Below are 57,226 nucleotides of genomic sequence, written 5' to 3'. Positions count from 1 at the left end.
TATTCGTACGGAACTGAGTATAGCATTCCGTCCACAGATATGTGATAATTGAACTGGACGGTGGCTGTTTTCCAGTCACTCAGTTCAAAGCGGGTAGCAGGTAATGGTGCAAGTAACGGCTTTTCATCTTCAAGGAATAAGTCCAACCGGCTGCCCTCTTTCTTTTGAAAGAGCTTTCGATTGAATTGTTCCAGTTTTTCTCTGATTGCACGGTTCAATTCGGCAAGAGAAAAGAACTGCTCATTCCGGAGTGCTGCCGTTATCCAAGTGGAAATATTTCCTACTGTTCCTTCAGCATTCGGCTTATCCTTGGGTGTCCTGACACGTGCAGGGATGATAGCTGTGCCATAGTGTTCAGCCATTTCCTGATAGGTTTCATTGATCTGCTGGTCTTTCCATCCACCATTGTGAACAACTGCTGTCTTGCAGTTATCCGGTACGAGAATTCTGGCGACACCGCCAAAGAATTCGTACATATGGACATGAGCAGTGATCCATGATTTCTGCTTCATATCCAGAAAGGCTTCTACATACGCATACTGGCTGTAAGTCATTACACCTACGAATATGTAAGCCTTTAAAATTTCACCGGTATCCGGGTCGATGATTGTTGCAGGATCCCCTGCCCAGTCAACTTCAACCTGCTCACCGGGTTTGCGGTTGATGTGCATGGTAGCACGTCGTTTCTGCTCGTCCTGTTGGATGTGATAGCAGAATTGAGAATACATGAGCGGAGCATCGCCGTTGGCACGGCAGTCTTCCATGTATTCAGTCCACAGGAGTTTTTTGCTGACTCCATTGCGGAGCAGTTCTTTGCGAATATACGCAAAGTCTGGCATACGCTTGTTAGATGCCACTGATTTACTCGCAGAGGGAAATAACCTCTCTGCAAGAACTTCGTCGGTCTCGTTCACATCAAGGGGCCAGGATATGTTTAATTCCTTAGCTTTCTTGAGGACACGATTAACCGTCTTTTTAGAAACACCGCAGCTGTCGGCGATGTTCTGTTGACTAAGCCCGAGATTTGATAATCTCAGAATCTCTCGATACTTGGTCATGATGTTGACCTCCTTAAAATGTATTTACACCAAAGGGTGCATAATTACATTCTAAGGTATTTATAGTAATGGTTTCCACCTCCGGAATAGTGGTTTCCTAGAAAACGGAATCACGGTTTCCTTTCGCCGGACAGCATGGACACGGAAGCCGGATTATTCATCTAATCCCATTCATCCGAAACCCCTGCCTTATTTTTTTGTGGAATAAAGCATGAATTTCTTGAAATTAAGATATGATTCAGACATTGGATTGCTATGTGTTGTCGTGAAAACAGCTTCCGATCCAATCCAACAGACTTGATAAAAGAAAATATGCTTTGCAATAACTATACCATTACTGCAAAGCATTTACAATTCCTATTTACTTTATGATCAAAATTTAGATTTACATCAGGCTCTCTACATATTCTTCGGTTTTTCCAAGATCCTCTGCAATTTGCGCTACTGTTTTTCCTTTTTGCAACCACTTATTGATCAGATAACGATGTGTAGCTTTCTCACCCTCGGCTCTGCCCAATTTCTCGCCCTCGGCTCTTCCACGTTTTTCGCCCTCTACAAGTCCTTCTCGCTTTCCATCCTCATATTCTTCCACGCGGATCAGTTCCTCGCGGCGTTCCCATGTATAATCAAGTACCATGCTCTTGGTCACCCCATTTCTGTTTTCCCTGAAAAAATCTTCCATGATGTGATTCTCTATACAATAATCAATCGCTTCATTAATGACGGCTTCCAGATCGTCCATGAATTCTGTCTCCTCATGTTCTGCCTCATCATATTCCGATGACAGAAATCTCTTGTTCTGTTCGCTCTTCTTCTGGCGATCCAAATTCTTCCGCACACGATTCACGAAGATCATATAGCCACTCAAAACCTTGCTTTTTGCCAGAAGCTGTGTATTATTGTTCGGATTGATATTGTAGACTGTAACTGTCAGTTCAATCTCCGGTTCATCCGACTGATTGATAAATGCATCGGAGAGTTTCAGCACTTCTTTCTCCGGTCTTTTCTCTGTCCCATTATAGAATACTGCAAAATGCGGCGTTGCGATCTGCACACGTTTTCTGCCATACAGATCCCGCTTTCCGATTGTTTTCTTAATAAGACTCATTAGATAAATCAGGAAGCGCAGCGGTGCATTCGGGCTGTACGTAGACTGTTGTTCATACAGATTCAGATAATTGCTGATAAAAAAAGAAGCATCATGGAAATCACATCACTTTTGTATTCCCTGTTGCCATTGTTATGATAGTTTCTTTTCTTGTCTTTCTGTGCCATAAGCATCCTCCTTTGATATACCGCAGGAAGTTGCTTTGCTATGACATTTTCAGACATACTGCCATATCCTTTACAGACCAGACATTCTCATCTATATCCTTATCTACTCTGTAAGTTGTCATGTTATCTTTTTGCAAATCCCTGCTCTTATTTAGTTACAAGCATGGATTTTCTAAAAGATGAACAGATATGCCACTCACATGACATCATAAAGATATGGTTCGCCGGAAGCAGAATGCTTCCGAAAAGAAAATATGCTTTGCAATAACTATACCATTACTGCAAAGCATTGACAATTCCATTTTTTATATTACATGTAAAATTCCCTATACCACTCAGCAAACTTCCTAAGTCCATCCCTGAGACTTGTATTCGGTTTAAAACCAAAGTCCTCTTCCAACGCCTTCGTATCTGCATAAGTGACCGGAACATCGCCGGGCTGCATCGGAACAAGCTTCTTATGGGCTTCAAAAGCATAATCGGATGGTAGAACATTTGCACGAATCAGCTCCTGCTGCAGGATATCTACAAAATCAAGCAGATTTTCCGGCTGATTATTCCCGATATTGTAAACAGCATATGGCGGAACCGGCAATCCATCTTCTCCCGTCTTTTTCTCCGGAGCAGCCTGCATAACACGCTTTACCCCTTCTACAATATCATCTACATATGTAAAATCACGCTTACAATTCCCATAATTAAAAATCTGTATTGTTTCATTATTACGCAGCTTATTGGTAAAGCCAAAGTATGCCATATCCGGTCTTCCCGCCGGTCCATATACCGTAAAGAAACGAAGCCCTGTGGAAGGAATATTATATAGTCTCGTTGAAACTGCTAATGACAACTACCTGAATGTTTATCAATATTTCGAGTTACTGCTCCCCGAGATTCCAAAACACATGGACGATACAGCCCTAAAATTCATTGATGAACTTCTTCCATAGGTACCACATGACCAAGGAACTTGCCCAAGTCATTTTAAAAAAACTTAAATTTTCAATGCACAAATATATCAAAATCGGCTCAGTCCTGCAGTAATGCAAGTTTTTGCATTGTTACGGTACTCATAATTGGAGATTTACATGATAAAGGTTTCCATCACTGGAATGGCGATTTCCTAAAAATCAGATTTTCATTTTCCTGTCACCGGACAGCAAGCACACGGCGTCGGATTATTCAAGTGCTAGATTTTTCCCCACGAATTATTCAATTGAGAACTTACGAGTGAAATATTCAGCCAATACATATTTATATGTTTATACAAATTTAACAGTACCTGACACCTTATATATCCATATATCTTTCAGTTAGATTTTAATTATTTTTCATTTCATTTTTTAACTGGGTCGTACTAATCCCATTTGTATATGGCAAATATTCAATATGGGCACCATATTCAGCAAATTGTTGTTCTGTACGTAAATATCGTTCAGATCCCTTCCAATCATCACCGGAAAACAAAACATCAAATCTAAATCTTTGAAGCGCTAACATTTTATCCTCCGTTTCTTCAATAGATACCAGCTCCGCCTTATCAACAACTTTCAATGCATTTAAAATGCGTACTCTCTGTTCCTCCGTAAAGATTGGAGTCTTATGCTTAATATCAGTAACATACTTGTCATCGCAAACACCAACAACCAAATATTCACACATATTCTTACAACGTTCCAAAAGATTCAAATGTCCTACATGAAATAAATCAAATACACCACATGTATATCCTACTTTATATTTCTTTTCACTCATAATTTACCTCCTCAAAACTTAATTTCTATTATACTATGTCTATTTTCTCTTTGTGATTTAGGTGGCAACTGCATATAATCGCCATATTCCTCTGTAAGTCTTTCATGTGTCCCTATTGGAATATTAAATTCAGCATCTTCAAATTTGCACAATTGAACATCGTTAAGCCAATCCACATCATAATAATGTGTATTCATTTTGCCGATTTGCTCATATACTACACTATTCTCAGGTACATTTTTTACCAACTTTTCATACTTTTCTACTAATTTTTTATGACTACTAAAGCATGCCATAATCTGATAACATAAATATCCAATTCGTTTAACGAAATCGGTTTTACCAGCATTTTGCCAGATTTTATAATTGCATTTCATCAAAATCATTCTGGCCAAGTGTACTCTTTGTTTAACTAAACGATCTCGCTCTTTTTTGTTTTTTGGCGCAAAATCGAATGGAAAAACATCAACGTAAAAACCCTTCTCTTTGAGTTTCCGACCTCCACGCTCCTCAATATATATTGTATTTTTCTTTCTTACCTTTCCAAATGGATGGGCATAGTTTTCATCTGTATGCCATGACTGCCAAGTATAGTCTGATCCTAATTCCCTGTCTACAATATTGCAGAATTTCTCATAATCACATCTTAACATACCTATATCAAGATCATCATCCCAAGGAATAAATCCTTTATGTCTGATGGCACCTATTAAAGTTCCCGAATCCAAAAAATACTTTATATCATTTTCATCACATACCCGTTTAATTTCTTTTGCAATATCTAATTGAGCCATCTGCACTTTTCGAAGCATTTCCTTTTCCATAATCATTTTCCTTTCCAGTTTATTTCTATACAAAATCAAAGAATATTTATCGTGAAAAATCGTTTTTGTATTTAAAACAAATAATCAATCGCAGAATCATCATTAAACATTCCGTACATCCCCTTAATATTGCAATACATAGTAAACTAAATTTTCCTGTAATAATAAGTACTCCCAAACCCACCACTTGAACCACAGCTGTTATGATTGTAGTCAATGTAGTTTGTTTTTGCTTTCCTATCGGTCCTAATGTCGGCCAGCCAAACAACATTCCTGGAAAACTAAACAACATTACTGGAATTAACGCCCTAAATACAGGAACAGCAGCCAAATATTGTTTACCACCAACTATTAATAGAATATATTTTGCAAACACTAAGCAAAAAAGACACCCTGCAACAACTAACGGCATAAAAATAATAGAAACTTTCTTTATGAATTTTAAACTTTTTGTCCTTATCATTGTTGGATAAATGCCATTCGTGATTGGTGTGTACATACTTTGAACTGCACCGACCAATTGTATACACAAACTCCAATATGCTACCTGAACTGTATCAATACATATACCAATCAGTAATGTATTAAGAGCACCAAAAGCGGTAGTTGCCATATCAGACACAAAATAAACTGCCGATTCCTTCAACATTGATAGTGATGATTTGATACCTGTACAGCGAAGTTTAATATCCAATCTCTTAATTTCAATTATTACCAAAATAAGAGCAACAACAGATCCTATAATATCGAAAATCGGAATAAGTAAATAATTTGTATCACTTTTTATAAATAAAAAAGTACAAATAGTAGAAATTGTTTTCGCTACAACGAATCTAACCGTAATAACCTCCATCTTATCCATTCCACGGAACATAAAGTCTGCTAGCATCTCCGTTATGACAATATTAATAAATGAAAGGATTGTATAAAATATATTTCTATTAAGTAGTGGAACATATGCTGTAAAAATTACAAGGAATATTGCCGCACCAGAAGCAAGCAATCCCTTTGCTAATAATACATCAGCTGTTATATTTCCTATTTTTTCTTTATTTCCATTTGCATTAACAATATCTTTTGTAGCAGATAACGTAAAGCCAAACATTAGCACTAACTGTATATATTGCATTACTGCCTTAACATAAGCTACTACGCCATAATAATCAACACTAAGAACTCTCGTTAAATATGGTAATGTTGCAAGAGGAAAAACCATTTTGGCTATATTCATTAAGTATAGCATAAATGCATTTTTCGCAGCACTCTTTTCCTCATTTATCATACTATCTTCCTTTCTAAACCGATGCTTGCATAAGCATGAGACCTATCTATCAGATTCTGATATTTCCCTGTGATTCCAAGTTAAAACTAACCACACTAAAACTAATGGCACCAAGTATGCAAAACACGAAAGCAACGAGCCTCTATACAAGAAGAGGAAATAACCAACCATATAATAATAAAGTGCATCAAATCTATGAATCATCCTTGGATTGTCGGATATATTTCTCCAAAAATATAAATCTATTTTTCCCAATAAAAACCCAATAAGGATTGCGCAAACCGCCATTCCAACAATTCCAAAATTAACTAACATCTCAGCCGGTAACGGTTCTGAAACGTTAGTAAACCACCATCCATAATATTCTGCAATCATTGTACCCGTTCCTATCGGTTTGGTAGGCCATATGCTTCTCGGGACGAAAAATAATATTACACCTACTAATTGCATACCCATTGTAATACCATGATCCTTAAGAAAGGTCAGTGACAATGCAACCATCGAATAAGCATCATAATCAACAGCTAACCAGCCTGAAGAAAAATTTTCCAAAACATTAACCACGACCTGCCCTAAATTAACATCTAATATAGATACTGTCCTAAATGCATTTAACATTGGAAAAGCAATCATAAAAATCAAAAGATATAATGAAATAAACCATTTGTTCTTTTTCATTTTTGGAAACATTGCTAACAACGCACCAAAATAAAGACCAGCTATTGCATTTCTTGCAGTACTTGTTGGGAAATAAGATAGCAACAAGCAAAAACCTGTTACAATTATTGGCAAAGGTTTCTTCTCATCTTCCCATTTAAAAACAGCATATATAAATGCAAAATATACTAATGCCATAGCTGTTTTTTCCACGAAAACACTTATTGATGAATTTTCACTCACTGAAAACGAACTTGTTCCACGAGCTAATAAATTAATAAATCCTATATTAACCACTCTATAAACGGTTATAAAAACTGCTATTATCATTAGAATATTAACCTTTGATTTATATCCTGTCCATCCAGTGAAATTTCTCTCTTCAAATTGTTTTTTCAACGTCTTTTCAATATTCTTTTTCCCTATTGTCAATTGTATAGTAGCCGCCTTGTAAACTCCAAACCTAAAAAGGATGCTCCAAAGTAGCAAAATAAGGTTTGTTGCTACCAAAGTAGCATCTGAATAAGGATCAACCCAAGGATAATCATTATTAAGAGTCTGTATTATTCCTGCAAAGAAAAAGAAGAATATACAAAACAACCAATGAACTAACACTAATGAAAAAGCATGTTTGTTTAGTTCATTGAGCAAAAAGACCAACCATAATACACCATTTAAACCAAAAGTAAAATATACAAAAAAATCATGTGCCGCTACGTTCTGCGCGCCTACTGTTAAAACATAAACAATAACAAAGGTTATACATGTAACTACAGCAGCTATAAAATTTTTCTTTGTTATATACAAACTCATAATTATCACCTAAATCGCTCATATCTTTTATTTTAAAATTAAATGTATCAACTCTTCCCAATTCTTAGCAAACGGTTGCCTTATCGGCTGTTCGCTAGCAATTGCAAACTTTTCTTTTCCATCTAAAAGTCTTTCCATTTCTATTGCCAATTCTTTTTCATCATATGGATTGAAAAATATAGCCTTATCATATGCCCCTAAAGTTTCATGAGCATATGGCAGATCAGCTAAAAGCATTGGTTTCCCCGTAAGTTTAAATTCACTAATAGGCAATCCCCATGATTCTAATGTAGAGGGAAAAATCATATAGTTTATCTGATTATACATTTCAAGAACCTTTTCACGTGGTTGAATCCCTAGCCATTTAATATTTTTTATATTTTTATACCTTTTTCTTAAATCATAAGCATAAGCATTTTCATCACCCTTTAAAGTAAACCAAACTTCAAAATCATTTCTCTTAAGAATGTTACAAGCCTCACAAATTATCTCAAAGTTTTTAAAATACCTTGGATAAGAAGCAAACAAGAATGTTTTACATGTTTGATTTTGTGCTTTAGGAATATACTCATAATCAACGTGCATAGTTGGTCTAGCCACTATAACATTAGTGATCGGAAACATTTTTAAAAATTCTTCTCGCATCCAATTATGCTGTACAATAATACCAGTTGCAGATTTAATATTAATTCTATATAAATATTTGTAAAAAAAAGAAAAAGCTACATTTGTTGCACTATACTTAATTTTTGTAATATCTTTTTTCATGAATGGAGATGGATTATGGCAATATGTATATATTTTATTTGCTTTCACATGTGGTGTAATATCATGTAATGAAAACCATACATCAACATCATGCAATTTAGAATATTCATAAAAATAGACATATTCATATCTCAATCTCTTAAAATAACTATCTCTTGAATCTTGAAATTCTATCAGTTCTACATCATTTTTATATTTTTCAAATAAATTTTTCTTATGTACAAAAGCCACAATGTGGTAATGTTCATTTACATGTTGTCGAATAATTTCATCAAGACAATCATAAAATATTGAAAGTGGTCCACCCTCAAATAGATTAATCCCACTTAATACTAATGTTTTCATTTTATTTACATCGCTTTCCAAAACTATTATTTAATTGCTTTCTTCATATATTTATCTTTTCCGATTCCACCAGAAATGACTTTTTCAATATCCCTTATTATTCTCAACTATCGAACAGTCTTTTTAATATCATCTTTGAAACAATCCCTCTCTTAAATTACTATAAATCCTCATTGGATTGATAGCTTATCTTATATCATGGTCATCACTATCTTTTTCATATATAATTAATCTCTCCACTTTTCAAGCTCTTTACAAATAATCTCATCAGTATCTATACCCTTCTTGTATCCTTCTCCTGTGCAATCCATTTAGACACTCGAATGCTCTCCCCAAAGATTTCTTTCATTGCACTCTCTCCCATTTATTTGTATTACTATCCCAGTGTTTTATAATCCGATTGCTACCAACTAGCATAGATCCTTCTGGAATTTTTTTTGTAACTACACTATTCGCTCCAATAATACATCCATCTCCAATATCTGCACCAGATAGAATAATAGCATTTTCTCCAATCCAAACCCTATTACCTATTTTCACTTTCCCAGATATCAATCTTCTATCATTTGGCTTGGTTTCAAAAGAATCCTGTTCTTCTCCATCATATTTCCCATGGTTTGTATCACTGATAAAACACTTTGATGCAATAAGTACGTCATCACCTATCTCCACATGATTATGTGCCACAATATGAGTCATGTCTCCCATTTCACAATTATCACCTATGTGAAGTGTTTTCTTTTTCCCCTGCAAATCAAATCTACAAAATCTTCCAGTTGTCAAATTTTTACACCCACAAAGTGATTCCTTACCACGAATATAAATAGGTCTACGTACAAATCTAGCCCCACTCATGGTAATTTTCGTCATTACAAAAGCATATATATTGTTTATAAATTCCGATACTGAATACTTATTGCCCATTATACTTAACCCTTTATCTTCTCAATCATTCTTATTTTAAAATCATCTCCCCAAATAGCCTTTGAATCATAAGGTCTATCCGGGAAAACCCCATAGTCCAGTTTAATATCAAACTTATTTTCTTTTATGAATCTTTCTACCCTATCAGCCAACTTTTCAGGTCTACCACAACAGATATTAATAATTCCGTTTACTTCATTCTGTTCGACCACATCCGCTACTTGTTTGCAAAAATTATCATAATCAAGAAAATCAAACTGATTCAGTCCCATTGTAAAAGGGAAATCCTTTTGCCCTTTATGTGCAGCCTGTACAATTTTCGAGAAGATAGAACAGCCATCTTCCGTATTACCTACAATATAAAATCCTCTAAGCCATTGAAAAATAACATCTTCTTTCTTGCACTCTAATTCAACTGCCTGTCTTAATGCATTTTTGCTAATACCGTAAAGACTTTGTGGGTTGCATGGAGTATTCTCATTAATACTACCCTCGTAAAATCCAATCTCATGCATACTTCCCATTACAGCAATATGTTTAACACCACCTGTAATCATCCTATTAATAAAATTCACATGCTTTGGAAGATCATTGATATGATTTTGCGATCCATGTACAAAACCATCCCTCCAAGCCATATGAAGTAGTACATCTGGTTCCCCTAATTCATTAAAAGGAGATTCCATTGAAAAAATATCACCATAAACATATTCAGCTCGCTTATCTATAAAATTATTTCTAAAGTCAGTAGCAATTACAGTAACCCCATCATTAAGTAACCGTTTTACAACACCCTTACCAAGATATCCATTTGCACCTGTAACAAGAATTTTCATCAATTTTTCTCCTATTAACTCAACACTTCCAAAATCCAACTCTGGAGTGCATATTTTTTGTATATGTCATCACTAAGCACTTCATATGATGTGGTCAAGAATTCATCATCAATCTTCACATTTTTTCTATCCACAACACTAATATTATTAGGATTATAAAAATCATAATCTTTAACAGTATCATTAGTAGTTATCAACTTCTTCTTCATACCTAGCATCTCAATTGTTCTCATGGTCAAACCGGTCTGCTTTGGGTGTTGAATATCAAGTATAATCCTTGAATCATCTACAATATCAGCGATTTCTTTGCTATCTATTTTTTGAAAATTAAAATCTTTTATATTTGTGTCTATAAATTCCTTTTTTGAAATTTTATAAAAATAATAAATAAACTTGCTCTGAAGGAAACAGAACCAATAACTTTTTAATCCCTTTTCAGCTACAATTTTACGAACATCTCTAATAATAGCGTACCTATCTGAATGAATAGTTCCTGCAAAGCAAACATCATATTTATAATTTTCGGTAGTCATTTCTTTGCAAAACTCATCTGCATAGAAAAGCGGTCTAAATTTTAGTTCTGAATACTTTTTACAATCTCTTGGATCAAAAGAGTGAAGTGTATCAAAGTACATAAATTTATTTACAACGCCAGGAATATTATCTATAGAATCCCAAAGATAAAGACACAATTTTGCGTTAGGAAATATATCGCGAAACTTCTTTAGGATACTTTCCGGTGTCATATCGCATTTAACAATAAGAATATAGTCATAATCTTTTTCCTTATTTTCACTAATAATTCTCTCATAGTATTCCAAGCTCTTAGGAGAAAAAATTTTGGGGAAAACTTTTAATAATGCTCGATCTCTAGCACTAGTCACTGAACGCACATCGTACATGTCAACATATGCTCCCATATCTTTCATCTTCTTTGAAATCTTATTTTCATAATCAAAAAATGCAGGAGCAAAAAATAAAATTTTTTTTCCAACAATGTCAGAAACTAGCTCTTCACTCACATGAAGTTTCTCCTTCTTCATCTCTCCCGTTCCACCTTCAACCACACTATCATCTTTTCCAAACACATGCAGGCTTCCAAGGAATACTTTCATATCCATCCAAAGCCCCATATGTGCAACATAATCTCCATCGAGCCTTGCCTTATCCGGAATTTCAAGTTCATCACGTCCGTTGATCTGTGCCCAGCCGGTAAGTCCGGGTTTGACATCATTTGCCTGATACTTATCTCTTTCCGCAGTCAAGAGATCCTGATTCCAAAGCCCCGGTCTTGGTCCGATCACACTCATGTTACCAATAAAGATATCCCAAATCTGCGGCAATTCATCCAAAGAATGTGCTCGAAGAAATTTTCCTACTCTTGTTATGTACTGTCCCGGATTTTCAAGCATATGCGTGGGTACATCATGTGGCGTACACATCTTCATGCTTCTGAATTTATGTAGTTTAAAATATTCTTTATTTTTCCCCAGTCTCTTCTGCGTGAATAATATCGGTCCCGGATCATCAATAACGATTGCAATGGAAATTCCCAAAAGGAATGGGCTGAGCACAACCAGACCTCCAAATGACAGCAAAATATCGATTCCACGTTTCACATATTTCTCGTAAATGCCCGGTTTATAATCAGAATTTCCGATTGCTTCCAGATGCCCTCTTACACCATCCGCATTCTCTGGTTCATCTTCATTATAGACAAAGCTAACCTTTTTCCCTTCCATGGGATTTTTCTGAGAAGGTTCATTTTTGTAGATTGAATTATTTTTTTTCAACCTTGCAATTATTGATGTAAGTGCCAATCCTGCAGTTAGTCCTATGGCTATATATTGAATTATTTTTTTTAAATTGCCTTTATGCATTCCTCTAGGCTCCTAATTATTTATATTTTCAATCAGTTCTATCGGCTGTTCATCCGGATCATATATAAATGTAAGATTCCTTTAATTCTTATCCGATGTATTTTTCACAAAAAATTCTCCCACTCAGCCAAAGCCAACATGGGAGAACTAAAGTCATCCAGTATTTCTTTTCCCCTCGAAATCCCCATTGACGATTCTTTATCCTTTTGTATCATACCATATGCGCAGTTATACACACAATGTTCATTCTGTCGAAAATACGCACCTATTGTCGCAATCTTTTAGCACTTTTGAAAGTTCTGTCTCTTCTTACAGGAAAATAAGTACAGACGCTACAACTGCCACGCCCAAAACTGCCAGTCCGATCAGTACTTTCTTGACAAACTGATATTCCTTCTCCACATCTTTATGATCCATATCTGCTCCTGTCTTCCCCTGCTTGAATCATACTATTATTTGCTTTCCGCACTCTTCCCATAGATTTCTCCGCATGTTACTGTTGTCCCCTCCGGTACGCTCGCCCCTTTCAGAACAATACCGCCGCAGTCGATATGCGAATATGCTCCCAGTCTGACATCATTATTCACGAGGCAGTTGGATGCCAGAATACAAAAATCCCCGATCTCCGATTCATTTACCGTACTCTGTGGCAATATGGCAATGCCTTCGCCAAGTTTGACATTGGGAGAAACTGTCGCCGCCGGCGAAATGATATTGGGCAGGATGAAATTCCGCTCCTTGAGAAACTCTGCATATTTCTTCCGGAGCTTATTATTGCCGATCGCCACGAAAGCGCAGCCATACTCGCCGCGGAAGTCAAGTGCATCCTTACACTTCCCAAGTATATCTTCCCCCACCTGATTATCATCCAGATATGAAATTTTCGTAAATACACGCAAAGACTGTGCAATTTCTTTTACATTTTTCCCATGGCTGCCCGCCCCTAGTATTAAGAGGTTGAGCTTCGTTGGGAATTTTGGTATTTCTTTTGTCCTTTCAAAGCCAAGCTCTGCGCGTTTTTGGATTACTTCTTCTTTGCTGTTTCCGTATACAGAGCCGTATATCGCTTTTCCCTCCGGGGATATGCCCTTTTTATATCTGGCTTCCCACCTGCCGTCCTTACGCTCATATACAAGTTTTTCTTTCTCCATAAAGCCTCTTATATAGTTTATGTGATTTATGAAAAGAATAGCACATAACTTTGGTAATTACAATATATTTTACCATTTTATCTCTTTATTGTTTTGGTCATATTTGGTCATATCCCAAGTATCTTCCTTGCTTCAGTCTCTGTAACCCTCTGTGTTTCCATCAGATTTTGCAGTAATTTCTTTTGTGTATCTTTCTCGCCCTCGGCTCTGCCACGCTTCTCGCCTTCGGCATAGCCTTCCCGTCTCATATCCATATCATTCACATAAGTTTTCAAATATTCCGATCTCCAATCCTCATTCAGTCTTGCATTTTTTACTTCTTTGTCCAGTAATTTTGTAAAATCATCGTCTACAGTTTCATTCTCAACATAATTTAAAAATTCTCTGATTCCTTCCGGTGCTTCCGAAAGATCCGCAGTTGTATTATAAAAAATCCAGTTCATTTTGTCCTGCAGCTGTATTTCTTCCTCTTCATCACAAGCCATGTGAAAATGATATACATACTTTCCTTTTCCGAATGGGTCATAGGTACATATAAATATGATGTATGTTTCTTTCAGGAATATATAATCCGTTCCACTGGATAATATTTCCTGATCAATCATCCCCTGATAGTATCTGACACGAAGAGGCAGTTCTTCCTGCACTATTCTATTTTGGGACTTATTCTGCATCTCAGTATCCACAACACGTCCATTCTCATCTTCCAGATACATATCCAGTTTCACGTATTTTGACGAGCTTCTGTGCTGTAGGAATTTCTCTCGTTCTACCCCTTTCACCTCTCCAATCTCTACCGGAGTTAATAGATCTGCCATTTTCTGTGCGATTACTGGGTTCTTTGTTACTTTTCCAAACATAAATTTGTCCCGGATCGTCAGTTTCTCATACATGTTTTTGCCAGCATTGTTCATAAGCTGCTCCTTTCTTTGTATAGCAGGAACAAGCTTATCTTTTGCAAATCCCTGCTCTTATTTAGTTACAAGCATGGATTTTCTAAAAGATGAACAGATATGCCACTTGTGGCATCATAAAGATATGGTTCACGGAAGCAGATAGCTTCCGAAAAGAAAATATGCTTTGCAATAACTATATCATTACTGCAAAGCATTTACAATCGCTTTATTAAATTATTTAATGATCCGGAACCCCCGTACAGCGAACTCTCTCGGCTGATCATTTTCAATCAGTTCTCTTACAAGGATCTCCTTCAGTGCCGTCTGATTGAGTGGAAGTGCCATATGATAATCTACACCAGCCTCCAGAATACGCAGTCTGTCATTGCGGAAAGCATGCGCCGTTACTGCGACCAGTGTAATATCAGACAAATCCGGTCTTTCCATATTTCGAATTTCCATCGCTGCTTCCACTCCGTCTTTATTTGGCATCTGCATAGCCATAAAAACAATCTGATAATAGCCAATGTCAGATTCCCGTAATTTCCTGACAGCCTGTTCTCCGTCTTCTGCCGTTTCCACCTGCACACCAATCCGCTCCAGAAGTACACACATAAGTTCCCGGTTGATACAACTGTCATCTACAACCAGTACCCGGAACTTTGAAAAATCTGCCTTATTCAGATTTTGGATCATATGATCTATCTTCTTTGTCTTTTCATAATCCTGCGCATCTGCCGACCGTACGGGCAGGCGGATCGTCACAGCTGTTCCTTCCCCCGGTCTGCTGGAAAGCTGCATTCTTCCCCCCATATTATCTACAATGTGCTGCACAAGCGGAAGTCCCAATCCACTCCCCCTGTTTTCCTCATCATAGCAGGCAAAGTCCTGAAAGACCGTCCGGCAAAATGCGTCCTCCATCCCCGGTCCGTCATCTGTAAATCTGAGTGTTACAATTTCCCAGCCGGGCGCCATCAGTTCCGTGTCGATCCTGCATCTGGTGTAACCGCCATTTTTCCCATACTGAATGGAATTCTGCATGATGTTCATAATAATTTGTTTCCATCTTGCCGGATCCAGCATAACCAATGGAAAATTTGTGGGTTTTACCTCAAAAATAACGCGGATTGCTTTTTTGCATGCCTGCTTTTCAAGTTCATCCGCAATTTCCTGAATTAGTTTTTGTGGCGCAACCGCTTCTTCTACGATTGCCAGATCATCCGTTTCCGCAGCAGATACATCCAGCAGATTCTCAAATATTGTCTGCAATTTTTTTACATCTTCCATTGCTTTCCTGATGTATGCAAAATCTTCTTCTCCGGTCTGTTTCTTTTCCAATCGCTGTAAAATACCGGAAAGTTCATAAAGCGGTACTCCGATATCCCTGGAAATATGTAATAGGAACTCCTTTTTTACCTGATTCGCCTTCTGTGCAATATCCAGTGCTTTTTCCAGTACCTGTTCTTTTTGTTTGACAACGCCATATTCTTTTGTCACATCACGCCATACAACATATAATATGCTATGATCTTCCGGCAAGAACTGCGCCTGCATAATCTTTCGTTTGATCTGCCCATCCACATTGATTGAATAGGATATATTTTCATTTCCATTCTTCTTTACTGCCCTGACAATGCTCTCCAGCCTTGTTGTACGGAGCACCAGTTCCAGATCGTCTCCTTCATAATGCCGTCGCAGATACTTCTCTGTCCATGCATCCAGATCCGTAATAGGAAAAAATCCCTTTTCCACATCATAATCCATCCAGAAAGCGGTCATGTCCTGCAGATTAACTACTACAATGCAATCATAATTCCATCTCAGCAGGTCTTCCGCAAGCCATCGTATCACCTTGTTTTCCGCACTTTTCGCATCCATTTCTATCCTCCGCAGCACTGCTGCTAATCCCATTTGCTAATAGCATATCATGCGTCAGCATATTTTTCTTATATTTTTCATCGACAAATTTCTTTTTTTATATGCAGGATCATATTTTTTCCTGAAACAGATTTTTATAGCCTTCTCCGTAGATCTCATTGGCACTTGTAATGATCAGAAATGCATTCTGATCCGTTTCCTTTACGATTTCTTCTATTTTAACGGCTCTTTTCTTATCCACAACACACATCAGAATCTGCTTTTCCTGCTGTGTATAAGCTCCTTCTCCATGGAGAACCGTCACTCCGATCTGCAGGGAATACAGCAGGCTTTCTGTGATTGCCTCCGCATTCCGGCTGATGATATAAATGAGTCTTGCTCCCTCGTGCCCGTACAGCACTTTATCAAGTGCTGTCGTGGTGATCGTTGTGGAAATTGCCGCATAAACCATGGCTTCCGGATCTCTGAATACAAGTCCCGCAAAGATCACCACGAAGGTATCCAGCATAAAAAACAGACTTCCGGTCCTGATATATGGATAACGTCGTCTGAGTAATTTTACGATAATATCCATTCCGCCGGTCGTCGCATGGCATCTGAGTATCACGCCCATCCCAAATGCCACAAGGCAGGAACCTGCGACTGCTGCCATCAGCCGGTCATGTGTAACCGGCTCATACTGCTGCAGTATATTCGTAAAAAATGTGATCAGTGCCAGCGCATACAGAGTGGAAAGAATAAATTTGCCGCCGAATTTCCACATGCCCAGCAACAGGATCGGAATATTAAAAAGAAAAAACAGGCTTCCGGTATCAATGCCAGTCAGCCTGTTTACCAGAATGGAGATACCTGTTATTCCCCCCGGCGCCAGATCGTTCGGATCCAGAAACAGGGCGATTCCGATCGCATAGGGGATCGTTGCCAGCGTGATCAGAATATATTCTTTCACACGCTGCGCCGCGTGGTTTCTCCATTCTATACAATTATAGCTTTGTTTGTTCTTTCCACATGTTTTCATGCAGGTAGTATGTGTAAGTTGCACCTGTTCTATCCAAATGCCGAAGTAAGAATTGCATATAAAAAACAGGCAGCTACTATAAACGCGATCACGTTTGCCTACCCTGCGATTTGCATACGTATATATGCACGCGCTCCGGCCGCAAAAAAGCGTTGCGGTCTCTTCGCTGCGGCATATACGCTGCAAATCTCGGTCGGCTACACTATCGATCGCTTATTATAGTAGCTGCCTGTTTTATAATACTAAATTTTACATCATCGTGCGGACAACCTTCGGCTGATAGCCGTTTTTGTTGAGAGCTTCGATGATCTCATTTTTGTGCTCTGTACCAAATGCCTCCAATGTGATGCGGAGCTCTACAGCCGCACTTCTGTTCGTGGATACAAACTGGTTGTGCTCCAGCTTGATAACATTTCCGTTGACATCGGCGATCACACCTGCCACTCTGGAAAGTTCACCCGGCTTATCCGGCAGAAGTACGGAAACCGTAAAGATTCTGTCACGGAAGATCAGTCCCTGCTGTACTACGGAAGACATTGTGATCACGTCCATATTACCGCCGCTTAAGATGGATACGACTTTTTTGTTTTTTACATCCAGATATTTTAAAGCTGCCACTGTCAGAAGACCGGAATTTTCCACGATCATCTTGTGGTTTTCTACCATGTCAAGGAAAGCAACGACCAGATCTTCATCCGGTACTGTGATGATATCGTCCAGATTTTTCTGGATATATGGGAAGATCTTGCTGCCCGGCGTCTTAACGGCTGTACCGTCTGCGATCGTATTGACTGTCGGCAGTGTTGTTACTTTACCGGCTTTTAAAGATGCCTGCATACAGTTTGCTCCCTGCGGCTCTACACCGATCACCTTGATCTTCGGATTTAACAGCTTTGCCAGCGTAGAAACGCCTGTTGCCAGTCCGCCTCCGCCGATCGGTACTAAAATATAGTCTACAAGCGGCAGTTCCTTTACGATCTCCATCGCAATGGAGCCCTGTCCGGTTGCAACGGTCAGATCATCAAACGGATGGATGAACGTATAACCATGCTCCTCAGCCAGTTCATAAGCCTTTGCACATGCTTCATCATACACATTTCCGTATAATACGACCTCTGCGCCATAGCTCTTGGTACGGTTTACTTTGATCAGCGGTGTTGTCGTCGGCATAACGATGACTGCCTTTGCGCCGTATCTTTTGGCTGCATAAGCCACACCCTGTGCATGGTTTCCTGCTGATGCGGTAATGATACCCTTCTGTCTTTCTTCCTCGGAAAGTGTACTCATCTTGTAATAAGCACCACGTACCTTATAAGCACCTGTAAACTGCATATTTTCCGGTTTTAAATAAACCTTATTGCCTGTCTGGTTGCTCAGATATTCGCTGTAAACGAGGTCTGTCGGTAAGATGGCTTCTTTTACCTTCTCGGAAGCCTCTTCAAATTTTTCCAGTGTCAACATATTTTCTTCGCTCATAATCGTATCCTTCCTTTTATATTTTCTCATTTCAGTTGTTCATGATGTCCACGGATTGTTCCGTGCTCTGCACTCTCACAATCCGCCTCCTCTATTCGCATATCGCGTTGCTTACGCACCACTTTTATGCTCATATCGGCGGGCGGGGCAACAAGTCTTAAAACCACTCTTGTGCAAGCACAACGTGGTTTCAGACCTTTGCCCCTGGCATCATTCCTCTACATTAAAAAGTGCATCTACAAACTGATCTGCATCGAATTTCTGCAGATCCTCGATTGTTTCTCCCACGCCGATATATTTTACAGGGATCTTCAGCTCTGACTGTATCGCTACAGCGATACCGCCCTTCGCCGTACCATCCATCTTTGTCAGGATAATACCGGTCAGATCCGCTACTTCTCCGAATTCTCTTGCCTGTGATAAAGCATTCTGTCCTGTTGTACCGTCCAGTACGACCAGATTTTCTCTGTGCGCATCCGGGAATTCCTTATCAATGATGCGGTTGATCTTTTTCAGCTCTTCCATCAGGTTTTTCTTATTATGGAGTCTGCCCGCCGTATCACACAGAAGTACATCTACCTTTCTTGCTTTCGCCGCATGCACCGCATCAAAGATCACACTTGCAGGATCTGCGTTTTCAGCACCTGCGATAATATCCACGCCTGCTCTGTGCGCCCATTCCTCAAGCTGTTCCACTGCCGCTGCACGGAAGGTATCCGCTGCTGCCAGCATGACCTTTCTGCCCTGCTCCTTAAGCTTGCCTGCCAGCTTCCCGACACTGGTTGTCTTGCCGACACCGTTTACGCCGATTACCAGCACAACCGACTGCTCATGTTCAAATTCATATGCCGTCTCACCTACCTGCATCTGCTCCTTGATGCTGTCGATCAGAAGCTGCTTGCACTGCGCCGGCTCTTTGATGTGCTGCTGTTTTACCTGCTCTTTTAACCGTTCAATGATATCATTGGTCGCCCTGACACCGATATCTCCCATGATCAGGATTTCTTCGAGTTCTTCATAGAAATCATCATCAATGCTGGAAAAGCCGCTGAAAACAGAATCGATCCCGCTGACGATATTATTTCTGGTCTTTGTCAGACCTTCCTTCAGTCTCGTAAAAAAGCCTTTCTTTTCTTCACTCATATCCTTCTGCATTCTCCTTACTGTGTCAGATCCTTTTCGATCAGATTGACACTGACTAATGTAGAAACGCCCTTCTCCTGCATGGTAATACCATACAGGCGGTCTGCCCTTTCCATTGTACCACGTCTATGGGTAATTACAATAAACTGCGTGTGTTTTGTAAGCTTATGTAAGTATTTTGCAAATCTGGTAACGTTGGAATCATCCAGTGCTGCCTCGATCTCATCCAGCAGACAGAACGGAGACGGTTTCAGGTTCTGGATCGCAAATAAGAGTGCGATCGCAGTCAGCGCCTTTTCTCCACCGGAGAGCTGCATCATGTTCTGCAGTTTCTTTCCCGGCGGCTGTGCGATGATACGGATGCCTGCTTCCAGAACATCTTCATCCTCCATCAGTTCCAGTGTACCCTGTCCGCCACCGAACAATTCCTTAAATACCTTGTCAAACTCGGTACTGATCTGGGCAAATTTTTCATGGAACTGGTTCCGCATTGCCGTATCCAGATCGGTGATAATACCCTGCAGCGTTTCTTCTGCCCGCACCAGATCATCATGTTGGTTGGACAAAAACGAATATCGTTCCATCAATGCCCTGTAATCCTCAATGGCATTGACATTGACATCACCGAGCTTTTTGATATCATCCTTGATCGCTGCGATCTGTCGCTTCATGCCCGGCAGATCGTTCATTTCTTCATCCTTCAGCTTGGCAGCCTCGGAAAGTGTGATCTCGTATTCATCCCACATATAATTGATCTGGGCATCCAGTGCCTCTTTCAGCCGTTCTTTCTGGGCATTTAATCGATATACTTCTTTGTCCAGTGCGGAAATCTGATCGGACAGCTTTTCGCGCTCTGTAAAGAAGCCCTTCTGCTTTTCGGATAATTCCTGTTTTTTTGCCGTATCCGCTTCGAGTTTTTCTTTATTCTCATCCTGCGAGGTATAGGAAGCATCGATCGTCTGCTGCAGCTTTTCGATATCTGCATTTTTCCGGTCCATATCTTCTTTTGTTCCGGTCAGACTCTCTAAGATTTCTTCCAGTTCTGCCTGAACGCGCCCGATCTCTCCGTTGATACGGTCCACATTCTGCTGCATAAAGCCCTGTTTCTGCAGTGCCTTTTCTGTTTCCATACCAAGCTGTGTATGGCTGTTTGCGATCTCATTTTCTTCCAGTCTGAGGGCATCCAGCTTTTTCTGTACCTCCGCCACTTCAGCCTGCAGTCTTTTTTCTTCCTCTTCGGAAGTCAGCAGTTCCTTCTGGATCTGCTTTTTATTTTCTTCTATTTCAAGAACCTGTGCCTCTACGTCCTTTGCTTCTTCTTTCAGACGTTCGAAGCCTTTGCCTGCTTCCGACTTCTTCTCCTGTGCCTGAATAACATTTAATCTGGCTGTATTCTGTGCAATGAACTTCGCCTGCAGATCACCCTTGACAGCTTCTAAGTCCTTACGCACCTTTGTACGCTCCGCCTTGCAGCTTTCGATCTCATCCAGCAGCTCATCCACCTTGTGCAGGTAAGATTTCACTTTTGCATCCAGCTCATCCATCTCTCTGCGGCGTCCCAGCAGATTGCTTGCATTTTTAAAAGCACCACCGCTGATTGCACCGCCCGGTACTAACAGCTCGCCTTCAAGCGTTACCATACGGATTCCGTAATCGTATTTTCTGGCGATCTGCACCGCATGATCCACATCATCGACCACGACAATTCTGCCCAGCATTGCTTTTGCCACATTGCGGTATTTCTTTTCTGTTTCCACAAGTGCATCCGCCATGCCAAGCACGCCTTTTTCTTTTAACACTTCCGGTGTCTTAAATTCCTGCGGATGCAGGATACTTGTCAGTGGCAGGAAGGTAGCTCTTCCGTATTTGTTCTTCTTTAAGAAGCGGATCATCTTTTTGGCAGTTTCTTCATCCTCTGTAACGATATTCTGGATATTGCCGCCGAGTGCTGTCTCGATCGCCACTTCGTATTTTTTCTCTACCTTGATGATATCCGCAACAACACCGATGATCTCTTTATTCTGTTCCTTCTGCTCCATAACACGCCGGATACTGTTTCCATAGCCATCATAGCGTTCTGTCAGATTGGAGATCGCATCCAGCTTTGATTTTTCCTGATGATATAATACCTGTGTATCGCGCAGCTTCTGATCTTTTGCGGAAAGCTCATCCGTGATCTCACTGTTGCGTTCTTCGAGCTTTGTCTGCTGCTCATTCAGCTCACGGATCGTCACATTGATCTGCTCAAATTCCTGCTCTAAGCGTTCGATCTCTTCATCCTGCTTTTCTTCTTCCGACTGTGCCAAAAGCAGGCGGGAACTCATCTCTGCCTTGCGGATATTGATCTGCTCGAGCATCGTATCGTAGCGTCCGATCTTGGATTTGATCGTTGCACGCTCTGTCAGTGCATCAATGATCGTCTTTTTATCTTTCTCTATGGTTTCATTATACGCGTCCATCTGCTGCTGCATGTCTGAAAGTCTGCCTGCTGCCTCTTCCATCTGCAGACGCATCTTTTCATATTCTGCGTCAAATGACTTCTTTTCCTCTAAGATCGCATTTTTTTCTTCTTCTTTTTCTGCGATCTGGCTGCGCACGCTCTGCTCTCTCTGCGCAAAATGCTCTCTGTTGTCCCCTGCTGACCGGATCTGTTCCTTCAAAATATTGATCTGCACTTCCAGCTTGCCACGAAGCTCGGATGCATTCGACAGATTTTCCCGTTCCCGTCCGATCTCTTCTTCCAGGCGCTCAATCTCGGAAACAACGCGCTCATATTCTTCCTTAATGCCTGCAAAGCTGTCCTTTGCTTTATTCAGATCAGCCTGTGCGATCTCATATTTGCCCGTCGCCTCAGTGAGCTGCTCCTGCATTCTGTTATTTTCCAGAAAGAACATGTTGACATCCAGTGTCTTCATTTCCTCTTTCTTTTTCAGATAGATCTTTGCTTTTTCAGACTGCTTCTCCAAAGGGCCGGTCTGCTTTTCCAATTCTGCCAGAATGTCATTGACACGCACAAGATTCTGTCTTTCATTCTCCATCTTCTTCTGCGCTTCATTTTTACGGCGTTTGAACTTTACAATACCCGCCGCTTCATCAAACAGCTCTCTTCTTTCCTCCGGCTTTCCGCTCAGGATCTTATCGATCTGTCCCTGTCCGATGATGGAATAGCCTTCTTTACCAATACCTGTATCATAAAAAAGCTCGTTGACGTCCTTCAGTCTGCAGACGGTTCCGTTGATGAGGTATTCACTTTCTCCCGAACGATACAGTCTACGTGCCACGGTCACTTCTTCATAATCAATGGCAAGGGAATGATCGCTGTTATCCAGTGTGATCGCCACATAGGCGTAACCCAGCGGCTTTCTGCTCTGTGTTCCCGAAAAAATGACATCCTGCATGGATGCACCACGAAGCTGCTTGACGCTCTGCTCACCCAGTACCCAGCGGACTGCATCCGCTACGTTACTTTTTCCGCTTCCGTTCGGCCCTACAATACCGGTAATACCATTATGGAATTCAAATAAAATCTTATTGGCAAAGGATTTAAATCCATGTACCTCTATACTTTTTAAATACATAAAACACCTACTTTAGTTAGTTTCCTGCGCCTGCATCTGCAGCAGTGCCTGATACGCCGCATGCTGTTCTGCCAGCTTCTTGGAATGTCCCTCTCCGCTTCCGATCCGGGTATCATCCAGCCATGCTTCTACGGCGAAATGTTTTGCATGATCCGGTCCGTCTTCCGCAATCAGCTTATATGACAGATTTCCCAGATGTCCGATTTGTACCTTTTCCTGCAAGATTGATTTTGCGTCATAAAACAGCTGCTTCTTTTCCAGATCGTTCAACACATGTGTCAGGATAAATTCCTTTGCCGGTGCCAGACCGCCATCCAGATAAATAGAGCCGATGATCGCCTCTACCCCATCTGCGATGATAGAGTCTCTGTCACGCCCACCAGTCAATTCTTCTCCTTTTCCAAGCAGCATGTAACTGCCCAGCGAAAGATCACGCGCCGTGATCGCCAGTGCCTGCTCACAGACACTGCTTGCACGCATCTGAGTCAGTTTTCCCTCCGGCAGATCCGGATACGTAAAATAGAAGAACTCACTGCTGACCATTTCCAGTATGGCATCTCCCAGAAATTCGATCCGTTCATAGCTCTTTAATTTGTTCATCTTCTGCTCATTGGCAAATGAAGTATGTGTCATTGCCTGACGCAGAAGCTTTTTGTCCGTATAAGTATAACCTATCTTCTGTTCCAGTCCTTCAAATCCGTATTGATTCATTTTTTCTCCTTGAAGAAAGACCCTTTACAGGGTCTTTACTGATTTGCTTTCACAGTCTGTTCGAGCAGCCTTACCGCCTGCCCGACAGTTTCCACCTTTTCTATCTTTTTCGGATCCAGTTCTATAGAAAGTCTTTCCTGTAGTTTCAGAATGATCTGAAATGCATCCAGAGAATCGATCCCCAGATCCCCGGCTAATGTCGTATCCATATGTATCTCATTCGGTGCCACATTCATCACCTCGACAAGAGCCTCCTGTAATACTTCAAATTCCATGTGAAAAGCCTCCTACTTTGCATCCGCAAGCTGTATTTTTTCTTTGATCTTCTCATTGATCTGCTGTTTCTGGAATGTCACACACTGCAGAATGGAGTTTTTGATCTCTACAGATTTACTGCTGCCATGTGTCTTGACAACCAGCCCTTTCAGCCCGAGCATCGGTGCACCTCCATACTGCTCCAGATCAAATGCTTTCAGTGTCTGCTTCAGGGCAGGTTTTACCAAAAGTGCACCGATCTTGCTGCGCAGGGAACTCATCATGCCCTTCTTTACCTTGCTGATCAGCGTTGCGCCGACACCTTCATACGTCTTTAAAATAACATTACCGGTAAAGGCTTCACATACCACGACATCTACCACACCGGCAGGAATATCTCTTGCTTCCACGCTGCCCACAAAGTTAATGTCCGGACATGCCTTCAGAAGCGGGAAGGTTTCTTTCACAAGCGCATTTCCCTTTTCTTCCTCTGCACCGATATTGACGATACCGACCTTTGGATTCTTGACACCCATAACACTTTCCATATAAATGGAACCCATTTTTGCAAACTGCACGAGATTGGACGGACGTGCATCCACATTTGCACCACAGTCGATCAGAAGAGAACAGCCTCTTTCATTATCTGTCGGGATCAGCGGTGCAAGCGGCGGTCTTTCCACGCCCTTGATCCTGCCAACGAGAACCTGTCCACCTACTAAGACAGCACCTGTACTGCCTGCGGATACAAATGCATCTGCCTGTCCTTCGCGCACCATATGCATGCCCTTTACGATAGAAGAATCCTTCTTTTTACGAATCGCATTGACCGGCGGTTCTGCCATCTCAATGACTTCCGAACAGGCAACTACCTCTACGCGCTCCCGATCATATGTATATTTGGAAAGTTCCTGCTTTACGGCTTCTTCCACGCCAAGCAGATAAAGGAAAATATCCTTACTCTCTGCAAGCGCTTCCACTGCACCTTTTACGATTTCACCGGGCGCATTATCGCCGCCCATGGCATCTACAACTACTTTTACCAATTCAGCCATTTTATCGACTCCCTTGCTTTTCTAATTATAAAAACGCTATATTATAATATACTGGAAACAGGGTAAAATTGCAAGTTCTGTTCCAGCTTCCTATTACACAAAAAGGCTGCTGCTTTCTTTCAAAAGCAACAGCCTTACTCTGCAATTCATTATTCAGCTACGGAAATGATCTCTTTCTTATTGTAGCTGCCACAAGCCTTACATACTCTGTGAGGCATCATTAAAGCACCACACTTTGAGCACTTTACAAGTGTTGGAGCGCTCATTTTCCAGTTCGCTCTTCTCTTATCTCTTCTACCTTTAGAAGATTTATTTTTTGGACAGATGGACATCGTTACACCTCCTTATCACGCGTTAAAGATATCTTTTATTACTGCCATACGCGGGTCCGGAACGAATGTATCACATCCACAGTCCCCCTCATTCAGGTTTTTGCCGCACACCTTGCAGATTCCTTTGCAGTCGGGCTTGCATAAAACCTTCATCGGCCAGTTTACAATAATTTCGTTGTTTATAAGAGCATCCGTATCCAGTGAAAAACCTTCGATAAATGGCATTTCCTCCATTTTTTCAGGATCCTCAAAGTCGCTTTCCTTCAGATATTCGCTTATCTTTAAAGAAAAAGGAACCTTAACAGGCTTCAGGCAGCGATCACATGGGATCTCACACACCAAGGAAATCTCACCTTCTGCTTCCACTTCACCTTTTGCCTTATTGGCAAGTGTTAAAGTCAGATCGGATTTTTCCAGAATCTTGTAGGAATCCAATCCGTTGCTCACAGTCTCATGCTCATATGGAACTGTCAGCTTTTCTACCTTTTCTTCACTTGATAATATACCAGTCAGGTTATAAAGCATAGCATACTCCTATCCACACTCAAACAATTATACATATGCCCCTGTGGTTTGTCAACTGCATTTGTACATTTTTTCTCACAAAGCTTCCTGCGCCATTTGTCAAACAAAGCTGTCTATGCTATATTGAAGGAAATAACGATCACTGATCGTTGCGATATCAGATATAACCTTTAGGAGATTTATGATGACAACAAGTGTTTCCAAAAAGACTTCTATTTTAAAACCGGCTCTTGCGATCCTTTCTCTTTTTCTGACAATCCTTCATAGCATACTTGTCAAAGGGCGCGATCTGGTCACCTTTACCTGGACAGAACATTCCCGGCTTTACATCAGCTGTATTGTACTGCTCGCCGTTTTGTTTACTTACTTCTTTTATCTTTGTGTGACACACGCCCTCTATTATATAGGAAAGAAAAACAAAACCTTTCTCTCCTATTTTCGTTTTTTTATCGGATATTTCCTGTTTATGGGCATTTTCTGGTTGCTGACATGGCCGGGGATTTTTAAGGGAGACGAATTCTATGTGATCCGCGCCGCCCTTTCCTTTACCATGTCCGGTGCACAGTCCGGTATTACAAGCCTGTTTTATATGGTTGCCCTTTTGTTTTTCCCTTCCATGGCATCCATTACTTTTATCCAGCTTCTGCTCATCTGTACGATCTTTGCCGTGATCATGCATGATCTGTTTTCTGTACTTTCCGGCAAAAAACGTTTTTTCTTATTTCTGCCGTTTATCCTGCTGCCTGTCATTGACGGCAACTTGTTTACCCTGCGTGCCACACTCGTTGGCTGGCTCTTTCTGCTGATCCTCGCAAAGGTTTACTACCTTGCCAAAACAGATCATTTTTCGGGCAAATGGCTTTTACTCCTGTCCGCCCTGACGGGTCTTCTTTGTGCATGGCGCAGCGAATTTATTTATCTGGTCGTATTCCTGCCCCTCGCCTTTTTACTTCTGAAAAAAGTTCGATTCAGACAGGCAGTCTGTATGCTTGTGTTAGCACTTGTTTTCTTTGTCCTTTGCAATATCCCAAACAAAATCGCATTGAACGGAAGCAATAAATATCCAATCTCCCTTGTCTTAAATCCGGTCGCCAATTTATTTACGGAAGTCGAGGATTTAAAAGGGCCATGCGTCTATGATGATGTCATGACGATCAATGAGCTCGTGGATGCTTCCCTGCTCCGCCGGTCCGCAAGTGTCCGCAACATCAGCCAGTACTGGAATATCGATGATGTCCTGCCAAAAGAAACCTTGAACCGTTTTATGCAGGCTTCTCTGCGGCTCATCATTTATAACCCGGATAAATTTCTGAAATACAGATGGCAGACTTTTGCCTATACAAACGGGCTGTATCCGGGCTATATCAACCATCCGGGCGGAGAATGCATCGATGCGATCAACAAACTTGTCTACTATGGCAACGACTATAAGTCCTATTTTGCCTTTATGAACCCACCTTTTGGACAGGCTCTTCGTGAAAAAACGATCGCTTTCCTTGCCTGCCGCCATTATGAGCAGGACAATATCAGGACGAACGCACTGCTTGTGGTCTTTTACAACTGTATTCCCGGTGCGATCTTTTTGCTGGTGCTGCTTGTTTATAGCTGCATTGCAGCATTCCACACGCGGAAAAAACGACCCGGATCTGCAGACAGATATGTGCTTTGCATTGTTCTGATCCTGCTGACTCTGCCACAGCTTGTCCTCATCTTTCTGACAGCACCGGCAATGTTTTTCATGTATTATTTCGGCTTTTATCTGAGCAGTTATTTCCTGACGATTTTATGCTGTCTGGAATATGACAATAAGGCTATGTGAAAATCCACATAGCCTTTCTGTTTTATTGAAATATAAAATTGATTCAATCTTACCTGTGCAACTACACAAGCTGTGCCTGTACGGCAGTCAGGGCTACCACACCAACGATATCTTCCCAGGAACATCCACGGGACAGATCATTGACCGGCTTTGCGATACCTTGCAGCATTGGGCCATAGGCTTCTGCTTTGCCAAGACGCTGTACCAGCTTATAGCCGATATTTCCACAGTCGAGGTTCGGGAATACAAGAACGTTTGCTTTACCTGCCACTTCTGAGCCCGGTGCTTTTGCCTTTGCTACGGACGGGACAAGTGCTGCATCTGTCTGCAGCTCGCCATCGATGCAAAGATACGGATACTGCTCTTTTGCAATCTTTGTTGCTTCTACCACTTTATCAACCAGCGGATGCTTTGCACTTCCCTTTGTGGAATGGGACAGCATGGCAATGATCGGCTTTGCACCGACCAGTGACTGGAAGCTCTTTGCAGAGGACTCTGCGATCGCGGCCAGTTCTTCCGCATTCGGATCCTGGTTCAGACCACAGTCTGCAAACAGGAATGTACCGTTTGCGCCGTATTTGCAATCCGGTACATCTAAGATAAAGAAGCCGGATACCAGCTTAACGCCCGGTGCAGTCTTTAAGATCTGCAGTGCAGGTCTGAGCGTATCCGCCGTTGCATGACAGGCACCTGCCACCATGCCATCTGCATCATTTGCTTTTACCATCATAACGCCAAAGGTCAGATAATCGTTCAGCAGTGTTTCCCTTGCCTTTTCCATTGTCATGCCCTTTGCTTTTCTTGTTTCATACAAAAGTTCTACATATTTTTCCAGTTTATCAGTCGTCTGCGGATTGATCACAGTCACACCATCCAGCTCTACTTCCAGCCATCCTGCACCGTCCATGATCTTTTCCTCATCACCGATCATAATAATATCTGCGATCCCCTCTTCCAGAATATGGGATGCTGCGATCAATGTACGCTTGTCATTTGTCTCCGGTAATACGATCGTTTTTTTATCTGCTCTTGCTTTTTCTTTGATTTGATCTATGTAAGACATCTCCGTCTCCTTTCCGCTTGTTTCATTTCTTCTATTATAATCTAAGGTGTTTTGAAGTACAAGGAAATCCCCCTCTTTTTTTGTGCAAAATATCATACAATTTAAGCAAAATCTTGAGAAAATAACCCTGTTATGATTGTGCACGAATCACAAATATGATATAGTTACTAATATGTAAAAGAGATATCAGAAGTCATAGTTGCACAACATTGTCCCATATATAATTGTGCTGTTTGCAAAAAAGGCTTGATATGATTTGTAATGGAGGAATTCGATATGAAGGTTACAGGAATTATTGCAGAATATAATCCTTTTCACAAAGGGCATGCCTACCATATTGAACAGGCTAAAAAATTAACCGGCGCAGATGCTGTCGTCGTTGTCATGAGTGGTGATTTTACACAGCGCGGTACACCCGCCATCATGGATAAATATGCTCGAGCACGTATGGCTCTGATGAACGGTGCTGATGTTGTGATCGAACTGCCAAGCTGCTATGCCTGCGCCAGCGCAGAGTATTTCGCAGACGGTGCGGTTGCCCTTTTGGACAGTCTCGGTATTGTGGATACGCTTTGCTTCGGTAGTGAATGTGGCAGTATCGATATGCTCCGCCCCATTGCCCAGATCCTTGTAGATGAGCCGGAGGCTTATAAAAAGACACTAAAGGCCGAGCTTGCGATCGGACGCTCTTATCCTACCGCAAGAAATACAGCACTTGTCCATTGTATGCCGGAATTTGCCGCCAACGAAAATATCATTGGCAGTCCGAATAACATTCTCGGCATTGAATATATCAAAAGCATTATCCGCCGCGGCAGTAAGATCAAGCCTGTGACGATCCAGCGTACAGGAGCCGATTATCACTCTTACCGCTTCAGTGACAGCTTCAGTTCTTCGCTTGCACTCAGACAGGCGTTACATACACCGGGCTCTTTGGAGCTGATCCGCGATCAGGTTCCGTCCAATGTGTATGACATCCTGGCTGAAAACTACGAGAAGACCTTCCCTGTTTTCCCGCGTGATTTTTCTGCCATGCTGAAATATAAGCTGCTTGTGGAAGAATCCAGAGGCTACAGCCGTTTCGTCGATATCAATGAAGATCTTTCCGACAGGATCTTAAAGAACTTGTATAAATCTTATGATTACGAAACGCTCTGTGATATTTTGAAATCCAAAAATGTCACTTATGCAAGAGTCAGCCGTATGCTCTGCCATATCCTGCTGAATCTGAAAAAATCAGATCTGTATGCCTATCGCAACAACGGTACTGTATTCTATGCGCGTGTGCTTGGTTTCCGGGAAGATATCGGCGGTCTGGGTGTGATGAAAGCCCTGCACCAGTACACTTCCATTCCGATCATCACAAAGGTTTCCGATGGAAAAGATCTGGCAACCGACCTTGCGCAGCGTCAGTTCCACCACGATATTTTAGCGGCACATATTTATGAGAGTATCATCGCAGATAAGTATCAGACGGAAATGCAGAACGAATATACAAGACCAATCATAAAACTGTAACGTATATGTAACGTATAAAACAAAAGAGGAGAAATGCAATCTTGCATTTCTCCTCTTTTCTTATATCCTTTATTAGTTCTTAAAGCTGTGGATTGGCGCAGGAATCCGTCCGCCACGATTTACAAACGCATCACAAGAATATGGATTGACAGGCATGATCGGTGCATAGCCTAAAAGTCCACCAAATTCTACCTTTTCTCCCACACCCTTTCCGATCACCGGAATGATACGGACTGCGGTTGTCTTCTGGTTTACCATACCGATCGCCATTTCATCTGCGATAATACCGGAAATGGTCGTTGCCTTTGTATCGCCCGGAATGGCGATCATATCAAGACCAACGGAGCAGACACAAGTCATTGCTTCGAGCTTTTCGATCGTCAGCGCACCTGCTGTTACCGCATCGATCATACCCTGATCTTCGCTGACCGGAATAAAAGCACCACTCAGACCACCTACATAAGAGGAAGCCATAACGCCGCCCTTCTTTACCTGATCGTTCAAAAGAGCAAGTGCTGCCGTTGTACCCGGTGCACCTGCATATTCCAGTCCGATCTCGCAGAGGATATCTGCCACGGAATCTCCGATCGCCGGCGTCGGTGCCAGAGAAAGATCTACGATTCCGAACGGAATGCCCAGCATCTTGGAGGCTTCTTTTGCTACAAGCTGTCCGACTCTGGTTACCTTAAAAGCTGTCTTTTTGATCGTTTCACATAATACTTCAAAATTCTCGCCGCGTACCTTTTCCAGTGCTGTTCTGACAACGCCCGGTCCGGATACACCGACATTGATGATCGCATCGGCTTCTGTTACACCATGGAATGCGCCCGCCATAAACGGATTATCATCCGGTGCGTTACAGAATACAACGAGCTTGGCACAGCCAAGAGAATCATCTTCTTTTGTATACTCTGCTGTCTGTTTGATGATCTCACCCATCAGCTTGACAGCATCCATATTGATACCCGTTTTGGTAGAACCAAGGTTGATGGAGCTGCAGACACGCTCTGTAGAGGATAATGCCATCGGAATGGATTCAATCAGCATTTTATCTGCCTTTGTCATGCCCTTGGATACGAGTGCGGAATAACCACCGATAAAGTTGACACCGACTTCCTTTGCCACCTCATCAAGCACAACTGCGATCTGTGCAAAATCTTCCGGTTTCTGACAGCAGGCTCCGCCGATCAGGGCGATCGGGGTAACGCTGATTCTTTTATTTACGATCGGAATACCAAATTCCTTTTCAATCTCATTTCCCGTTGCAACAAGATCCTTTGCTGTCTGTTTGATCTTGCTGTAGATCTTCTTTTTACAGTTTTCCAGATCTGCATCGATACAATCCAGAAGGCTGATACCGATCGTAATGGTACGCACATCCAGATTTTCCTTTTCGATCATTTCATTTGTTTCATTTACTTCAACACGATTAATCATGGGTATTCTCCTTAATTAGATTCTATGCATTTTGTCGAAAATCTCTTCTCTCTGGCATTTGATCACAACGCCGATCTCTTCTCCGACCTTTTCCATCTCATCTGCCATATCACCAAAGGAGTTGGTTGCATTTGTTCTGTCTACAACCATCATCATATTAAAATAACCGGATACGATCGTCTGTGAGATATCCAGAATGTTGATCTGCTTCTCTGCCAGATATGCACATACCTTCGCAATAATACCTACCGTATCTTTTCCAACTACAGTGATAATCGTTTTTTTCATGGTTTCTTCTCCTCTTCTGCTTCTGTAACAAACTTGTCTACATCATCTTAAACTTTCCTATCTGTTCTTGCAAGTCTTTCTTGATAAATAGATCCGTCAAAACTCCAGGAGCTTTGTCGGTTCACTTCTGCTTGCTACCGTAATATCAAAATCATTTGCCTGATATGGGGTTTCTCCCATCGTGATCTCCAGCCTGACTGCCTCATGCGCAAGCTGCGGCAGATTGTTTTCCTTACTCAGATGTCCCAGCAGGACATATTTCAGATCATCATGCAGAAGCTCACATAAAAGCTTTCCCGCCGTTTCATTGGATAAATGACCTTTGTTTCCTAAAATACGCTGTTTCAGATAATAAGGATAAGGACCGACCTGCAGCATATTGACATCATGGTTCGCCTCCAGCAATATGGCATCCATACCCTTCAGATTTTCTACGATCTCCTCCGAATAACAGCCCATATCCGTTGCGATCGCCGCATGACTTTTTCCGTTTGTGATCGTATAACAGACAGGCTCCGCCGCATCATGTGAGATTGGAACGGCTTTGATCAGAAGTCCGCCTACCGTGATATTCTCATTTTTATGTATTACCTGGTATAACTGGTCATCGATATCTCCGACCGAACGCGTCGTACTGATACCTGCTATCGTTCCGTTTGTTGCATAGATCGGTACATCATATTTGCGGGACAAAACCCCGATCCCGCTGATGTGATCAATATGTTCATGGGTCACAAAGACCGCATCCAGATCCTTTCCGCTGACCCCGATCGAATTCAGTCCCGCTTCGATCCGCTTCCCGCTGATCCCCGCATCGATCAGGATATGTGTTGTATCATCCCCCACATAAATGCAGTTTCCACTGCTTCCGCTCGCAATACTAAGTAGTCTCATTTCTAGTCCTTCCAGAATATCTCAAGCACATCACCCGTTTTCAGCGGTTCCACATACTGTGCTCTTCTTCCGTTGATCAGTGTTTCCACTGTTTTACCTTTCGGCTTTGACAGGTCAAAATCGATGTGGTCAAATACATCCACGTAAATATAATCTTTCTTGCCCGTCAGTGTCAGCTTTTCACCATTTACCGTGACAGTCACTGCAGTGATGGCATCTGCCGACTGCTGTGGCGTTTGCGTTGCTTCTGCCGGCGCCGGCTGTTCGGTTGCCTGTACCGGTTCCGGTTGTGCAGGCGGTGTCTGTAATGCCTGTTTCTGCTGCACAGGCTGTGGCATACCCTGCCCGCTGTTATAGGCTGTTGCAAATGCTGCGATCCGTTCTGCCGCTGCATTCGCCCGCATCTGCTTCAGTTCTTCCTCTACTTCTTCCGTTATCGGTGCATCCGCAATCTGCTGTGCGGACTGTCTTGCTTTTTCCAGCATACTGCCGCCAGTTCTGCCCGTTTTTCTGCTTTCCTGTGTATTTGCTCTGTCAGGCTGCTCCTGTTCTCCGGCCTCTGTATCTGCCTGCACTGTTTCTGCCGGTTCCACAGTCTCTGATCCAACTGCCGTTATCGCAGTCGCCTCCACCGCTGCCCCCGCTTCTGTTTTCTGCTCCGGTTCTTTGGTTTCTGCCGGCTTTTCTTCTGCCAGCTTCCACTCCAGTGTAAAATTATCATAGACCTTGGAATCCATATCCGCAGGTTCATGATTGATCAATATCTGCATGGCAGGATCCAGCAGCACATCCATAACTTCCGTCACCTGCTGTACCGTATAATAATTCAGCAGCTCGATCTCGTCGCCTTCCCGGATCTGATAAAAGGCAGACTGCAGTTCCCCGTTTGCCGAAGCAAACTTTGGAAGCGTAATGCTCTGCCCGTTTACGGTAATATGGATCTCCTGGTTGTACTCTGCTAACTTTCCAAGCTCCATCACAGCCGCTGCACCGGCTGTGGATTCTTTGATCTCGATCCTGTCATTTCCACGGATCGGCGTATGGATATCCGCCGGTTCTCCGTTCAGAAGGATCACGGCTGATTCTCCCCGTTCCCCGCGGATCACTTTCTGCTTTCCGTTAAAGGTAAAGGTCAGGGATTCCCCGCGCTTCGGGAACAGTGCATCATTCGGGATCTCAGCCTGAATGGCAGCATCCACCACCGCCAGCTTGTTGTTATCATATAATTTGACGCGTTCTCCGTTCAATGTCACAAATACAAAGTTGTTACTCTGCTCATAATAGTTCAGACAGATACCGACAGGTGTCACGAGCATGGAGTCCTTCTTGATGTCGCCCGGCAGGAAGTCGATTTTTTGCATAACTTCTTCTCCACGCAGTGCACAACGCTCTCTGGCAATTCCGAGTCTGTCTGCCACGAGCTGTGTATAGCCCTCGATCTTTCCGCCGCCGCCGACAACAAAGACCGCGCTGACCGGTTTATCCCCGTTCAGTTCCATGATCTTGTCCGCCGCCTGTTCCGCCATTTCTGTCAGATGGGCTGAGCAGACCGAAAGCACTTCTTCCTTGCTGATCGTCTGTGGCAGTCCCATAATATCCTTATATTCCACTGTATCACTATGCTCGATCCCGCGTTTGATCATCTCCGCTGTCGTGAAATCGACCAGACAATGTCTGGCAATATCCTCTGTCAGACAGTCCCCTGCAACCGGCAGCATACCATATGCCACAATACTGCCGTCCTTTGTAATGGAAATATCGCTTGTTCCCGCGCCGACATCGATCAGAGCGATATTCAGCATCCGGTACATCTGCGGGATCGCCACTGCCATAGCTGCGATAGGCTCCAGTGTCAGATTGGCAACCTCAAGCCCTGCCAGCTCCACTGCTTTGTAAAGTCCGTCCACAACATCATCCGGCAGGAAAGTAGCGATCAGATCCGCCGCAATGATCTTTGCCTTATGATTTTCCAGATTGCTCATCGGGTAATGATTCATATAATAGCGCATGACCGTATAGCCCACGCAGTAAAATTTCATATCCAGCTCGTTTTCCTTCTGGAACTGTTCATATGCCTTTTCAATGCCATAGGAATCCAGTGCAAAAATATCTTCTTTTGTAATGAGCTTTTCGCCTTCCAGATCGATCTCCACAGAAGTTGTCACAGTCTGTAAAACACGACCTGCCGCTGCGATACAGACCTGGGAAAGCGTGATATCCAGTTCCTTTTCCAGTTCATCCGTCACATCCCGGATCGTTTCACCTACTGCACCGATATCATGGATCTGTCCATCGAGCATGGCACGTGTTTCATGCTCTCTGACCTTCTGTGCCACTACCACAAAATGATCCTTTTCCATATAGCCGACTGTTCCTACAATGCTTCTCGTTCCGATATCAAGACCGTAGATTAACTTATGCTGTTTGCTGTCTGCTCTTTGCACAGGTATACCCCCAATTTCTCATCTATCTGCTGTTTGGTATTCTCAAAATCACCGGAATTATCCAGCACAAAATCACATTTGCTGCGAAATACCGCATCCGGCTGCTGCCTGCTGATAATAGAAGCCGTCTTTTCGTCCGAATAACCGCGGCTGTCTTTCAGCCGTTTGTAACGTACCTGCTCATTGGCATATACATACCAGAGCTCATCCACGACCTCATCATAATGCTCTTCGATCAGAAGTGCCGCCTCCAGAAAGAAAAAGTCATTGACTCCGCTTTCCCTTTCCAGCCGGATCTGCTCCATAATATAAGTACGCACCGCCGGATGTATGATCGCATTGATCTGTGCCAGCTTTTCAGGCGATGCAAAGATTGCCTCTGCCATCTTTTTATTGTTGATTGTTCCATCTTCCTGCAGGATCTGCCTGCCAAGTGTTTCTATCACCGGTTCATAACAGGGCATGCCCGGCTTTTTCAGATCATTGGCAGCATCATCCGCCAGAAGAATCCTTGCTTTATACGTATCCCGGATATAGCCAAGCACCTGCGATTTGCCTGCGCCGACACCTCCGGTCACACCGATCAGTTTCATATTATTTTGCCTCGTACCAGTTTTTTCCTGTGTGTACATCTATTTCGAGTGAAACGGAAAGCTCTGCTGCGCCCTTCATATCACGCATCAGGATCTCCCGTACCTTCTCCACTTCATCTTCCCAGACTTCCAGAAGCAGTTCATCATGCACCTGTAATAAAATGCGGCTCTTCAGCCCTTCTCTTTCCAGCGAATCATAGACACGGATCATGGCGATCTTCATAATGTCAGCCGCTGTTCCCTGGATCGGCGCATTCATCGCCACACGTTCACCGAACTGACGCTGCATGAAGTTAGAGCTGGAAAGCTCTGGGATCGGTCTGCGCCTGCCATACATCGTACGGCTCTCGCCCGTTTCCTTTGCCTTGGCAATACAGTTGTCCAGGAAACGCTTTACGCCAGGATATGTTTCAAAATACTGCTCGATATAAGCACTTGCTTCCTTCCGGCTGATGCTCAGATCCTGACTCAGTCCAAAGGAGCTGATCCCATATACGATACCGAAATTGACTGCCTTTGCATTTCTTCTCTGCAGATCCGTTACTTCTTCAAACGGCGTGTGGAATACCTTGGATGCTGTGATCCTGTGGATATCCTCAGACATCCGGTAAGCCTCAATTAACTCCTCATCTTCAGACATATGCGCCAGGATACGCAGCTCGATTTGGGAGTAATCCGCATCCATAAATACGCAGCCCGGCTTCGGTACAAACACCTTACGGATCAGCCGTCCCAGTTCCATACGCATCGGAATGTTCTGCAGATTCGGCTCTGTGGAAGAAATACGTCCCGTCGCCGTGATCATCTGGTTAAAGTTTGTATGGATCCTGCCATCCTCTGCGATACAGTCCGCAAGTCCGTCCGCATAAGTTGATTTTAATTTTGTAAGTCCTCTGTATTCCAGAATATCATTTACAACCGGGTAATCCGGTGCTAACTTTTCCAGAATATCCGCAGCCGTGGAATAGCCTGTCTTTGTTTTCTTGCCACCCTTAAGCTGCATTTTTTCAAATAATATCACACCAAGCTGCTTGGGCGAATTGATGTTAAACTTCTCTCCGACCGTATCATAAATACGCTGCTCCACAACAGCGATCTTTTCTGCCAGCTGCTCACCGTAATGCTTTAACTCTTCCTTCTGTACGATCACGCCTTCTTTTTCCATGGCGTAGAGCACATAAGTAAGCGGCATCTCGATCTCGTCATACAGATATTCCATAGCAGTCTGTGCAAGTGCATCTGCCAGCTTTTCGTAGCTGTCATAGATTGTCTGGATCAGCCCGCCCGCATACTGCGTAAACTTTTCTTCCTCGGTTTCCATGCTCTCGGCAACAGATTTTTTCCCGAACTGCTGCTTATAATCCATCAGCATTACATTTCTGTATTCCTGCGCAATATCTTCCAGCGTATATTCACTTTTCAAAGGATTGAGCAGGTACGCTGCAAGCTTTGTATCAAAAAAACTGCTGACATCTGCGCGGTCCATTGAAAACAGTCCATAAAACTTCTTCACATCGAATGTCAGAAGCAGATGCCCTTCTTTTTTACAGGCTTCAAACAGCTCCTGCAGCTTTCCCTGTAAATAGGCAAATGTCAGAAAGCCCTGCGCAGGAATGTAATAATTCTCCTGTCCGCAGGAAAGCAGCACGCTTTCTCCCAGCACATAAAAAGCAGTCTTTTCCGCTTTTTTGCAGAGAGCAAAAATCTCCTCTGCCTTCTGCATTTCCGTGATACAGATGCTTTCCCTGACATCGGATTCCTGTCTGTCCTGTGCATCAAAACGGCTGAGCATGTTTTTAAAGGCTAACTTTTTCATATAGGCATAAGCCTCAGGCGTATAGAAATTACCGGTTCTGGCATCTGCCAGTGTGTAGCGGATCGGCGCATCAATATCGATCGTTGCCAGCTTTTTGGACAGATCTGCAAGCTCTCTGTTTTCCGCAAGCGATGTCCGGATGCTGTTTTTGGAGATCTCCTCAAGATGCGCATAAATATTTTCAATGCTTCCGTACTGCTCCATCAAAGCAGTGGCTGTCTTTTCTCCGACCTTCGGAACGCCCGGAATATTGTCTGCCGTATCTCCCATCAGCGCCTTGAGTTCAATGAACTGCTGCGGATTTACGTGATATTTTTCTTCTACATCTTTTGCATAATAATCTTCAATCTCTGTTCTCGCACCCTTTGTCTTTGGAATGCGGATCTTGATCTTATCCGTAGCGATCTGCAACAGATCTCTGTCTCCCGATACAAGCGCGACCGAAACACCTTCTTTTTCCGCCCGCTTTGCCATTGTCCCGAGAATATCATCCGCTTCAAAGCCCTCCTGCTCCATTGTCAGGATGCCCATAGCGGAAAGCACCTCTTTCATGACCGGGACCTGCTCCCTAAGCTCCTGCGGCATTGGCTTTCTCGTCCCTTTATACGCATCATACATCTTATGGCGGAAGGTCGGTGCACTCAGATCAAAAGCGACCGCCAGATATGTCGGATCTTCTTCCTCTATGATCTTAAACATGATATTCAGAAAGCCATAAATGGCATTTGTATGCAGTCCTTCTGTATTTGTCAGATCCGGAACTCCGTAAAATGCCCGGTTCAAAATACTGTGACCATCGATCAACACTAATTTTTCGCTCATAAATACCCTCTTGCTTCTTTCAAAGTAATGCGTAGGCAAACACACCTGCAATGATCAGTATTGCCAGAATTTCCAGTACTAATATGCCAAACCGAATCTTTCGGCGCAGCTTGTACTTCCTGACCGTCGTATGCATATATTCCGTCAGTTCCCGGTCAAGATCAAAAGTTTTTCCTTCCTCCAAGCGCGCAATACCCTCAGAAGAAAGATACTGGATCGTCAGCTCCTCCTTGCAGGATTCACAGCCTTCCACATGCTCTATAAATTGTATGAGTTCCCGCCCTGTCAGATCATTTGCCAGAAAGCGGGATATTCTTCGTTCTGTTTCTTTACAGTCCATAAAATCACCAGTTTTTATTATAACAAACCTGCCTACATACGTCAAAACCTGCCAAGGCTTTTAAAGCATTTTTTACGGATACAGAAATAAGCTGTCAGCATAGCTGTTCCCGTGATGATCCACGAGATCGGATAAATGATCATCAGCACACGGAAATCATGCACCATCCGACACGCTGTCGCGATCCATACAAGCCTGAGCAGACAGGAGCCGACACAGGTAATGATCGCCGGAAGCAGGGAATGTCCCAGTCCGCGCATGGCACCTGCGCTGATCTCATAGGTGGAGGTCAGAAGCTCCAGTGTCGTTGCGATCAGAAGTCGCTGCGCTGCAAATACCAGTACCGCTTCATCGGTTGTATACAGCCGCAGGAAAAATCCTCTGCCCAGTACAAAAATTGCAGAAAGCATACCGCAGAACAGAAGGGAAAACACCATATTCAACCGGAATATCTTTTTACATCTGTCCACTTCTCCCGCTCCGTAATTCTGGCTCGTGAAGGTAACGGTCGTCTGTGCAAATGCATTGACAATAAAATACGCGAAAAATTCGAAGTTCAGTGCAGCGGCACTTCCCGCTATCGCATTAGAGCCAAAGCTGTTGATCGCACTCTGGATACAGACATTGGCAATGGAAAACATCATTCCCTGCAGTCCCGCCGGAATACCGATCACCAGAATTTTCTTCAGTTCCTTTGGTACAATACTGAGTTGTTTCAATTCTACTCTGATCGGCTCTTTTTCATGCAGCAGAATGGATAACACGATCCCTGCACTGACCATATTGGAGATGACTGTTGCAATGGCAACACCGGAAACACCCAGCCCAAAGCCGATGACCAGTATCAGATTGAGGATCGTATTGATAATGCCCGCTGCGATCAGCGCATACAAAGGTCTTTTACTGTCCCCTGTACTTCGCAGGATAGATGCCCCAAAATCATAAAGCATGATGCAGGGCATACCAAGCAGATAGATCCGCAGATATAATACTGCCAGATCGATCACATCCTCCGGCGTTCCCATCAGAAGCAATACCGGTCTTGCGATCACCTGCCCGAGCAGGAGCACAAAAAAGCCGCACAAAACCGCTACAAGCATCGCCGTGTGGACTGCTGCCTTAATATTTTTCTCAGATCCCTGCCCGATATAATGTGCGATCACAACATTGGAGCCCAGCGATACCCCCAGAAATAAATTGATCATTAAAGAGATCAGGGAGCTGTTGCTGCCGACTGCTGCCAGTGCCTGACTGCTGGCAAACCGTCCGACCACCGCGGTGTCTACCGAATTAAACAACTGCTGCAAAATACTGCTTGCTGCCAGTGGCAGTGCAAATAATAATATTTTATTCCAAAGACTTCCGTGGATCATATCCATGGAATTGGATTTCTTCTCTTTCTGCATGAGATCTTCTATCCTTTCTCTCTCTGTATATCGGAATATCGGAAATTTCTTATTTTACTTCCGGTACCGTAACATATTGCAAAAATTTCTGCATGGCAGCAGAAACATTTTCACTTCGCATGGCGATCCCGATCTGCCGGTAAATCGGCTGATCCAGTGGTTTGATACAGATATCGTAAGGGATCCGCTGCAGGATCAGGCGTGGCAGAATGCTGATGCCGAATCCCTGCTCTACCATAGACATAATCGCATAATCATCCCATGTTGTAAACTTAATATGAGGTTTAAGTCCATTTTCCTGTAACAGCACGGATACATCATCATCGCCGCCCTTCTGCAGCAGCATAAATTCTGCACCGTCCAGTGCCTTTACCGGAAAACGTTCCACAGCCGCCAGCGGATGTGCTTTCGGCAATACAACCATCTGCTCATCTGCCGCCAGATGCATACTCACAAACTCCTTTCTGGTTGGCAGACGTAAAAAACCGCAATCCACACGTCCCTCTGCGATCCACTGCTCGATCTCCGAATAATCCCCTAAAAGCAGTTCATAATCGATCCCCGGATATTCTGCCTGAAAACTTCCGATCATTTTGGGCAGCCAGTGTGTTGCCACACTGGAAAATGTACCGATACGGATCAGCCCACTTTTCAGCCCACTGATCTGATCGATCTGCTCCTGCATCTTATAATACTCTCGGCAAAGCTGCTGGGCATAAGGAAGAAGCCGCATGCCATCGGAAGTCAGGCGGACACCCGCTCGGTCCCGTTCCAGCAGGGTAATGTTCCATTCCCGTTCCAGATCCTGCAGCATACGGCTGATTCCGGACTGCGAATAGGAAAGTGCCTGCGCAGCCTTTGACAGGCTGCCCAGCTCCACTGTTTTGACAAAAGCTATGTATTTTTGTAAATTCGCCTCGATCATATATTACAATTCCTCATATTATCTATGCCATATATTCGCTTTTCAAATAGTTCTGCACAAGGTATTCTAGCACAGGAAAGGAAGGTGTACAAGAATGAGCATTTCTGAAAACAAAGAGATTGATATGTTACATGGTCCCTTATTATATAAACTGATACAATTTGCCATCCCCATCGCTCTCAGCAGTATGCTGCAGCAATTATTCAATGCGGCCGATACAGCTGTTGTCGGTCATTTTGCATCCGCGGGAGCACTTGCCGCCGTGGGAACCAACGGAGAACTGGTTGCCCTTTTAGTCAGTCTGTCCGCCGGGCTTTCTGTTGGTGTGAATGTTCTGATCGCGCGCCAGATCGGTCTTGGCAGATCTGACGGAATCAGACATGCTGTCCATACCGCCATCCTGCTCTCTGTCCTGATCGGTATGATTGGACTGCTTCCGGGCATTGTCAGTGCACGCTCTGTTCTTTTGCTGATCCATACGCCTGCGGATATTTTGAAAGATGCCACGCTGTATCTGCAGCTTTATTACCTTGGTTATCCGTTTTTACTCATCTATGATTTTGCTGCTGCCATTCTGCGTGCCAGAGGAGACAGCCGTCGTCCCTTTTGGATCCTCGCGCTGTCCGGTCTGTTAAACGTGATTCTGAATCTGATCTTTGTGATCTTTTTCCATATGGGGGTTGCGGGTGTTGCAATCGCAACAGACCTGGCCAATTTATTTGCAGCCTGCAGTCTGCTCTTTCTGCTGACCAAAGAACCGGATGAATTTCATTTGCAGTTTTCCGCACTTCGTCTGCAGCTGGCTGACATCCGCGCTATTCTCGCAGTCGGTATCCCGGCGGCTTTGCAGGGTGCTGTTTTCTGCTTCGCCAATATTTTTTTACAGGCCTCCATCAACCGTTTCGGTGCTGTTGTGACTGCCGGTAATGCCATCGCCATGAACTTCGAATATTTTGGTTACTATGTAATCACTGCCTTCGGTCAGACTGCTACCACCTTTACCAGCCAGAATCATGCTGCCGGACTGCCCGACAGAGCTAAAAAAGTATTGCTCTACTGTCTGCTATGTTCGATTCTGTTCAGCGGACTGATCACAATACCTCTTACCCTATTCCGCGGACAGGCAAGCAGCCTCTTTTCAGGCGATCCCGATGTAATCGCTTCTGCCTGTGTACGGATCCTCTGTATTCTGAGCGTGGAACCAATGTGCAGCCTGTATGAAACACCCGCAGGTTTTCTGCGTGGACTGGGACATTCCTCCCTTCCTGCTGCTCTGACGATCCTTGGCACCTGTCTTCTACGGATCCTCTGGGTTCTGTTTGTTTTTCCGCATACAAAGACACTGGAAAGCCTGTTTTTTGTCTGGCCTCTGTCCTGGATCGTTACGTCTGTTCTGATGCTGGCCGCTACTTTTCTGATTCACCTACAAGTTCGTCGATCAGCGTAATCGCTTCCCGGATCATACCATCGCAGTGCTCTTTTTTGTTGCCGCCGCGCTCTGCATTTGCCTTTAAAAGCAGCTTGCAGTCCGTCATGCCGTCATGATTTTCTGCAATCCGCCGGCGGAATTCCCCAATTTTAGCAGGGGATTCGATTCCTTTGCCTCCAAGCACCAAAAGTCCGCTTGTAATCACGCCGCATGTTCCGCCGCATTTCATACCGCCGCCAAAGTTGCTGCCCAGCTTTTCCGCCTGCTCCGGCGACAGTCCCAGTTCCTTTGCATACACCCGCATGATCGTCTGCGCGCAGTTGCATACCATCGGTTGTTCATTTCTGATTGTCATTGCTTCTTCTATATGTTTGTTCATTTTTCATTTCTCCTTTGTTTTCCCTTATTTTTTCGTTCACGGGCACATTATATTTCATGCCATATATAATGTTATTATACTCGATTTTCCGGATTCTTTCCATTGCCTAAAAAATTTGTTGAATACCGTCGAGAAATAGCCTATTATAATAGGTAGGCATGATTTTGCTTATCAGCATATAAAATGAGGTTTTTGCAACATGAGTCAATTTATGAAACAGGCTTTTTATAAACAACGGGCAGATTTTCAGAAATCTCTCCCGGCGCGTGATAAAAAATACACGCTTTGCAGCGGTGTTACCGAGCTGCGGGATATCCCTTATGCAGAAGACGGGCTGACGGCTCACAGGCTTGATCTGTATCTGCCCGAAGCTGCAGCGGATCAGAAACTTCCCGTGATCTTGAACGTGCACGGCGGTGGACTGTTACTTGGCTGCAAGGAGTTTAACCGTTACTTCTGTGCCAAGCTCAGTAAGCTGGGCTATCTGGTTTACAGCATTGAGTACAGACTCGTTCCCGACTGTTTGTTTTTTGACCAGTGCAACGATGTTTTTCTTGCTATGGAATATATACGAAAGGATCTTGCCAAAAGAGGACTTTCGCAGCAGATCTATGCAGTCGGTGACAGTGGCGGTGCATGCCTGTTGACTTATTGTGCATCAATGCAGAACAGCCAAAAAGTAGCTGCTGCTGCGCATGTAACTCCATCTGTCCTTCCTATACAGGCACTTGGGCTGATCAGTGGTATGTTTTACACCAATAAACGGGACAAGATAGGACTTTTCCTGCCTTCCTATTTATATGGAAAGGGCTATAAAAAAGGAGCCTTCGCTCCCTATGTCAATCCGGAACATCCGGATATCCTGAAAGCACTTCCGCCCTGCTTTCTTGTCACAAGCGAAAATGACAATCTGCAGCATTATACCATGCAGTATGAAAAGGCAATGGTCCGTCAGGGTGTTACCCACAGCTTACTGAACTTTCCGAAGAAGAAAGAACTGACACATGCATTTTCCGTCTTTGAACCGGATTTAAAGGAAAGTGACGAAACGATCAAAGCCATTTCAGACTATTTCAAGAAATTGTCTGCCACACAACATGGAGGTACCTATGAATTACGATGAATCTGTTTTTAAGGAAAAAGCCAACCGGAGGGCACGTAAGATCTGGCTGGTCTTTGCTATCCTGCTTTCCGCCAACTATGGAAGCGATGTTGCAAACGGGCTGCGGACTACCCCTTACTATTTTGTTTTCCTGCTGCTCTGCTGGCTTCCGATCCTCATCGGAGAGATCCTGCTGCGGGTCAAAGGTTTTACAACAGAGCTTTACAAATACAATCTGGTCATCGGCTATGGTATCTTTTATACCTACGTTGTCAGTACGACGGAATCTCCGATCGCGTTTACCTATATTCTTCCGGTAACAAGCCTTCTGGTTTTGTATAAAAACAAGAAATTTATGGTTACCTGTGGTATTGCAAACTCTCTGATCATCATAGGAAGCGCAGCTTACCGGATCATGATCGGTTATAATTCCGCCACCAATATGAAAGATTATCAGTTAGAGTTTTCCTGTATCGTTCTGTGCTATATCTGCTATGTCATGTCCATCAAGCATCTGAACGAATCGGACGGTGCCATGACAGACAGCATCAAAGCAGATCTGAAACGCGTGATCACGACTGTCGAACAGGTCAAACAGGCATGTAACTCGATCATGGACGGTATCACTGTCGTACGTGAACTTGCCTCCGAAAATACACATGGAGCCAGCATCGTTGTAAACAGTCTGCACAAGCTGCAGGATAATAATGTTGTGCTGCAGGACAGCACCAATTCTTCCAACGATATGACAACGGATATCCGTTCCCAGGTCAATCATGTGGCAGACATGATCGAGCAGATGGTAACTCTGACCGCTACTTCCGAAAAGCATGCACAGGTCAGCTCTACAGATTTGGAAAATCTCGTTGCCACCACCAATACAATGGCACAGCTTTCCGGTGAGATCGAACAGACTCTGCAGAACTTTAAAGATGATTTTGCAATGGTAAAGAAAGAAACCGGAACGATTGAAAATATTTCTAACCAGACCAATCTTCTGGCACTGAATGCTTCGATCGAAGCCGCCAGAGCCGGTGATGCAGGACGTGGATTTGCTGTTGTTGCAGACCAGATTCGTTCTTTAAGTAATGAAACCAAAACTTCCTCCGGTCAGATCTGGCAGGCTCTTACGCATCTGGAAGAAACTTCCGACAAGATGACAGCCGCTATGGAAGAAACCTTAAAACTTATTCAGCTCACCCTTGACAAAGTTACACTTGCCGGTCATAACATCACGCAGATCGCTTCCGATGCAGAACAGCTTGGTGACAACATTCAGGTGATCGACACTGCCATGAAGGAGGTCGAAACCTCCAACCTGCATCTGGTCAACAACCTAAAGCAGGTTACACATATTGTATCCGACATGACAGACCGTATTGCCGATTCGAATGAGATCAGCAATCGTATGGTGAGCAAATACACAGAATCGGCCGAAAATATTGATTCCATCGAAAAGGTGATCGAAGCACTGATGTGTGAGCTCGGTATTGGCGGTTTCATGGGAACAGAGGATATCAAGCCGGGGATGAAGCTGACCGTGTTCCTTGGTGATCACACAAGTTACCACGGCGAGATCATCGCACAGAACGATAATACTTTGACGGTCTCCCTTCCTGCATCCGTACAGTTATCGGATCCTGCTGAGTGTAAGCTGCAGGTAACGGTTGGTAATGTCCTGTATTGCTGGAACCGCGCAAAACTTACTCCATCTGCCGGAAAAGACAGCGCCGCTTATACGATCCAGATTGAATCCCGTCCGAAGATCAACAACCGCCGGAAATATCCACGTATGGATCTGACGAACCGCTGCAGTATTACAGTCATAGGGAAAGACAAAGTGATCGAAGGGCAGCTGGATAACATCAGTGCCAACGGTTTCGCTTTCCTGACACATGATGATTACTTTGCAAAGCATAAAGATATCACTGTTTCTGTCAAGATCCATGATTTTGATCTGCCAAAGCATGATATTGTAGAAGGACATACGATCCGCTGCTCAGACAACGAAGGGCTGTACATTGTAGGCTGTCAGATGCCTGAGGACAACTTCTTCATCCGGGATTATGTAAAAGAACATTTGGAATAAACAATAGAAAAGGCAACAAAAAACCTCGCTTCGAAACGAAGCGAGGCTTTTTCTTAAATTATCATATCCTACAGATGTGATACATTTACTGCCGGTGGCGGGACTTGAACCCGCACGGGCGTACACCCAACAGATTTTGAGTCTGCATCGTCTGCCATTCCGACACACCGGCTTATCTTCGGCTGTTTTCCAACAGCCGAATTATAGTTTAGCATATCTACGATAGATTTTCAAGACCCATCTGAAAATCACAGCAATTCTGTACTTTCAGTATTTCAATCATTAAAATCCGAATTTTTTATAAATCGGGAAGCAATCAAAGGTTGCAAAGTAATCTTTTGGCTCTTCCGCACGACGGATAAGCTGTACACTGCCATCCTCTTTCAGCAAGAGCTCTGCTGATTTCAGCTTACCGTTATAATTGTAACCCATTGCAAATCCATGTGCTCCGGTATCGTGGATCACCAGATAATCTCCCATATCGATCTTTGGCAGATTTCTGTCGATCGCGAACTTATCATTATTTTCACACAGAGAACCTGTGACATCATATACATGATCACAAGGTTCATTTTCCTTGCCCAGTACTGTAATGTGATGATACGCACCATACATAGCCGGACGCATCAGGTTGACTGCACAGGCATCCACTCCGATGTACTCCTTATACGTATGCTTTTCATGAATCGCCTGTGTGACAAGTGCACCATACGGTCCCATCATGAAACGACCCATTTCCGTGTAGATCGCAACATCATCCATACCGGCTTTTCCTAATACTTCATCATATACCTTATGCACACCTTCGCCGATCACGCGGATATCATTCGGCTCTTTATCCGGTGTATATGGGATTCCAACACCACCGGACAGATTGATGAAGCAGATATGCGCACCTGTTTCTTTCTGCAGCTCTACTGCCAGTTCAAACAACTGCTTTGCCAGTATCGGATAGTACTCATTTGTTACTGTGTTGCTGGCAAGGAATGCATGAATACCAAAGTTCTTAACACCTTTTTCCTTTAAGATACGGAACCCTTCAAATAACTGCTCCTTTGTAAAACCATACTTGGAATCGCCCGGATTATCCATGATGCCATTACTCATCTGGAAAATGCCGCCCGGATTAAATCTGCAGGAAATAGTTTCCGGCAGCTTACCAAGTGTTTCTTCCAGACACGCAATATGCGTAAAATCATCTAAGTTGATCGTTGCTCCCAGCTTAGCTGCATATGCAAACTCTGCAGGCGGTGTATCATTTGAAGAAAACATGATATCTTTTCCTTCACAGCCGATCGCATTTGCAAGCATAAGTTCTGTCATGGAAGAACAATCACAGCCACAGCCGTATTCTCTCAGAATATCAATTAAAAACGGATTCGGCGTTGCTTTTACCGCAAAATATTCTTTAAATCCCGGATTCCATGAAAATGCTTCCTTCACTGCTTTTGCATTTTCTCTGATCCCCTTCTCATCGTAAATATGAAATGGTGTGGGATATGTTTTTGTGATCTCTTCGATCTGCTGTTTTGTTACAAAAGGTTTTTTATCCATTTTCTTCTCCTGACGCCTTTCTTATTTCTATTATAACAGATGTGCACGCAGTTCTTCACCGCTCATTGGGCTGAGGTAAGCCGGTGCTACATCAAATACCGTCTTGCAGCCCTTCATGCCTTCCTGTTTCATTCTGTACACGGCTCTTGCATATGCTACTAAAACAGATGCTGTAAATTCCGGATTGGAATCCAGCTTCAGACTGTATTCGATAATGTGATTATGTTCCTTATTAAGTCCTGTCTTGCCGCTGCGGATCACAAATCCACCATGCGGGATGCCACTGTGATCTCTTTTCAGTTCTTCTTCTGAAATAAAATGTACCGTTGTATCATAATCAGAGAAGTAGTTAGGCATTGTCTTGATATCCTGCTCGATCTGAGCAAGATCTGCGCCTTCTTCCGCTACCACAAAGCACTCTCTTGTATGCTTCTGTCTGGTAGTAAGCTCAGGATTACTTCCGCTTCTGACAGCCTCTAATGCCGCATCTACAGGAATTGTATACTGCTTACCATCTTTTACACCTTTTACACGACGGATTGCATCAGAATGTCCCTGGCTGACACCTTTTCCCCAGAATGTATAATCTTTTCCTTCCGGCAGGATAGATGCTGCATATAAGCGGTTCAAAGAGAACATACCCGGATCCCATCCTACAGAGATCATTGCAACATGTCCGTTAGCCTTTGCTACCTCATCCACATCTGCAAAATGCTGTGGAATATTGGCATGTGTATCAAAACTGTCAATTACATTAAAGTATTTTGCATATTCCGGTGTCTGCTTTGGCAGATCCGTTGCACTTCCGCCACAAAGCATCAACACATCGATCTTATCCTGAAACTCTGCGATCTGATCTACTTTGTATACTGAAACACCCTCTGTCTGAATTTTCACCTGCTGCGGATCTCTTCTTGTGAAAACTGCAACAAGCTCCATATCCTGATTCTGACGAATTGCACACTCAATTCCTCTTCCTAAATTTCCATACCCTAAAATACCAATTCTGACTGCCATAATATCCTCCTAATTGACATGATTTGCAGCTAACTATACGGAAGCTGTCTGCTTCTGCTGGTCTATCACATTCGTCAGGCGGATCTCATTACGCAATGCCTCTTTCAAAACACTGACCAGATTTTTCTGTCCGGAATACAGACAGGTATCAGACTCCTGTCCACTGTAATCGCCTGTCAGTACAAGCTTGGAATCCACGATCAGATGAATCTGCGCCTCTTTCTGATCCGAAAGATATATTGTGATACCTTCCGGTAACTCTACCTGTTTATCCGTCAGGATCACTACTTTGATCTGACGCATGACCAGCTTTTGCAGTTCCTCTTTCCAGAACGCAAGCTCCGTTGCAGCTAAAGACAGATAAATACGCTTTTCTGCTTTTCGCAGCATTGCATAGACCTTATCCTGAATATGCCGATAGCCTTCTATTGTGATATACCCTTCTGTTTCCTCTTCCACAGGAAGCAGATTGTTTTTCAGATAGCCCTCTGCCTCTTGCAGCAGACGCATTCTGTTCTCACAAAGTTCCTCCACAGGAGCGGCCAAATATTTATTTGCTGCCGCTTCCATTTTATAGGCTGCACCTTTTTCTACCAATCCTGCAAGCGCGCTGTACACATTTGATCTTGATATTCCTGTATCCTTCGCCACCTCATAACCGGTCAGCGGACCTGTCTGGTATAAGCAGATATAAATCGTCGCTTCCTGTCTGGTGAGTCCAAATAACATTAATTTTTCGATCATATGTCCTTCGCCCCTTGGTTAGTAGTTCTGTACAGGAACACTATAACACAATATTGCTATTTGTCAACCCTGCGGAGCCGATATTACTGATAAAATCTATCGATTCTCAATCTGCCAATCAATCGGCGTCAGCCCATTTTTCTCCAAAAATGCATTCGTCTGACTGAACGGCTTACTGCCAAAAAATCCTCTGTATGCAGATAACGGACTCGGATGCGGTGCCTCCAGAATCAGATGCTTTGGATTGTTCAGCATTTCCTTTTTGCGCTGCGCCGGACCTCCCCAGAGAATAAACACGATCGGTCTGTCCTGTTCATTCAATACCCGGATCGCTGCATTGGTAAATTCTTCCCAGCCGATCCCTCTGTGTGAATTTGCCTGATGCGCCCTGACGGTAAGTACTGTATTCAGCATCAGCACGCCCTGCTTTGCCCATTTCACCAGATATCCGTTATTTGGAATATAACAGCCCAGATCATCATGTAACTCTTTGTAAATATTCACAAGAGAAGGCGGAATCTCCACATCCGGTTTTACGGAAAAACAAAGACCATGCGCCTGTCCCACGTTGTGATACGGATCCTGCCCCAGGATCACCACCTTGACATCAGCAAGCGGTGTCAGTTCAAACGCACTGAACACTTCATTGGATGGCGGAAAGATCACATGCGTTGCATATTCTTCCTTTACCTTTTTATACAATTCTCTATAATACGGCTTTGCAAATTCCGGTGTAAGCGGTGCAAGCCAGTCATTACTGATCGCTGCCATTTTCCTATCTTCTTTCTTTATATAATCATTATTTTATAATCTGACCGGAACTCCGCGCTCTTTCAGATATTGCTTTACCTGCTTGATCTCCAGTTCTTTAAAGTGGAACAAAGAAGCAGCCAGTGCTGCATCCGCTTTTCCATCGGTCAATGCATCATAAAAATGCTCCAGTTTTCCCGCTCCACCGGAAGCGATCACAGGAATGGAAACATTTTCTGAGATCAGTCTTGTCAGTTCAATATCATAACCTGCTTTCGTACCATCACAGTCCATACTGGTCAGAAGGATCTCTCCCGCACCAAGCTCGTCTGCCTGCATTGCCCATTCTATGGCATCAATACCCATATCAACACGACCACCGTTTTTGAAAATATGATAGCCATCCGGTGTTTTCTTTGCATCAATCGCCACAACAACACACTGACTGCCAAATTTTTCTGCCGCTTCCGAGATCAGATGCGGATTCATGATTGCTGCGGAGTTCACGGAAACCTTGTCAGCTCCCTCTCTCAGGATTGCCTTAAAGTCGTCTACAGTTCGGATACCACCGCCTACCGTAAACGGGATAAACACCTGTTCCGCAACCTTGCGCACCATATCTGCCACTGTGCTGCGTTGATCAGAGGATGCAGTGATATCCAGAAATACGAGTTCATCTGCTCCTGCTGCATCGTAAGCCGCAGCTACCGCAACCGGATCACCCGCATCGATCAGATTCACAAAATTAACGCCCTTTACAACTCTTCCATTATTAACATCCAGACATGGGATAATTCGTTTTGTATGCATATCAGTTGCCCTCCCTGTTGATAGACAGGAAATTCTGTAGGATCTTCCTGCCGACTGCGGAACTTTTCTCCGGATGGAACTGGCATGCAAATACATTATCCTTCTCTACTGATGCATGGATCGTCACACCATATTCCGTCGTTGCTTTTACAATTTCTTCTTCCTCTGCCTGTAAATAATAGGAATGCACAAAATAAACATATGCATTTTCACTTAGCCCCCGGAACAATCTTCCCTCGTGCGGAAACGAAAGGGAATTCCATCCGATATGCGGAATTTTCAATCCCTTGTCATGTGGAATTGCCACAATTTTTCCCTTTAAGATTCCCAGACCTTCTACACCCGGTGTCTCATCACTGCTTTCAAACAAAAGCTGCAGTCCCAGACAAATGCCAAGAAATGGAGTTTTCTTCTCCACGATCTGATGGATCACATCTACCAGACCATAGGCATGTAATTTTTCCATTGCGTCTCCAAAAGCTCCAACCCCCGGCAATATTACTTTTTCTGCCAGCAATAAAATTTCGGGATCTCTGGTGATGACAACTTCTTCTCCAAGCGCAATAAGTGCATTTTCTACACTTCTGATATTGCCAGCATCATAATCGATTATTGCGATCATTCCATTTCCTCCTCCGGTAATATATCCTGCATCTGTGTCATATCTGCCGTATCACTGGCAGACTCTGTCTGTATGCCATCACTCAAACTGTCTGTTGGTGCTGTAGCATCTGCAGTTCCTGTCACAGCAGTACTTCCTGACTGCTGTGCATTGCTGTTTTTATGGCTCAGGCTTCCTGTCAGTTCTTCCAGCTTTACGGTATAGTCATAATCATCCAGTGCATTGATTTGTCTTACATCATCTTCCGTAAGCTGATACGTATCATATAATGTATTCAGAATCTGATACTTTACAGCATCTGTCTCTGTCGCAGCATCATATTCTGCAATGGCATCTGCTTCCTGTTGCCAGAACAAATAACCTGATAACAGACTATCAAGTGCCTCCACAGGCATCTGCAGTGCTGTATAAGTAGTATATGCATCATATCTTTGTTGCAAGGAAGCAACCAGCCTTGCTTTTTCATACAATCTCTGATCCTTTTTAGAAAGCTTCTTTCCTGTCATTTCTTCATAAGCAGCGCGGTATTCCTTCTTATAGAATGCATTTCTCGCATCTGCTGCAGTCCACACGGACGGAATAATTTCTACCACGATCAGCAATAATGCCAAAATAGAAAATGCCAGAATAAAGATACGCACTACCATTTTAATTGGAAGTTTTTTACTGTCTTCTTCCTTATCTGTTCCTTCTTTTGGTAATGCCTTCTTTTCTTTTTTCGGCTTCTTCTTATCCTTCTTCTTTTTCTTTCCCTTTTTTCCGTCCGCACCTTCTGCATCCAGTTCTTCTAAGATTCCCTGGTTGTCAGATGCATCCGTAACCTTCTTTTTCTTCTTCCCCTTCTTATCTTTTTTCTTCTTTTCGGGTTCCTGTTCTTCCTGTTTATCCTCTTCTTCGTCCTCTTCAAACAAGGCGTTTCCAAGTTTCTTCCAAAAACTTTCTTTCTTTTCTTTTTGATCTGAAACTTCCGCTACCTGCTCTCCCGCAGCTTCCTCCTGCTGTAAAAAGTCCTCTGCAGAAGTTCCTTCTTCTCCAAAAAGATCCTGCAAAAGATCATGTACATCTCCATCTGGCACAGGCTCGGTTTCTTCCCTGTCTGCCTCTGTTTCTCCTTCTGCAGCTGATTCCTCATCTGATATTTCGTCTACTGTCTGATCTGTATCTTCCTGCTTTTTCTTCTTTTTCCCAAAGAAAGAGAAAAGCCCTTTCTTCTTTTTGGCAGTCTTTCCCCCATTCTCTGCTTCATCCGAATCTGACTGTTCCGTACCTGCTCCTTCTGTCAGACCAGCCAACAGCTCATCCTGTTCTCCCGGCAGATCCAGTTCTTCACTCACCATCTCATGGTTATCGGATTTTCGCAATAGTTCCTCTATTTCATTGACTGCGTCATCTTCACCCTTACTTTCTTTAGGTTCTTCCTTTTCCCGGATCTCCTGTAAAAAGCTCATTGCATCCGGATCTGACAGATCAATTTCCATTTCTTCCTGCGGTGGCAGTTTTTCTGCTGTCGCAGTTTCTGACTGCTCCTCAGCATCTGATTCTGCCTGAGCTTCATCCTCATCTGTTTCCTGCTGTTCTTCCTCATCCGGTTCTGCCTGTATTTCTTTCAGCAATGCGGACAGCTCATCACTCATATTTGAATCTTCTACGTTTTCTACAGATTCCATTTCCGGCTCTGATTGCGGAATCTCTGCTACCTCTTCTTCGTTTCCCGCAATCTCTGTTTCTGGTTTCTCCTTCGGTTCTGGATCTGCTACGGATTCTGGTTCTACTGCAGGCTCCGATTCTACTGCCGGTTCCGGATCCCCCTGCATTTGTGCAAATAATGCCGCGATCTCATCCGGGCTCATCTTATGATTATCGTCTGCCGGTGTTGCAACAGACTCTTCCTTCGGGACTTCTACTACTGGTTCAGGTTCTACTACCGGTTCCGGCTGTTGGATCTGTGTTGCGTTTTCTTGATCTTTCACAGCCTCGTTCTCTGGCTCTGCTACTGTTTCCGCCGTCGGTTCTGGATCTCCCTGCATCTTGGCAAATAATGCCGCAATTTCATCCGGGCTCATCTTATGATTATCGTCCGCCGGTGCTGCAACAGACTCTTCCTTCGGGGCTTCTGCCACCGGTTCCGGCTGCTGAATCTGTGTTACGTTTTCTTGTTCTTCCACAGCCTCGTTTTCTGGCTCTGCTACTGTTTCCGCCGTCGGTTCCGAATCTCCCTGCATCTGTGCAAATAACGCTGCAATCTCATCCGGGCTCATCTTATGATTATCATCTGCTGGTGCTGCTTTGGTTTCTTCTTTTGGAACATCCGACTGTGCAGCTTTTGCATCAGGCTCATCCTGTCCCATTGTTGCCTGCAGAAGTCCATCTAAATATTCTTCTGTTGTGCTCATAAAACTGCCTCCCCCTCTTCCATATCCTTAAAAAACGAAACTGCCGATGCCTCTATTCCACATGATCTTTCTGCAATCTCGTGATTGATCTGATGAAATGTATGATGAATGCGATACAAAGAAGCCTTTTGATTGTAGTATACTGTTTTTTCAAAAGGCCAGCGAATAACAGACGGTAATGACATCCCTGCCCCCGCTTCTATCACGCACAGCTTCTTATTCACAGAACCCTGCAGCCATTTCATATACATCTGCCAGTTTCCAAGATATCCTTCTTCTCTGTAACGTGTTGCTTCTAATGTGTTAAAAAACAGCGGAGCACCACATTTCGGGCATATAAGCTTTGCTATCTCTTCCCGGCAATCATTGACCAGATCTGTCAATACGCATTCCTGCAGTTCTGTTTCTGAAACATCCTGCATTCTCTGCTGCAGTTTTTCTGAGAATGCCTGCATGATTGATTTCGCAATATACAATTCCTCCGTGCATCCATTTCTGCACTGCATACGCTGTACACTGCCACATGGATTCACACAGCGATCCATATCAAATCCCATCTGTGCTAAATACGGATCTATTGTAAGCGATACAATATAGTAATCTTTTCCTTCCAGAAGCTTCCGTAAATGTGCATACGCATTCTTCCACATATCCGGTATTTCCGTTATTTGATTATAATAAAAGGCTTCCAGATAAGGCACAATATCCCTGTACTGCTCTTGTGTTGCAGCAAATTTTAGTAAAGCAGCAAACACCGGATGGCTGTTTTCCATTGCTTTACAAATAACCTCATCTGTCAGAACCCATTCTTCTCCGAGTCCAACCAGTACACGATTCGCTTCCTGAACTGCATTTTTTATTTTTCCATAATATTGCATATTTACAAACTCCGCTTTTCTGATATTCAATGTCATAACAGAGCTAAGATACGCTCTGATTAAATCTCTCCATAACAGAGACGAGATACGCTCTGCGAATCTCACTCTGATTAGCGGTCGTCAAATGCACTGCATAAATGCGTGCATTTTCCTCGTCGCCATAACATAAAACAGGCTGGGAATTTTCCATCCCAGCCCCGTTACTAGTGTACCAAACTATCAATTACCCTTACCAGATTTCCGATTTCCGGCTTGGAAAGCTGTGCATCCGCACCTAATGATTCACCTTTCTTCTTCATATCTTCATTCACCAGAGATGAGAAAATAATGACCGGAATGTTCTTTGTCGCATCATCACTTTTAATCAGTTTAGTCAATCTGTGACCATCCATGATCGGCATCTCAATATCTGTAATAACGCATCTGACATGCTCATCCAGCGTGCCTTCTTCTTTACATTCACAGATCACATCCCATGCTTCCTGTCCGTTCTCTGTATGTATCAGGTTCTGATATCCTGCTTTCTTCAAGGAATCTACAATCAGTTTATTCAATAATGCCGAATCTTCTGCGATCAGGATTGGCACGTCATTTTTCTGTCTTACACCAAGTGCATCAACTTCCGCAGTCTTTAAGCCTGTCTCCGGGCTGATGTCTGTAATGATCTTTTCAAAGTCCAGAATAATGATCAGTTTATCATTAATCTTTACGATTCCGGTCGAAATACCATCCTCCGAATTGGATACTGTTGTACCCGGCTTTATAATCTCTGACCATGATACCCTGTGGATACCGATTACCTGATCTACATGAAATGCGATATCAAGTTTATTAAAGTTTGTAATAATGAATAATCCTTTTTCCTCTGACTGTCCCCTCTGCAAACAGTTCTTCAGATCGATCGCCGTGATCATTACATCACGCGGCATAAAAATACCTTCAATACTCGGATGTGCATTCGGTACAGGTGTTACCTTCTGATAAGGAATGATTTCCCTGATCTTTGCCACATTGATTCCATAGGAATTTCCATCCAGAATAAACTCTAAGATCTCTAATTCATTTGTTCCATTCTCTAATAAAATATTTGTATCCATTTTATCACCTCTCACGGACTTTGAAGCATTGCCTTGGCAATCATCAATATAGATAAATTATAACAAATATCGAATAAAATGTACACCTGATTTATTGAAATTATACAACAAAAAAGGATTCCATCTGGAATCCTCATTTGAAGTCATATCTTCAAAACCGAATACTGAAATCTTTCTTTACATCGTATGCAAACTCGTTTGACTAATTCTTTGATCGTTCATTGCTTACTTGATCTCTTTTGTCCATACTCTCATCATTTCTTGATGATTTCTGTTCTCTAACAAGCTTCGCTTGTTACTTGGCGGCAAGATCACTTCCCACTTCCGTGGGCCCCTTCTTGTCGCAAAGGATAAGCCCTCGACCTATTAGTACTTATCAGCTGAACATATTACTATGCTTACACCTTAAGCCTATCTACCTCATACTCTCTAAGGGGTCTTACTTGTTGGGATATCTCATCTTGAGGGGGGCTTCACGCTTAGATGCCTTCAGCGTTTATCCCTGCCAGACTTGGCTACTCTGCCATGGTGTTGGTCACCAACAGATACACCAGCGGTCTGTCCA

General features: G+C 43.1%; 47 protein-coding genes, 1 tRNA gene, 1 rRNA gene and 1 pseudogene. 5 read left to right on the top strand and 45 right to left on the bottom strand.

Going from position 1 to position 57,226, the window contains the following annotated elements:
- From istA to KQI22_RS11260, 23 genes and pseudogenes are all read right to left on the bottom strand, one after another.
- The coding region (gene istA / locus KQI22_RS11375; protein WP_216552420.1) for an IS21 family transposase at nt 1-1,058 on the bottom strand (1,058 nt) is incomplete at its 3' end.
- 385 nt (nt 1,059-1,443) lie between these two features.
- Nucleotides 1,444-2,166 (bottom strand): hypothetical protein, encoded by a 723-nt coding sequence (locus KQI22_RS11370; protein ID WP_216552418.1) that lies wholly within the window; start codon nt 2,164-2,166, stop codon nt 1,444-1,446.
- 477 nt (nt 2,167-2,643) lie between these two features.
- Nucleotides 2,644-3,162: pseudogene (locus tag KQI22_RS11365) on the bottom strand (NAD-dependent epimerase/dehydratase family protein); the annotation flags it as partial.
- A 488-nt stretch (nt 3,163-3,650) separates the two neighbouring features.
- Nucleotides 3,651-4,085 carry an adenylyltransferase/cytidyltransferase family protein gene (locus tag KQI22_RS11360; protein WP_216552416.1) on the bottom strand — a complete coding sequence of 145 codons (435 nt, stop codon included), beginning with the start codon at nt 4,083-4,085 and terminating at the stop codon, nt 3,651-3,653.
- Nucleotides 4,086-4,096: 11 nt separating this feature from the next.
- Nucleotides 4,097-4,909: a LicD family protein gene (locus KQI22_RS11355; protein WP_216552415.1), complete on the bottom strand. Its 813-nt coding sequence runs from the start codon at nt 4,907-4,909 to the stop codon at nt 4,097-4,099.
- A 46-nt stretch (nt 4,910-4,955) separates the two neighbouring features.
- Nucleotides 4,956-6,191 (bottom strand): oligosaccharide flippase family protein, encoded by a 1,236-nt coding sequence (locus KQI22_RS11350; RefSeq protein WP_216552413.1) that lies wholly within the window; start codon nt 6,189-6,191, stop codon nt 4,956-4,958.
- Between the two features lie 42 nt (nt 6,192-6,233).
- Nucleotides 6,234-7,661: an O-antigen polysaccharide polymerase Wzy gene (locus tag KQI22_RS11345; protein WP_216552411.1), complete on the bottom strand. Its 1,428-nt coding sequence runs from the start codon at nt 7,659-7,661 to the stop codon at nt 6,234-6,236.
- A gap of 27 nt (nt 7,662-7,688) precedes the next feature.
- A complete protein-coding gene (locus KQI22_RS11340) occupies nt 7,689-8,774 on the bottom strand; it encodes a glycosyltransferase (protein WP_216552409.1) in 1,086 nt (361 codons plus the stop codon).
- A 345-nt stretch (nt 8,775-9,119) separates the two neighbouring features.
- Complete coding sequence (locus KQI22_RS11335; RefSeq protein ID WP_216552407.1) at nt 9,120-9,698, bottom strand: DapH/DapD/GlmU-related protein; 579 nt, start codon at nt 9,696-9,698, stop codon at nt 9,120-9,122.
- A 5-nt stretch (nt 9,699-9,703) separates the two neighbouring features.
- Nucleotides 9,704-10,534, bottom strand: a complete 831-nt coding sequence (locus tag KQI22_RS11330) for an NAD-dependent epimerase/dehydratase family protein (RefSeq protein ID WP_216552406.1) — start codon at nt 10,532-10,534, stop codon at nt 9,704-9,706.
- 14 nt (nt 10,535-10,548) lie between these two features.
- Nucleotides 10,549-12,414 carry a sugar transferase gene (locus KQI22_RS13875; RefSeq protein WP_253293615.1) on the bottom strand — a complete coding sequence of 622 codons (1,866 nt, stop codon included), beginning with the start codon at nt 12,412-12,414 and terminating at the stop codon, nt 10,549-10,551.
- A gap of 452 nt (nt 12,415-12,866) precedes the next feature.
- On the bottom strand, nt 12,867-13,565 hold the full coding sequence (locus KQI22_RS11315; protein ID WP_216552404.1) for a PglD-related sugar-binding protein: 699 nt from the start codon (nt 13,563-13,565) through the stop codon (nt 12,867-12,869).
- A 107-nt stretch (nt 13,566-13,672) separates the two neighbouring features.
- Entirely contained in the window at nt 13,673-14,479 is an 807-nt protein-coding gene (locus KQI22_RS11310; protein WP_216552402.1) for an Rpn family recombination-promoting nuclease/putative transposase, read from the bottom strand.
- A 216-nt stretch (nt 14,480-14,695) separates the two neighbouring features.
- Nucleotides 14,696-16,339 (bottom strand): hybrid sensor histidine kinase/response regulator, encoded by a 1,644-nt coding sequence (locus KQI22_RS11305; protein WP_216552400.1) that lies wholly within the window; start codon nt 16,337-16,339, stop codon nt 14,696-14,698.
- Between the two features lie 109 nt (nt 16,340-16,448).
- Entirely contained in the window at nt 16,449-17,357 is a 909-nt protein-coding gene (locus KQI22_RS11300) for a YitT family protein (protein ID WP_216552397.1), read from the bottom strand.
- 249 nt (nt 17,358-17,606) lie between these two features.
- On the bottom strand, nt 17,607-18,818 hold the full coding sequence (gene ilvA, locus KQI22_RS11295; RefSeq protein ID WP_216552428.1) for a threonine ammonia-lyase: 1,212 nt from the start codon (nt 18,816-18,818) through the stop codon (nt 17,607-17,609).
- 225 nt (nt 18,819-19,043) lie between these two features.
- Nucleotides 19,044-19,976, bottom strand: a complete 933-nt coding sequence (gene ftsY, locus KQI22_RS11290) for a signal recognition particle-docking protein FtsY (protein WP_216552395.1) — start codon at nt 19,974-19,976, stop codon at nt 19,044-19,046.
- A gap of 17 nt (nt 19,977-19,993) precedes the next feature.
- Nucleotides 19,994-23,554 (bottom strand): chromosome segregation protein SMC, encoded by a 3,561-nt coding sequence (smc, locus tag KQI22_RS11285; RefSeq protein WP_216552393.1) that lies wholly within the window; start codon nt 23,552-23,554, stop codon nt 19,994-19,996.
- Between the two features lie 12 nt (nt 23,555-23,566).
- Nucleotides 23,567-24,265 (bottom strand): ribonuclease III, encoded by a 699-nt coding sequence (gene rnc / locus KQI22_RS11280; protein WP_216552391.1) that lies wholly within the window; start codon nt 24,263-24,265, stop codon nt 23,567-23,569.
- A gap of 35 nt (nt 24,266-24,300) precedes the next feature.
- Complete coding sequence (locus tag KQI22_RS11275) at nt 24,301-24,540, bottom strand: acyl carrier protein (protein WP_216552389.1); 240 nt, start codon at nt 24,538-24,540, stop codon at nt 24,301-24,303.
- 12 nt (nt 24,541-24,552) lie between these two features.
- The gene (plsX, locus tag KQI22_RS11270) at nt 24,553-25,575 is read right to left on the bottom strand and encodes a phosphate acyltransferase PlsX (RefSeq protein ID WP_216552387.1); all 1,023 of its coding nucleotides are present in this window, start codon (nt 25,573-25,575) and stop codon (nt 24,553-24,555) included.
- A gap of 149 nt (nt 25,576-25,724) precedes the next feature.
- On the bottom strand, nt 25,725-25,907 hold the full coding sequence (gene rpmF / locus KQI22_RS11265; protein WP_022004744.1) for a 50S ribosomal protein L32: 183 nt from the start codon (nt 25,905-25,907) through the stop codon (nt 25,725-25,727).
- 15 nt (nt 25,908-25,922) lie between these two features.
- Entirely contained in the window at nt 25,923-26,432 is a 510-nt protein-coding gene (locus KQI22_RS11260; protein ID WP_216552385.1) for a YceD family protein, read from the bottom strand.
- A 184-nt stretch (nt 26,433-26,616) separates the two neighbouring features.
- Between KQI22_RS11260 and KQI22_RS11255 the strand changes: the two genes are divergently transcribed.
- Complete coding sequence (locus KQI22_RS11255; protein ID WP_216552383.1) at nt 26,617-28,251, top strand: hypothetical protein; 1,635 nt, start codon at nt 26,617-26,619, stop codon at nt 28,249-28,251.
- 61 nt (nt 28,252-28,312) lie between these two features.
- Here KQI22_RS11255 and pta read toward each other — a convergent pair whose 3' ends face one another.
- Nucleotides 28,313-29,314, bottom strand: coding sequence for a phosphate acetyltransferase (gene pta / locus KQI22_RS11250; protein WP_216552381.1), 1,002 nt, complete (start codon nt 29,312-29,314; stop codon nt 28,313-28,315).
- A gap of 276 nt (nt 29,315-29,590) precedes the next feature.
- Between pta and KQI22_RS11245 the strand changes: the two genes are divergently transcribed.
- Complete coding sequence (locus KQI22_RS11245) at nt 29,591-30,832, top strand: nucleotidyltransferase (RefSeq protein ID WP_216552380.1); 1,242 nt, start codon at nt 29,591-29,593, stop codon at nt 30,830-30,832.
- A gap of 72 nt (nt 30,833-30,904) precedes the next feature.
- On the opposite strand, the gene KQI22_RS11240 is transcribed toward KQI22_RS11245, so the two are convergent.
- The 9 genes from KQI22_RS11240 to KQI22_RS11200 all read right to left on the bottom strand — a co-directional run bounded on the left by KQI22_RS11240 (nt 30,905) and on the right by KQI22_RS11200 (nt 41,797).
- A complete protein-coding gene (locus KQI22_RS11240; RefSeq protein WP_216552377.1) occupies nt 30,905-32,269 on the bottom strand; it encodes a PFL family protein in 1,365 nt (454 codons plus the stop codon).
- A gap of 15 nt (nt 32,270-32,284) precedes the next feature.
- On the bottom strand, nt 32,285-32,557 hold the full coding sequence (locus KQI22_RS11235) for an ACT domain-containing protein (protein ID WP_216552375.1): 273 nt from the start codon (nt 32,555-32,557) through the stop codon (nt 32,285-32,287).
- Nucleotides 32,558-32,653: 96 nt separating this feature from the next.
- The gene (locus KQI22_RS11230) at nt 32,654-33,451 is read right to left on the bottom strand and encodes an MBL fold metallo-hydrolase (RefSeq protein ID WP_216552374.1); all 798 of its coding nucleotides are present in this window, start codon (nt 33,449-33,451) and stop codon (nt 32,654-32,656) included.
- Between the two features lie 2 nt (nt 33,452-33,453).
- Nucleotides 33,454-35,895 (bottom strand): cell division protein FtsA, encoded by a 2,442-nt coding sequence (locus KQI22_RS11225; RefSeq protein ID WP_330623361.1) that lies wholly within the window; start codon nt 35,893-35,895, stop codon nt 33,454-33,456.
- On the bottom strand, nt 35,862-36,488 hold the full coding sequence (gene coaE / locus KQI22_RS11220) for a dephospho-CoA kinase (protein ID WP_216552372.1): 627 nt from the start codon (nt 36,486-36,488) through the stop codon (nt 35,862-35,864). Before coaE ends, KQI22_RS11225 begins: the two co-directional genes overlap by 34 nt.
- A 1-nt stretch (nt 36,489) precedes the next feature.
- Nucleotides 36,490-39,126, bottom strand: coding sequence for a DNA polymerase I (polA, locus tag KQI22_RS11215; protein WP_216552370.1), 2,637 nt, complete (start codon nt 39,124-39,126; stop codon nt 36,490-36,492).
- Nucleotides 39,127-39,145: 19 nt separating this feature from the next.
- Nucleotides 39,146-39,466, bottom strand: coding sequence for a zf-HC2 domain-containing protein (locus KQI22_RS11210; protein WP_216552368.1), 321 nt, complete (start codon nt 39,464-39,466; stop codon nt 39,146-39,148).
- A gap of 41 nt (nt 39,467-39,507) precedes the next feature.
- Complete coding sequence (locus tag KQI22_RS11205) at nt 39,508-40,872, bottom strand: MATE family efflux transporter (protein WP_253293614.1); 1,365 nt, start codon at nt 40,870-40,872, stop codon at nt 39,508-39,510.
- Between the two features lie 49 nt (nt 40,873-40,921).
- Nucleotides 40,922-41,797, bottom strand: a complete 876-nt coding sequence (locus KQI22_RS11200; protein ID WP_253293613.1) for a LysR family transcriptional regulator — start codon at nt 41,795-41,797, stop codon at nt 40,922-40,924.
- A 94-nt stretch (nt 41,798-41,891) separates the two neighbouring features.
- Between KQI22_RS11200 and KQI22_RS11195 the strand changes: the two genes are divergently transcribed.
- Nucleotides 41,892-43,244, top strand: a complete 1,353-nt coding sequence (locus tag KQI22_RS11195; RefSeq protein WP_216552366.1) for an MATE family efflux transporter — start codon at nt 41,892-41,894, stop codon at nt 43,242-43,244.
- Here the strand turns inward: KQI22_RS11195 and KQI22_RS11190 are convergent.
- Entirely contained in the window at nt 43,204-43,605 is a 402-nt protein-coding gene (locus tag KQI22_RS11190; RefSeq protein ID WP_216552364.1) for a C-GCAxxG-C-C family protein, read from the bottom strand. The genes KQI22_RS11195 and KQI22_RS11190 overlap by 41 nt on opposite strands.
- 199 nt (nt 43,606-43,804) lie before the next feature.
- On the opposite strand from KQI22_RS11190, the gene KQI22_RS11185 reads away from it, so the two are divergent.
- Entirely contained in the window at nt 43,805-44,728 is a 924-nt protein-coding gene (locus KQI22_RS11185; protein ID WP_216552362.1) for an alpha/beta hydrolase, read from the top strand.
- A complete protein-coding gene (locus KQI22_RS11180; RefSeq protein ID WP_216552360.1) occupies nt 44,715-46,796 on the top strand; it encodes a methyl-accepting chemotaxis protein in 2,082 nt (693 codons plus the stop codon). Before KQI22_RS11185 ends, KQI22_RS11180 begins: the two co-directional genes overlap by 14 nt.
- A gap of 89 nt (nt 46,797-46,885) precedes the next feature.
- On the opposite strand, the gene KQI22_RS11175 is transcribed toward KQI22_RS11180, so the two are convergent.
- The 11 genes from KQI22_RS11175 to KQI22_RS11125 form a co-directional block, all read right to left on the bottom strand.
- Nucleotides 46,886-46,968, bottom strand: a tRNA-Leu gene (locus KQI22_RS11175).
- Between the two features lie 110 nt (nt 46,969-47,078).
- Entirely contained in the window at nt 47,079-48,350 is a 1,272-nt protein-coding gene (locus KQI22_RS11170) for a diaminopimelate decarboxylase (RefSeq protein WP_216552358.1), read from the bottom strand.
- A gap of 30 nt (nt 48,351-48,380) precedes the next feature.
- Nucleotides 48,381-49,367: a diaminopimelate dehydrogenase gene (locus tag KQI22_RS11165; protein WP_216552356.1), complete on the bottom strand. Its 987-nt coding sequence runs from the start codon at nt 49,365-49,367 to the stop codon at nt 48,381-48,383.
- 33 nt (nt 49,368-49,400) lie between these two features.
- Complete coding sequence (locus tag KQI22_RS11160) at nt 49,401-50,111, bottom strand: TrmB family transcriptional regulator (RefSeq protein WP_216552340.1); 711 nt, start codon at nt 50,109-50,111, stop codon at nt 49,401-49,403.
- Nucleotides 50,112-50,207: 96 nt separating this feature from the next.
- Nucleotides 50,208-50,882, bottom strand: a complete 675-nt coding sequence (locus KQI22_RS11155) for a uracil-DNA glycosylase (protein ID WP_216552338.1) — start codon at nt 50,880-50,882, stop codon at nt 50,208-50,210.
- 33 nt (nt 50,883-50,915) lie between these two features.
- A complete protein-coding gene (gene hisF / locus KQI22_RS11150; RefSeq protein ID WP_216552336.1) occupies nt 50,916-51,671 on the bottom strand; it encodes an imidazole glycerol phosphate synthase subunit HisF in 756 nt (251 codons plus the stop codon).
- 1 nt (nt 51,672) lies between these two features.
- On the bottom strand, nt 51,673-52,293 hold the full coding sequence (gene hisH, locus KQI22_RS11145) for an imidazole glycerol phosphate synthase subunit HisH (RefSeq protein ID WP_216552335.1): 621 nt from the start codon (nt 52,291-52,293) through the stop codon (nt 51,673-51,675).
- Nucleotides 52,290-54,686 (bottom strand): hypothetical protein, encoded by a 2,397-nt coding sequence (locus KQI22_RS11140; protein WP_216552333.1) that lies wholly within the window; start codon nt 54,684-54,686, stop codon nt 52,290-52,292. The genes hisH and KQI22_RS11140 overlap by 4 nt, the downstream gene beginning before the upstream one ends.
- Nucleotides 54,683-55,564 (bottom strand): hypothetical protein, encoded by an 882-nt coding sequence (locus KQI22_RS11135; protein WP_216552331.1) that lies wholly within the window; start codon nt 55,562-55,564, stop codon nt 54,683-54,685. The genes KQI22_RS11140 and KQI22_RS11135 overlap by 4 nt, the downstream gene beginning before the upstream one ends.
- A 203-nt stretch (nt 55,565-55,767) precedes the next feature.
- Nucleotides 55,768-56,661, bottom strand: a complete 894-nt coding sequence (locus tag KQI22_RS11130; protein ID WP_022003319.1) for a chemotaxis protein — start codon at nt 56,659-56,661, stop codon at nt 55,768-55,770.
- Nucleotides 56,662-57,007: 346 nt separating this feature from the next.
- Nucleotides 57,008-57,226 (bottom strand): 23S ribosomal RNA (locus KQI22_RS11125); the annotation flags it as partial.

Origin of the sequence: Kineothrix sp. MSJ-39 (assembly GCF_018917935.1) — a bacterium.
In the GTDB taxonomy this organism is placed as follows: Bacteria; Bacillota; Clostridia; order Lachnospirales; family Lachnospiraceae; genus CAG-194.
Note: the sequence above shows the minus strand (reverse complement) of the source record. Positions and strands in the feature narration are given on the sequence as shown.

Excerpts from the sequence above, each read along its gene's own strand:
- KQI22_RS11370 (WP_216552418.1), bottom strand. The coding sequence starts at position 2,166 with ATGAGTCTTATTAAGAAAACAATCGGAAAGCGGGATCTGTATGGCAGA.
- KQI22_RS11360 (WP_216552416.1), bottom strand. The coding sequence starts at position 4,085 with ATGAGTGAAAAGAAATATAAAGTAGGATATACATGTGGTGTATTTGAT.
- KQI22_RS11355 (WP_216552415.1), bottom strand. The coding sequence starts at position 4,909 with ATGGAAAAGGAAATGCTTCGAAAAGTGCAGATGGCTCAATTAGATATT.
- KQI22_RS11350 (WP_216552413.1), bottom strand. The coding sequence starts at position 6,191 with ATGATAAATGAGGAAAAGAGTGCTGCGAAAAATGCATTTATGCTATAC.
- KQI22_RS11345 (WP_216552411.1), bottom strand. The coding sequence starts at position 7,661 with ATGAGTTTGTATATAACAAAGAAAAATTTTATAGCTGCTGTAGTTACA.
- KQI22_RS11340 (WP_216552409.1), bottom strand. The coding sequence starts at position 8,774 with ATGAAAACATTAGTATTAAGTGGGATTAATCTATTTGAGGGTGGACCA.
- KQI22_RS11335 (WP_216552407.1), bottom strand. The coding sequence starts at position 9,698 with ATGGGCAATAAGTATTCAGTATCGGAATTTATAAACAATATATATGCT.
- KQI22_RS11330 (WP_216552406.1), bottom strand. The coding sequence starts at position 10,534 with ATGAAAATTCTTGTTACAGGTGCAAATGGATATCTTGGTAAGGGTGTT.
- KQI22_RS13875 (WP_253293615.1), bottom strand. The coding sequence starts at position 12,414 with ATGCATAAAGGCAATTTAAAAAAAATAATTCAATATATAGCCATAGGA.
- KQI22_RS11315 (WP_216552404.1), bottom strand. The coding sequence starts at position 13,565 with ATGGAGAAAGAAAAACTTGTATATGAGCGTAAGGACGGCAGGTGGGAA.
- KQI22_RS11310 (WP_216552402.1), bottom strand. The coding sequence starts at position 14,479 with ATGAACAATGCTGGCAAAAACATGTATGAGAAACTGACGATCCGGGAC.
- KQI22_RS11305 (WP_216552400.1), bottom strand. The coding sequence starts at position 16,339 with ATGGATGCGAAAAGTGCGGAAAACAAGGTGATACGATGGCTTGCGGAA.
- KQI22_RS11300 (WP_216552397.1), bottom strand. The coding sequence starts at position 17,357 with ATGAAAACATGTGGAAAGAACAAACAAAGCTATAATTGTATAGAATGG.
- ilvA (WP_216552428.1), bottom strand. The coding sequence starts at position 18,818 with ATGTTGACACTGGAAAAATTTGAAGAGGCTTCCGAGAAGGTAAAAGAA.
- ftsY (WP_216552395.1), bottom strand. The coding sequence starts at position 19,976 with ATGAGTGAAGAAAAGAAAGGCTTTTTTACGAGACTGAAGGAAGGTCTG.
- smc (WP_216552393.1), bottom strand. The coding sequence starts at position 23,554 with ATGTATTTAAAAAGTATAGAGGTACATGGATTTAAATCCTTTGCCAAT.
- rnc (WP_216552391.1), bottom strand. The coding sequence starts at position 24,265 with ATGAATCAATACGGATTTGAAGGACTGGAACAGAAGATAGGTTATACT.
- KQI22_RS11275 (WP_216552389.1), bottom strand. The coding sequence starts at position 24,540 with ATGGAATTTGAAGTATTACAGGAGGCTCTTGTCGAGGTGATGAATGTG.
- plsX (WP_216552387.1), bottom strand. The coding sequence starts at position 25,575 with ATGGCTGAATTGGTAAAAGTAGTTGTAGATGCCATGGGCGGCGATAAT.
- rpmF (WP_022004744.1), bottom strand. The coding sequence starts at position 25,907 with ATGTCCATCTGTCCAAAAAATAAATCTTCTAAAGGTAGAAGAGATAAG.
- KQI22_RS11260 (WP_216552385.1), bottom strand. The coding sequence starts at position 26,432 with ATGCTTTATAACCTGACTGGTATATTATCAAGTGAAGAAAAGGTAGAA.
- KQI22_RS11255 (WP_216552383.1), top strand. The coding sequence starts at position 26,617 with ATGACAACAAGTGTTTCCAAAAAGACTTCTATTTTAAAACCGGCTCTT.
- pta (WP_216552381.1), bottom strand. The coding sequence starts at position 29,314 with ATGTCTTACATAGATCAAATCAAAGAAAAAGCAAGAGCAGATAAAAAA.
- KQI22_RS11245 (WP_216552380.1), top strand. The coding sequence starts at position 29,591 with ATGAAGGTTACAGGAATTATTGCAGAATATAATCCTTTTCACAAAGGG.
- KQI22_RS11240 (WP_216552377.1), bottom strand. The coding sequence starts at position 32,269 with ATGATTAATCGTGTTGAAGTAAATGAAACAAATGAAATGATCGAAAAG.
- KQI22_RS11235 (WP_216552375.1), bottom strand. The coding sequence starts at position 32,557 with ATGAAAAAAACGATTATCACTGTAGTTGGAAAAGATACGGTAGGTATT.
- KQI22_RS11230 (WP_216552374.1), bottom strand. The coding sequence starts at position 33,451 with ATGAGACTACTTAGTATTGCGAGCGGAAGCAGTGGAAACTGCATTTAT.
- coaE (WP_216552372.1), bottom strand. The coding sequence starts at position 36,488 with ATGAAACTGATCGGTGTGACCGGAGGTGTCGGCGCAGGCAAATCGCAG.
- polA (WP_216552370.1), bottom strand. The coding sequence starts at position 39,126 with ATGAGCGAAAAATTAGTGTTGATCGATGGTCACAGTATTTTGAACCGG.
- KQI22_RS11210 (WP_216552368.1), bottom strand. The coding sequence starts at position 39,466 with ATGGACTGTAAAGAAACAGAACGAAGAATATCCCGCTTTCTGGCAAAT.
- KQI22_RS11205 (WP_253293614.1), bottom strand. The coding sequence starts at position 40,872 with ATGCAGAAAGAGAAGAAATCCAATTCCATGGATATGATCCACGGAAGT.
- KQI22_RS11200 (WP_253293613.1), bottom strand. The coding sequence starts at position 41,797 with ATGATCGAGGCGAATTTACAAAAATACATAGCTTTTGTCAAAACAGTG.
- KQI22_RS11195 (WP_216552366.1), top strand. The coding sequence starts at position 41,892 with ATGAGCATTTCTGAAAACAAAGAGATTGATATGTTACATGGTCCCTTA.
- KQI22_RS11190 (WP_216552364.1), bottom strand. The coding sequence starts at position 43,605 with ATGAACAAACATATAGAAGAAGCAATGACAATCAGAAATGAACAACCG.
- KQI22_RS11185 (WP_216552362.1), top strand. The coding sequence starts at position 43,805 with ATGAGTCAATTTATGAAACAGGCTTTTTATAAACAACGGGCAGATTTT.
- KQI22_RS11180 (WP_216552360.1), top strand. The coding sequence starts at position 44,715 with ATGAATTACGATGAATCTGTTTTTAAGGAAAAAGCCAACCGGAGGGCA.
- KQI22_RS11170 (WP_216552358.1), bottom strand. The coding sequence starts at position 48,350 with ATGGATAAAAAACCTTTTGTAACAAAACAGCAGATCGAAGAGATCACA.
- KQI22_RS11165 (WP_216552356.1), bottom strand. The coding sequence starts at position 49,367 with ATGGCAGTCAGAATTGGTATTTTAGGGTATGGAAATTTAGGAAGAGGA.
- KQI22_RS11160 (WP_216552340.1), bottom strand. The coding sequence starts at position 50,111 with ATGATCGAAAAATTAATGTTATTTGGACTCACCAGACAGGAAGCGACG.
- KQI22_RS11155 (WP_216552338.1), bottom strand. The coding sequence starts at position 50,882 with ATGGCAGCGATCAGTAATGACTGGCTTGCACCGCTTACACCGGAATTT.
- hisF (WP_216552336.1), bottom strand. The coding sequence starts at position 51,671 with ATGCATACAAAACGAATTATCCCATGTCTGGATGTTAATAATGGAAGA.
- hisH (WP_216552335.1), bottom strand. The coding sequence starts at position 52,293 with ATGATCGCAATAATCGATTATGATGCTGGCAATATCAGAAGTGTAGAA.
- KQI22_RS11140 (WP_216552333.1), bottom strand. The coding sequence starts at position 54,686 with ATGAGCACAACAGAAGAATATTTAGATGGACTTCTGCAGGCAACAATG.
- KQI22_RS11135 (WP_216552331.1), bottom strand. The coding sequence starts at position 55,564 with ATGCAATATTATGGAAAAATAAAAAATGCAGTTCAGGAAGCGAATCGT.
- KQI22_RS11130 (WP_022003319.1), bottom strand. The coding sequence starts at position 56,661 with ATGGATACAAATATTTTATTAGAGAATGGAACAAATGAATTAGAGATC.